This is a genomic window from Streptomyces sp. NPDC040410 (assembly GCF_055595715.1).
On record NZ_JBVIVK010000013.1, the window covers coordinates 163,285 to 220,955 of the forward strand.

Here is a 57,671-nt window from a genome sequence, read left to right on the forward strand (position 1 = left end):
CGTTCGCGCGGCGCGTGCGGAACAGTTCCGGTCGGGGCGACGGGTCAACCGCCCCGTCCGACAGGAAGGCTTTGGCGAGGCGCGCCGACTCCGGTGCCAGCAGCACAAGACTCAGCACGAGCAGATGAAACGAGTGGATCTTCACCGGGACGTCGAAGGTCATGTTCAGGATGAACACCTGAGTCAGTTCCATCGCGCACAGCAGCGCACCCAGTGGCGCCGTCCTCGGCAGGATCAGCAGCAGTCCGCCGACGATTTCCGCGCAGCCCAGCAGGATCTGGTACGGCTGCGAGGAACCCGTCTGCGACCAGAGCACAGTCATCGGGCTGAAATTCCCGAACGGCTCGATGAGCTTGGACAACGGCAGTTGAAACTGCAGCGGGATGGCCTTGGCGGCACCGTAGGAGAACATCTGCCCCGCAAGACAGAACCGGACCACCAGCCGGAACCACGCGTCCAGCGTCACGTAGTTCGTCCGGCGCCGGTCCAGCGCGGACCAGACCGGGGTGACCGCGGCGGCGCCCGTCAGCCAGCAGAACTGCCCCACCCACGCGTACAGGTCGTCGCCGCCGTCGAAGCGCTCGCCCAGTTTCTTGTCGAATACGTGCTCCGCCACCCAGTTCCGCACCGGACGTATCGACCAGATCTTCGACCAGGAGTCGGCCGACTCCTGCAGATGACCCAGTCCGCCACCCCGCAGAGCCAAGTAGATCTGGGGCGTCGTCAGGCAGTAGAGCCCGGCGTAGATGAAGCCGAACCGGAAGGCGACCCGGGTGACCTCATTCCAGTGCGGCGAGTTGGGCGGGTTGCCGGTCCGCAGGTTCGTTCGCCTGGTCGCCCGGTTGCCCGCTGAGGCTGCCAGGACCCGTAGCCATTTGCCTACTCGTACCTTCATGATCCATCACTTTCACAACGCCGTATTCGCGGTTCCGGAATCCGGTCGGTGGATTGCGGGTCAGGTGCGGCGGAATCGGCAGAGCCAGGCGGGCAGGTCGAGGGGTTCCGATGTGGTCGGGAGTATTCCGTGCATGGTGGTGTCGGTGACGGACTCGACCGTCCAGCCGTCGGCGAAGCCGTTGCGCAGGTGGTCGGCGGGCCGTTCCGGGCCGCTCGGCGCCGAGGCACTGTCGGGAAGTCTCTCCGGGATCTGCTCGATCGCTTCGGCGAGCCGCGCCTGCATCTCCGCGGCCCCGCGATCGCTGATCGAGAGCACATGCACGACCGCTCCCGGGCGGCAGACGCGGTGCAGTGCCGCCGCGTAGGTCCGCAGCCGGCCGGCGTCGAACGTGTGCGCAAGGCCGGAGTCGATCACGGTGTCGAAACGTCCGTCGTAGCCGGCGAGTTCGAGGGCGTTGGCGACCTCGAAGGTGGCGTCGAGTCCACGCTCCTCGGCCTTGTGCCGCGCGATGGAGATCGCCGTCGGCGCCAGGTCGAGTCCCGTCACCGCATAGCCCTTGCCTACCAGGTGGAGCGCGTCCTCGCCGGTTCCGCAGCCCGGATCGAGCACCGCGCCGCTGATGAGTCCCGCTTCCTCGGCTGCGACGTGGGCGGGCTGCGGCGCACCGATGTCCCATGGCGGGCGCTTGCCGAACGGGCTCTCGCCGCGATAGACGGCGTCGAAGACCTCGGTCAGCGCGTCGATTCCGTCGGGTTGGGAAGCGGGTTCAGTCATGCTTCCATGGTTGCGTCGTCCTCGGTTCCGCTTTCGATCTCTTGCCGACCTCTGTCACCTGGTTTCCAAGCCGCCGGGCCGCGCGACCGATCGGGCACGACGGAGGCAGGCGGTCACAACCGAACCCGGCGCAAGCCGAGCACGTGAACGTGCGGCCGGGTTCGGAGATCATCTCTCCCCCGGCCGCACTCTCGCGAGTCGGCGTGCGGTCAGCGCGAGCCGTACTTGCGCACCGTGAGCGGGGCGAAGACCACGATCAGGCCGATCGACCAGGCGACCGTCTGGAGTACGTAGCTGCCCGCCGGGCCGCCGCTGAACAGTGCGCGCAGTGCGTTCACGGCCGCGGTCATGGGACTGTGGGCGGCGTAGGCCTGCAGCCATCCCGGCATCGTCTCGGTCGGCACGAATGCCGAGGAGATCAGAGTGAAGGGGAAGATCCACACGCCGCCGGCGGCCTGGGCGGCCTCCGCACTGGGCACCGACAGACCGATGAACGCGCCGAGCCATGACACCGCGTAGCCGAACAGCAGCAACAGCAGCATGCCGGCCAGCGCAGGCAGGAATCCGTTGAGAAAACGGAAGCCGACGAGCATGCCGATGACCACGGTCACGGCCACGACGACGGCGTTGCGGAAGATCTCCGACACCGTGCGGCCGACGAGCACCGCGGAGCGGCTCATCGGCATCGAACGGAAGCGGTCCATCAGGCCTTCGTGCATTTCCGTGGCGACGCCGATGGTGGTGCCGGCGGCCGAACCGTAGAGCGCCATCTGGACGAAGATGCCGGGTAGCAGGAACTGGGAGTAACGTCCGCCCCCGATGTTGATCGCGCCGCCGAAGACGTACGTGAACAGCAGGATGAACATGGCCGGCTGGAGGAGCGAGAACATCACAAGCTCGGGGCTGCGCAGAATATGCCGGATGTTGCGCAGTGTCATTTCCCACACGTCGGACAACCACCATGTGACTCCGCTCTGCGGCTGGGTGTTCACCGTGCCGCTCTGCAACGTCAAGGCCGTGGACGTCATGACCGCTTGTTGTCCTTCCCGGTTTTCTGCTTGTCGGTCTTGTGCTCGGCGGAGCGACCGGTGACGGCGAGGAACACGTCGTCGAGTGTGGGGCGGCGGACCGCCACGTCAACGATCGCGACACCGGAGTCCTTGAGCAGATGCAGCAGGTCGGTCAGCGTGCTGCCGTCGGCCAGCGGCGCTTGGACCAGCATCCTCTCCGGGTCGGCGATCGGCTCGGTGCCCAGCCTCGTCCGCAGGAGTTTCGTGGTCTCCTCGATGGCGGCGCCGTCGATGAGTGTGATGCCGACCCAGTCCTGGCCCACCTGTGCCTTCAGCTCGTCGGGCGTGCCGCCGGCTATGACCTTGCCTTGGTCGATCACTGACAGCGAGTCAGCGAGCTGGTCCGCCTCCTCCAGGTACTGCGTCGTGAGCAGCACGGTCGTGCCCTCCGCGACCAGCTCGCGCACGATCTGCCACACCTCCATGCGGCTGCGCGGGTCCAGGCCGGTTGTCGGCTCGTCGAGGAAGATGAGTCTGGGCCGTGCCATGAGGCTCGCGGCGAGGTCGAGCCTGCGGCGCATCCCACCCGAGTAGGTCTTCGTGTGCCGGTCGGCCGCCCCGCCCAGATCGAAGCGCTCCAGCAGCTCGCTCGCCCGTGCCCTGCTGTCGGACCTGGACAGTCGGAACAGCCTGCCGATCATGTGCAGATTCTCGCGCCCGGTCAGCAACTGGTCGACCGCGGCGTACTGGCCGGTCAGTCCGATGATGGACCGCACTCGCCGCGGATCGCTGCGCACGTCGATGCCGAACACCTCGGCTGTCCCGTCGTCCGGCCTGATCAGGGTGCTCAGAAGGTGGACAGTGGTCGTCTTTCCCGCGCCGTTGGGACCGAGCAGCCCGTGCACCGTGCCCTCCGGCACGGTGAGCTCAAGGTGATCGAGTGCCGTCACCGAGCCAAAGCTCTTACATAATCCAGCCATTTTGATCGCTGCCGGCATCTGCCAGGTGTCCTCTCTGGATCTGAGCGTGGTGACGAACTCCAAACCCCCTGCCCTCAATGCTCAAGTGTATCCTTGCAACCCCAGTTGAGACTTTTGCGAAAGATTGCTGGGAACGGCCTGCCAAAGTTTCAAACCGTGATGCCACAGTTCGGTTCAGTGGCGGACGGCGCCCAGAATCGCCGAGGCGTGTATGGCGTCGGCGGCTGTGGCCCCCGCCGCGGCCGATGCGGTGAAGGACTGCTTCCATCGGGAGGCCAGGTCCCCGGCCGCGTACAGGCCCGGGACGTTTGTGCGTTGCGTGTCACTGACGCTGACGAAGCCCCCGTCGTCGACCGTCACGTTCAGCTCGTCGACCGCTCGGGCGACGACGGGTTGCTGCCGCTGCGGCGGCGTCCACACCAGCGTTTCCCGCTCCAGGGCGCGGCCGTCGTCGAACTCGACCGCGTACAGCGATCCGCCACGGTGATGCAGGCGGCGGATCGTGCCCGCGATGACGTCACCTCCCATGCCGCGCGCGGCTGTGCGAGCGCTGTCGATGCCCGGCATCGACTCCCCGCAGATGGCGACCGTGTCGGTGCTCCACGCACGGAATGCCACAGCGGACAGCGTGGCAAGTTCCGCGTTGTCCGTGACGACGGCCCAGCGCCGGTCGGCGTTCTCCTCGCCGAGGCAGAACGGGCAGTGGATCACGGTGTGGCCCCAGCAAGCCGAAAACCCGTCCACGTCTGTCGGGTAGACGTCGACGACACCGGTGGCGAGCAGGACGGTCGAAGCCTCGATGGTGCCGCCGTTGTCGAGACCGACACGAAATCGGCCGCCGTCCGTGGTGCGCACGCTTTCGGCATCGGCTTCCAGAAGGTCCACGGTCGTGTACCGGGAGAGTTCCTTCCAGGCGCGCGAGCGGATGTCGGCGGGAGCGACGCCGTCCATCCCGACATGCCCGTGGACGCCTCCCGACGCGCTGTTCCGCGGCGCGTGGCGACTGTCCACGACGACCACCCGGTGGCGGTACCTGGCCAGGAAGAGTGCCGCCGTCAGACCGGCCGGGCCGGCCCCGACGATGACGGTTTCGGTGTCGGGTTTCGAAGACATGGATCGGTACCCTCCGTCAGGCGATGTCAGCGAGATCCTGGTCGCGGCCCCGGTGCGGAACCGGCCGGAGTGAAAGAACTCGGCCAGACAGGCGCCCAAAGACGGCGCATCAGGGGCACCGCAGCCGGGCCGCGAACAGTGGTACTCCTCCTGTGAGCCGACCGTGGCCGAGGTGATCCGGCCCAGCGCGACGGCATCCCCGGGGCCGTTCGCCCCGGGGATGCCTCGCCTCAGCCGCCGACGTAGTCCGCGAGGTGCTCGCCGGTGAGGGTGGAGCGGGCGGCGACGAGCTCGGCGGGAGTGCCCTCGAAGACGATCCGGCCGCCGTCGTGGCCCGCGCCGGGGCCGAGGTCGATGATCCAGTCGGCGTGCGCCATGACCGCCTGGTGGTGCTCGACGACGACGACCGACCTGCCGGCGTCCACCAGCCGGTCGAGCAGGCCGAGCAGTTGCTCGACGTCGGCGAGGTGCAGGCCGCTGGTCGGCTCGTCGAGGATGTACACGCTGCCGGTCCCGGCCATGTGGGTGGCCAGCTTGAGGCGTTGCCGCTCGCCGCCGGACAGGGTGGTGAGCGGCTGGCCGAGGCTGAGGTAGCCCAACCCGACATCGGCGAGCCGGCCGAGGACGGCGTGTGCGGCCGGGGTGCGCGCCTCACCGCCGCGGAAGAACTCCTCGGCCTCGATCACCGACATCGCGAACACCTCGCTGATGTCGCGGCCGCCGAGGCGGTACTTGAGCACCGACGCCTGGAACCGCTTCCCCTCGCACTCCTCGCAGGGGGTGGCGACGCCGGCCATGATCGCCAGGTCGGTGTAGATGACGCCGGCGCCCTTGCAGTTCGGGCAGGCGCCCTCGGAGTTGGCGCTGAACAGCGCCGGCTTCACGCCGTTGGCCTTGGCGAACGCCTTGCGGATCGGGTCGAGCATTCCGGTGTACGTCGCCGGGTTGCTGCGTCGGGAACCCTTGATGGCTCCCTGGTCCACCGTCACCACGCCGTCCCGTCCGGCCACCGAGCCGTGGATCAGGGAACTCTTGCCGGAGCCGGCGACCCCGGTGACCACGGTGAGCACGCCGAGCGGGATGTCCACGTCGACGTCGCGCAGGTTGTGGGTGTCCGCGCCGCGCACCTCCAGCACGCCGGACGGCTTGCGCACCGACGGCTTCACCGAGGCCCGGTCGTCCAGGTGCCGTCCGGTGATCGTGCCACTGGCCCGCAGCCCCTCCACCGTGCCCTCGAAGACCACCTCGCCGCCGGCCACACCGGCCATCGGCCCGATGTCGACGACGTGGTCGGCGAACAGGATCGTCTCCGGCTTGTGCTCCACCACCAGAACGGTGTTGCCCTTGTCGCGCAGCTGGAGCAGCAGGTCGTTCATGCGCTGAATGTCGTGCGGATGCAGGCCGACCGTGGGCTCGTCGAAGACGTAGGTGACGTCGGTGAGCGCGGAACCGAGATGGCGAACCATCTTGACGCGCTGCGCCTCACCGCCCGAGAGCGTGCCCGACGACCGGTCGAGCGAGAGATAGCCCAGCCCGATCGAGACGAACGAGTCGAGGACCTCGCCGAGCACCGTCAGCAGCGTCGCGACCGACGGCTCGTCGAGGCCGCGGACCCATGCGGCCAGGTCGCTGATCTGCATCGCGCAGGCGTCGGCGATGTTGATCCCGTCGATCTTCGATGACCGGGTCAGCGCGGTGAGCCGGGTACCGTCGCACCCTGGACAGACGGAGAACGTCACCGCGCGGTCCACGAAGGCACGGATGTGCGGCTGCAGCGCATCCTTGTCCTTGGACAGGAACGACTTCTGGACCCGCGCGAGCAGACCCTCGTAGGTGGTGTTGATCCCCTTCACCTTGACCTTGACCGGGTCCCGGTGCAGGAAGTCGTGGAGCTCTGCGGAGGTGTAGTCGCGGATCGGCTTGTGCGGGTCGAGGAAACCGGACTCGGTGAACGACTGCACCACCCAGCCGTCCGCCTTCCAGCCCGGGATGGTGATCGCGCCGTCGGCGAGCGACCTGGAGTCGTCGTAGAGCTGGGTGGGATCGATGTCGGAGACGCTGCCCATGCCCTCGCAGCGCAGACACATGCCGCCGACGACGCTGAAGCCCTTCTCGATCTTCTTCCCGTTCACCACCAGCGTGCCCGACGCGTCGGCAGAGGCGACGTTGAAGGCGAACGCCTTCTGCGAGCCGATGTACGGCTTGGCGAGCCGGCTGAACAGGATGCGCAGCAACGCGCCCGCGTCGGTGGCGGTGCCGACCGTGGAGCGAGGACTGCTGCCCATCGGCTGCTGGTCGACGATGATCGCGGTGGTCAGTCCGTCGAGGAAGTCGACCTCGGGCCGCCCCAGTGTCGGCATGAAGCCCTGTACGAAGGCGCTGTAGGTCTCGTTGATCAGCCGCTGCGACTCCGCGGCGATCGTGTCGAACACCAGAGAACTCTTGCCCGAGCCGGAGACACCGGTGAACACCGTCAGCCGGCGCTTGGGGATCTCGACGTTGACGTTCTTGAGGTTGTTCTCACGCGCACCGTGCACGCGGATCAGATCGTGGCTGTCGGCGACATGCAACGCATGCGGCTGTGTGTCCGTCCTCGTGCCGACGGTCATCGTGTCCCTCCCAGGTGTTGTGCGCGGCACGCCTTCGTCAGGTGAGGTGGCGACGAAATCCTGAACTTCCCTGCTCATGACATCAAGCGTATACCTGCAATACGTGTTGAGACTTTTGCCAGAAACGCCGCAGGAAGAGTGCGCTACAGTCTCAAACCATGGATTACCTGCGCCCCTTCGACCTCGCCCGCGAGCACGGCATCTCGACCCAGGCGGTCCGCAACTACGAGCGGGACGGGTTCATCCCGCTCGCCGAACGCACCCCGTCCGGCTACCGGACCTACACCGAGGCGCATGCGGCGGCCCTGCGCGCCTATCTGGCGCTCATCCCGGCGCACGGTTACGCCGTGAGCGGCCAGATCATGAGGTCGCTCAACGCGGGCGAACTCGACGCCGCGCTGACGGCCGTCGACCGCAGTCATGCCCAACTGCTGCGCGACCGGGGAACACTGGAGGCGGTCGGACAGGCCGTCGAGCACCTGACCACCGACCCGGAGACCGCCGCGCACGCACCCGAGAGCTCCGAGCCCCTCGGCATCGGCGAACTGGCGCACCGCCTTGGCGTCACCGCGGCGACCCTGCGCAACTGGGAAGTGGCGGGCATCCTCGCCCCCGACCGCGAGCCGGTCACCGGGCACCGCACGTACGGTGCCCCCGACATCCGCGACGCCGAGCTGGCCCACCTCCTGCGACGGGGCGGCTACCCGCTGGACCACATCGCCACGGTGGTCCGGCAGATCCGTACAGCCGGCGGCACACAGGCACTGTCCGCCGCCCTGGACGACTGGCGGCAAAGACTCACCACCCGGGGGGTCTCGATGCTCGACGCCGCCGCCCAACTCTCTCGGTACGTGGCGCTCCTCGACATCGCCCCGGCCGAGCCGCCCACCCACCCCACCGTCGCGGCGGAGCACTGAACCGACACCCGTCGGCCGCACGCTGCTGCGGTCCTGCACATCAGCGACGGCTCAGCTGCCGTCTCGCAGGCACAAGACGGACTCCGCCTGCCGCGCTCGAAGTCACGGCATGATCAGTCACGCGACGTCATCTGAAAGGCCGTGACAGAGATGGGAAGGATTCACCGGGCGCCGTCGAGGACGGACACTAGATTCGCCGTTGATCAGGGACTCTCGCGAAGGAGCTGACTCGGTTGTACACGGTTCCGGCACTGTTCGAGTCAACCGTCGCCCGGCGAGGTGGAGAGCCCGCTCTCATCGACGACGAGAGCACGTTCGGATACACGGAAGTGAACACCCGGGCCAACCGGCTCGCGCGCAGCTTGATCGCGCACGGAGTCGGCCCGGACTCGCTCGTCGCGGTCGCGGTGCCGAAGTCGAATGACCTGATCGTGGCGATCACGGCCGTACTCAAAGCCGGCGGCGCCTACCTCCCGCTCGACCCGGGCTATCCGGCGGAACGCTTGTCGTTCATGCTGTCCGACGCGCGGCCGGCGCTGCTCCTGAGGTCGTCCTCGGTCGCGTCCCTCGACTCGGGGCTGCCGGAGATCGTGCTCGACGACCCGGCTTTCGAGAGCGTCTGCGCGGAGTTGCCGGGGCATGACGTCGCTCAGCACGAACGCCGCGCGGAGCTGCATCCGGAGCACCTGATGTACGTGATCTACACATCGGGGTCGACCGGCACACCGAAGGGCGTCGCTGTGCCGCACAGCGGCGTGCGTGACATGGTGGACACCCAGGCGGCCGTTCTCGGTGCGGGGCCCGGCGATCGGGTGCTCCAGTGGGCGTCGATCAGTTTCGATGCCGCGTTCTGGGACGTGACGTTGGCGTTGCTGTCGGGTGCGACGCTCGTAATGGCACCCGCGGAGGACCTGCTGCCGGGCCAGCCGCTGAGGGACACCCTGCTCAAGTACGACATCACCCACGCGACGCTGCCACCGGTCGCATTGAGCGTGACCGACGCCGAGGACGTCCTGAACGGCGGAACTGTCATGTCCACCGGGGACAGTTGCACGCCGACGCTGGTACGTAAGTGGTCGCACGCGAGCCGGATGTTCAACGGCTACGGCCCGACCGAAGTGACGGTCGGCGCGACGATCAGCGGACCGATACGCGACGCCGACGACGTCGGAATCGGAACCCCGTGGATCGGCAACGAGGTATATGTGCTCGACGAGCGCATGCGCCACGTGCCGCCGGGCTCGGAAGGTGAGCTGTACATCGCGGGCAGCGGACTGGCGCGCGGGTATCTGAACCGGTCCTCGGCGACCGCGGCGAAGTTCGTGGCGAACCCGTTCGGACCGTCCGGCAGCCGGATGTACCGCACGGGTGACCTGGGCCGTATGGGGCCCGACGGCGAGTTGTCCTTCACCGGTCGCCTGGACGGTCAGGTGAAACTGCGCGGGTTCCGTGTCGAACTCGGTGAAATAGAGTCCCGGCTTGCCGCTCATCCGGCGGTGGACGTCGCCGTCGCCGTGGTGCGGGGTGACCTGGCCGATGCGCACGTCGTCGGTTATGTCACGACCACCGCCCCGGCAGGGCCCGCCGAGCTCCGCGCACACGTCGCCAAGTCCCTGCCCGCGCACATGGTGCCGGCGAGGGTCACGGTGCTGGACCGCTTTCCCACGCTGGCGAACGGAAAGATCGACCGAGACGCCCTGCCGGCGCCGGACGTGCGGCCGACCGGACCGCGGGGACAGGACGACAGCGAAGTGGACGGCTGTGCGGCCGTCATCTGCGCGATGGTGCGGGACATCCTTGCGATCCCGGCGGCGGGTACCGACGACAACTTCTTCGATCTCGGCGGACATTCCGTGCAGGCGACCAGGCTGGCCGGACGGATTCGTGAGGAGTTCGACGTCAGAGTGCCGATCCGAACCGTTCTGCAGTCGTCGACGATCGGTGAGCTCGTCGCGGCTGTCGAGGGCCGCCTGCGCACTGACGCCTGACGCCGGGCGACGAGCAGTTCAGCGGAAGGCAACCGGCAGGCTGCTGTAGCCGTGCAGGAAGTTCGAGTAGACCGGTGCGGGCGTGCCGCACACCCGGATCTCGGTGACCGACTGTGTGAGCGCGCTCAGCAACGCCCGCAGCTCCATCCGGCCGAGAAACGCGCCGACGCAGAAGTGCGGGCCGTGGCCGAACGACACGTGCTTGTTGGGGGAGCGGGTCAGGTCGAACCGGCGAGGCGCGGCGAACACCTCCTCGTCGTTGTTGGCGGAGGTGTTCCACAGCGTCACGATGTCGCCTGCGCGCACCCGTTGCCCGCCGATCTCCAGGTCCTGGGTCGCGGTGCGCGCGAAGTGCATCGCGGGAGTCGCCCACCGGAGCACCTCTTCGACGGCCGAGTCGAGACCGGCCGAGCCGTCACGCAGCGCGCGCCATTGGCCGGGGTGCTCGGCGAGTGTCTTCACCGCGCAGATCGCCGACACCCGAGACGACTCGTCGCCGCCGAGAATGAGGCTGTAGCAGTTGAGGGCGACCTCCTCCGGCGTGAGCGGGCGGCCGCCGGCCTCCGCGGTTGCGATCATGCTGATGACGTCGTCGTCCGGGTCGCGCCGGCGTTGCTGGGCGAGGTCCATGAAGTAGCCGACGATCTCGTTCCGCGCCTCGAGCGAGTCGAGTTCGTCTGCTTCGGCGTCGTCCGAGGAGAGCGCCAGCTTGTTCCACTGGAGCAGTTGCTTGCGGTCCTCCTGTGGAATGGAGAGCAGATCGCAGATGGTGTTCATCGGAATGTGCTCCGCGACCTCCGTCGCGAAGTCGAACTCACCCAGCTGGGTGACCGTCCTGATGAGGCGGGACGCCCGCCGCCGGACGTTGTGCTCGACTTCGCCGAGCACGCGCGGCGAAAACGCCCGCTGCATCAGGTTGCGCAGCTCGCGGTGCCGGGGCCGGTCGGTGACCGCGAGCATCTTGCCGCCGGCGGAGTCTCCGCCGCGCAGCAGTACGTCCAGCACGGTCCCGCGTGCGGAACTCAACGCCTTCACGTCGGCGTAGCAGGAAAGCACGTCGGCGTGGCGGGCGACGACCCAGAACCCAGGATCGCCGTCGTGCCAGTACACGGGCTTCGACTTCCGCACTTCGCGCCAGAACTCGTGCACATCGTGCCGGACGAAGGTGGTGGCGTCGGTCAGGTCCAGCTCAGTCCGCGTCCTCATGTGTGAATCGTGACAACAGCGGCGACGGCGTCGTGGGTATCTTGCCCAGGTCTTTCTCCTTGACTGAGAGCCGAAAGATTGGGATCAGTCACTCCGCTGCCGTGACATGCTCCGGAGCATGGGTCACCGAACTCACCGGCGTCACCGGCCGAGGCCGACGGCAGGTGTTCGTGTCCGGCTCTTCGGTACCTCGACTCAGGTACGAGGAACATCGCCGTCGTGCCCTGCACCGGCTTTGCAGAGGTGCTGAAAGCCGGAGTTTTTTGAACTCATCGACTTCACCAGTGCAAGTCATCAGCGAGGAGGCGGCGTCTTGAGCACTCTGACGTATGCGGACTATCTGCGGATGGAGACCCTGCTTTCGCTCCAGGAGCCGCGGACTCCGGACACGGCCAGCCGGGCGGTCGTGCTGGCAGAGCAGTTCTTCATCATCACCCACCAGTCTTGCGAGTTGTGGCTGAAACAGATCGGGTCCGACCTGGACGCCGCTGCCGAATCCCTCGTACCCCCTTGTGACACCTACGATCTGGAGCTGAGTCTCGAATTCCTGCTGCGAACCGGCACGATCCTCCGCGTGCTGCAAGACCAGCTTCTTGCCCTGGAGAAACTGCCGCTCCGTTATTTCGCCGAGTTCCGGCCATATCTGGACACAGCGAGCGGCGCCCAGTCGACACAGTTCCGGCGGCTGACCGGTCTCCTGGGCGACGACCAGCATCCAGGCAGCCTGTACGAGGCGTTCGTAGCGGCAGCCGAGTATCACGGTCGGTCGGTTCACGATGTGTGCCGTCGTGGTGTCGAGTCCGGGGTTCTGCACCGCATCGCGGAAGCGCTGCTGGAAATCGGAAACGGATACTGGCACTGGAAACTGGCGCACCTGGCGCTGGTGTCGAAGATGGTCGGGGAGGAGGGCGGCACCGGCGGCTCAAGCGGTGTCGACTTCCTTGCCCGCCGAGCCACCAGGCCCTTCCCCGAGCTCCGTCGGCTGCGGGGAAAGGTGCACCACTGACAGCCGCTGGCTAGGCGGCCGCGGTTTCCAGCACGTAACCGCGGCCCCACGCGGTCCGGATGACCAGGTCGATCGGAGACAGGCGGCGGCGGAGCCGCATGATGTGGAGGTCGAGCGAGTTCCTCGTCGGGCTCGGCACCCGCTCCGCGAGCCGCTGCGTCAGTTCATGCCGGTACACCACCTCCCCGAAATGCTCGATGAGCAGCTCCATCAATTCGGTCTGGACGTTCGAGATGGTGATCGAATGAGCACCGAAGCACAGCGTTCCGGCCGAATCGAGCGTCGGAACCTGGCGGCTCTCGAGCCGGTTCTGTAACGCTGTTACGCGAGCATCCAGATCATCTCGGGATATGGGTGCACGAACCCAGTCTTCAAAGGGATCGTTGCATACCGGAGGCCGCGCCCCTCCCTCGACGACGAGGAGACGGGGCACACCCTCCCTCTTACATCGATTCCGAAGGTCCTTTTGTGCCGGCCATCGGACGAACATGACGTCGCTGTTTGTGCCTCCCACAGCACAAGCCTCCCCGTTGACGCTCATGGATGGTCACCAGCCTCGCCTCTATGCGGCGTCCTCACCTCTGCCGTGCATGTGCAAATGGGTGCAGGCCATGGTAGTTCGGTCGTTATGGCCCGCAACCAGCGGCGGCACGATGTGTTCCGGGAGACCCCGGCCGTGCGCCTCACAGCACGGCCTGTGGCCTACCCGCTCATTGCCTCCCGAAGACTGCGGGGCCGCATGTCGACCCAATTCTCCTCCACGTAGGCGATGCTCTCCGCCCGTCCCGCCGGCCCGAAGACGACTCGCCAGCCGGTCGGCACCTCGCAAAACGCGGGCCAGAGGGAGTGCTGGTCCTCGTCGTTGACCAGCACATGGAACTGGCCGTTCTCATCGTCGAACGGATTGATGCTCACCCGTATCCTCCAGATCTCTTTTCACCGGTCAGGGCTTTGGCAGGGTCACTGCGCCGCCCGCAGAATCCGGTTGATGACTCGGCTGATCTCAGCCGCGTTCCGTGGCCAGTACATCTCGTTGTGAGCGCAGGAGACGTCGATGCGCTGCACCCGGCCGTCGACGTGCTCCTGCCAGAGCACCTCGAGTTCCTCCTCCAGTTCCCGCTTGTCATGGGTCTCCGGGTCGAGGAGTGCGTTGAAGAAGACGACATCACCGCGGTACCGGGGTGAGTCGAACCGCCGCATCTGCTCCATCTGCCCGATGAAGATCGACGAGGCGGTGGCGACCAGGGACGGGTATTCCTCCATTCCGGCCAGGTGGCCCATGTAATTGGCGAGGAATCGGCGCACCATGGCTTCGTCGAGCGCTTCGAGGCCGGCGAAGTGGCTGGAGGGCGCGGAGTCCAGCAGCGCCAGGAGCGCCACCTCGTGTCCGCGGCGCTGCAGTTCCGCCGCCATGGCGTGCGCCAACGTGCCGCCGAAGGACCAGCCCAGCAGGTGGTAGGGGCCGCTCGGCTGGACCCGCAGCACCTGCTCCAGGTAGTCGTCGACCATCTCCTCGACGGAGTTCGCCGGCGGCGTGGTTCCGTCGAAGCCGCGGGCCTGGATGCCGTAGAGCGGCCAGGACCGGTCCACGTGCCGGGCGAAGCCCAGGTAGGGCCAGGACAGCCCGCCGCCCGGGTGCAGCCACCACAGCGGGGGCTTCTCCCCCTCGGTACGGATCGGCAGCAGCACGGCGAACGGATCCTCGAAGCCCACTTCTGTGTCCGCTGAGAGCCGGGCCGCGAGCTCGGCCACCGTGGGGTACTGGAACACCGTCCGGATCGGCACGTCCACACCCAGCTGCTCGTGGATCTGCCAGACGAGTCGGGTCAGCCGCAGGGAGTGGCCTCCGCAGGCGAAGAAGTCGTCGTCGATCCCGATCCGGTCCAGGCCCAGCACCTCGGCGAACAGACCGGCGAGTTCCTCCTCGCGCGGCGTGCGAGGCGCGCGGTAGTCGCCGCCGGCCGGGTCGGGTTCGGGCAGTGCGGCTCGGTCCACCTTCCCGTTCTCGGTGAGCGGCAGCCGGTCGAGGACCACGATCTCGCCGGGCATCATGAACTCCGGGAGCCGGCCCGCGAGTTGCTCCCGCAGCCGGTACGGCAGCCGGGACACGCGGCGGGACACCGCGGGAACGTTCACCAGGCGGGACGAGGGGGCGTCGGCCGGCTGGTAGACGCCGTCGCAGCAGAGGGCGCCGACATCGGGCAGTACGACCGCCTCGAAGCAGTCCGCCGCCTGTGCCGACCAGGTGCAGTACACCGCGAGCCCTCGTGCGGCGCCCCACGCCTCCAGCTCGGCGGGGTCGAGCGTGCCCCGCGAGTCGACGGGGGCGCCCCACTCGCCGGCCTCGCCTGCCAGCCTGGCGTTGGGGATGCGCGTCAGGCGCAGTTGGCCGCCGTGCCGGGCCAGCGCGGTCTCCACGCCGGCCAGTTCATGGACGTCCGCTCCCCAGACCGCCGCGGGCAGGTCCGCCAGGTGCAGCGGCCGGCTGGGCTCCTTGTGCAGTACGACCTCGTAGCGGTGGCGGGTGAGCTCGTTGTGGTGGGTGCCGTGCTTGAGGCGGATGTCAGCGGCGACCGCGTCCGGACGTGCCTCGGCCCAGCGTGTGAAGTAGCCCGGGTCGATGACGAGTTCCTTCTCGCCGAGCACCGCGCGTTCGACGGCGGCCCGCACGGCGGCCGGACCGTCGTCCGGTTGCCGGGAACGATGGACCGCGGCGCTGAACGTCCGCAGGGTGCGGTAGTTGCGGACGTCACCGATCACGATGCGTCCGCCGGGCGCGAGCCGGTCCATCGCGATGTCGAGCACCCGGGTGAGGTAGTCGGCGTCCGGGAAGTACTGGACGACCGAGTTGAGGATCACCGTGTCGAAGAACCCCGTCGGCAGGCCGTCCTTGTCGTCGGCCGGCTGGCAGCGCAGCGACACCTTGTCCGACAGCCGCCGGTCGGCGCCGACTTGGGCACGCAGCCGTTCGATGACGGGTGCCGAGAAGTCGGTGCCCCAGTACTCCTCGGTCTCCGGTGCCAGCGGTCCGAGCAGCAGGCCCGAGCCGACGCCGATCTCCAGCACCCGGCGGGGCTGCAGGGCGCGCACCCGCGCGAGCACGGCCTCGCGCCAGGCCCGCATCTCGGCCAGCGGGATGGGCCGGCCGGTGTAGGAGCTGTTCCATCCGGTGAAGTCCTCGCCGACGCCGGTCGGGTCCACCGCTGTCCCGCCGTACATGTCGTCGTAGATCTCACGCCACTCGCCGACCTGCTCGACGGCGTCGCGGTCGGTGGAAGCGGGCGCGTCCGGCACCACGTAGGCCACCAGGCTGCGTTCACCGAGCCGGTCCTGGCGTACGACGACCACCGCGTGCGCCACGCCGTCCTGCTCGCGCAGCACCGCTTCGAGCTCGCCCGGCTCCACGCGGAAGCCGCGGAGTTTGATCTGGTCGTCGGCCCGGCTCACGTACTGAAGGCTCCCGGCCGTGTTCCAGCGCACCAGGTCGCCGGTGCGGTACATCCTCGCTCCCGGCGGTCCGAAGGGGTCGGGAACGAAGCGCCCGCCGGTCAGGCCCGGACGGCCCGCGTACCCGAGGGCCACGCCGTCGCCCCCGATGTACAGCTCACCCACCACGCCGGGCGGCACCGGCCGCAACCGGTCGTCCAGCACCAGCAGCCTGCTGCCGTCCATGGGTTCGCCGATCGGCAGCGGGTCGGTGCACCCGTCCACCGAGGACACGCGGTGCCGGGCGGCGAACGTGGTGGTCTCGGTCGGGCCGTAGCCGTTCACGACGGTGAGGCCGGGACAGGCGTCGAGGACCCGGCGGACGGCGGTCGGCGAGAGTACGTCACCGCCCGCCCACACCTCGCGGACGGCTGTGAAGCACTCCGGGTGCTGCTCGGCCATCACGGCGAAGAGCCCGGCGGTCAGCCACAGCCCGGTCACCGTCCGCTCGGCGATGACACGGGCCAGTTCCGCGGTGTCCGGCCTTCCGGCGCGTGCCACCACCGCCGTGCCGCCGCCGAGCAGCGGCACCCACAGCTCGTACGTGGACGCGTCGAAGGTGTGCGGTGAGTGCACCAGGACGCGGCGGTGGGCCCCTGCGGCCCAGGAGCCGTCGAGCGCGAGGTCGACCACGTTCCGGTGGGTCACCTCGACGCCCTTGGGGCGGCCGGTGGAGCCGGACGTGTACATCACGTACGCGGTGCTCTGCTCGCCGACGCCGCTCAGCTCGGGCGGCGTGTCCGGACAGCGGCCGAAGTCCTCGTCGGCGAGACCTTCGTCCACGGTGACGGCGGGGGCGAGGTCCGCGAGCATGAACTCGATGCGCTGGGGCGGATAGGTGGGGTCGATCGGCGCGTAGGCGGCCCCCGTCTTCAGCACGCCGAGGATCGCCGCGACCAGCAAGGGTGAGCGTTCGAGCAGGAGCGCCACCCGGGTGTGCGGGCGGGCGCCGCGTGCCCGGAGGTGGTGGGCGATGCGGTTGGACCAGCGGTCCAGTTCGGCGTAGGTCCAGCTGTGCGCGCCGTCCGCGGAGAGCAGCGCGGTCGCGTCCGGGGTCGCGGCGGCCGTGTCGGCGAACCGCTGGTGGACGGTGCCGGCCACGAACCGGGCGTCCCGGCCCTGGCCGCCCCACCGGGTCAGTGCCGCGCGCTCGCCGTCGGCGAGGATGTCCACGGCCCCGAGGGGTGTGTCCGGCGCGGCGACCGCCTGCCGCAGGAAGTGCAGCCAGCGTTCGAGCATCGTGGTGACCGTGCCGGCGTCGAACAGTTCCGTCGCGTACTCCGCGAAGCCCTCGATCCGGGCCGGCCCGCCGTCGTCGTCGCGTTCGGTGAGGCTGATGAACAGGTCGAAGCGCGAGGTGCCCGTGCTGAACGGTTCCTCGGACACCGTCAGGCCCGGCAGGGTGAACTCCGGCCGCGCGTTGTTCTGCAGCGCCAGGCACACCTGGAAGAGCGGGTGGTGTGCCGGCGAGCGCACCGGGTTCAGGACCTCGACCAGGTGCTCGAACGGGATGTCCTGGTGGTCGTACGCGGCGAGGCTGGTCTCCCGCACCCGGCCGACGAGTTCGGCGAAGCCGGGGTCGCCGGAGGTGTCCGCCCGCAGTACCCAGGTGTTGACGAAGAAGCCGACCAGCCGGTTGAGCGCCTCGTCGGTGCGGCCCGCGATCGGCGAACCGATCGGCACGTCCGTGCCCACGCCCAGCCTGGTGAACACCGCGGCCAGCCCCGCCTGAAGCACCATCGACACCGTGGCACCGGTCTCCTGTGCCAACCGCCGGACACCCTCGGTGAGTTGCTCGTCGAGTTCGAGCGGAACCAGATCGCCCGCATACGACGCCACCGCGGGGCGTGACCGGTCGGTGGGCAGGTCGATGGTCTCCGGCAGGCCGGCCAGGCGGGTCGTCCAGTGGTCCAGCTGACGCCGGTACAGGCTGCCCGGGGCGTCGCTGTCCCCCAGCAGGTCCCGCTGCCACAGGGTGTAGTCCGCGTACTGCACCGCAAGCGGCTCCCACTCGGGCGGCCGGCCGTCACGGCGGGCCTCGTACGCCGCGGTCAGGTCCTGCGCGAGCGGGAGGGCCGACCAGCCGTCCGCCGCGATGTGGTGTGCGCCGATCAGCAACACCGACTCCCGCTCGCTGAGCCGGAACAGCCAGGCGCGGAACGGGATCTCGGTTGCCAGGTCGAACGGCAGGCGCGCCGCCTGACGCAGGGCTTCGGGCAGTCCGGCCTCGGTGATCTCGCGTTCCTGCCAGGGCACCTTGACCGCGGTCGGCACCAGGATCTGCTGGTACGGCTGCCCGTCCGCCTCGCCGAACACGGTGCGCAGCGACTCGTGCCGCACCACGACGTCGTGCACGGCCCGGCGGAGCGCCGCCGCGTCGAGGTCTCCGCGCATCCGCAGGGCCAGCGAGACGTTGTAGGTCGCCGACGGCCCCTCGAACCGGTGGATGAACCACAGCCGCTGCTGCGCGAAGGAGACCGGCAGCCGCTCCGGCCTGTCCTGGGGGACCAGTGGCGGGCGGACGGTGCTCACGGTCGTCAGGTGAGCCGCCAGCTCGGCGACGGTGGGCGCCTGGAAGACGAGCCGGATCGGGATCTCCACGCCGTGCGCGGCGCGAATGCGGCTGACCAGCTTGGTCGCCAGCAGCGAGTGGCCGCCGACGGTGAAGAAGTTGTCGTCCACACCGACCCGGTCGAGTCCGAGCACCGCGGCGAACAGCGTGCACAGCGACTCCTCCTCCGGTGTGGAGGGGACCCGGCCGCCGCTGCCGACCGTGTAGTCCGGCACGGGCAGCGCGCGCCGGTCCGGCTTGCCGTTGTCCGTCAGCGGCACGCTGCCGATGGGCACGATCGCGGCCGGCACCATGTACTCGGGCAGGGTGTCCCGCAGGTACGCGCGAAGGGCGGGCAGCAGCGCCGTGATGGCACCGGCGTCGGCGGGGTCGTTGACCGGCACGCGTTCGCCCGGCGCCGGCACGTACGTTCCGGTGAGGGCCGCACCGGCGACCTGGCCGTCCCGGAAGAGGATCACGTCGAGCTGGCCGACCGCGTTCGCCGACCACGTCACCACGGCGTCCCAGCCGTGCCGCGCGGCCCACGCACGGACGTCACCGGGGTCGAGCGACGGCGCCTGTGACGCGGCGGAGTCCTGGAGGCCCAGTTCGCACGCCGCCGTGACCTCCCCGGTGAGGCGTGCGTTCGGGATGCCGGTGATCCGCACGACCGGCTCGGCGTGGTCGCGCACCCGGCCGGCGAGGCGGCCCAGGCCGCCGTCCCATGCCATGGAGGGGACGGCGTCCAGCCGCCGCACCTCGTCCGGTCGTCCGGCGCCGGGCTTGTGCACCACGACCTCGTAACGGTGCCGGGTGAGTTCGTTGTGGTGGGTGCCGTCCTTGACCCGGACGTCCACGGCGGCTCCTCCGGCGCGGTTGGCCCAGCGCAGGAACCACTCGGGATCGACCACGAGTTCCTTCTCCAGCAGTACGGCCTGTTCCACCGCGCTGCGCAGCACGCCCGGTGCGGCATCGGGGCGCTTCGACCGCTGGACGGCGACCTGCAGCACCGGCAGGGAGCCTGCTCGGCGGATGTCGCCGAGGACGATCCGGCCGCCCGGCGCGAGCAGTTCCCACACGCCGTCGAGGACCTGTTCGAGGTACCGCTCGTTCGGGAAGTACTGCACGACCGAGTTGAGCACCACGGTGTCGAATCCGCCCCGGGGAAGGCCGGTCAGGTCGTCGGCCGCCTGGCAGCGCAGCCGCACCCGGTCGGACAGGCCGGCCCTCGTCACCTGGTACCGCAGCCGCTCGATCACCGACGAGGAGAAGTCGGTGGCCCAGTACTCCTCCACCCGGCCCGCGAGATGGGCGAGCAGGAGGCCGGAGCCGACACCGACTTCGAGGACACGCTCCGGCGACCAGCACAGGACGCGTTCCACCGCGGCGTCCCGCCACGCACGCATCTCCTCAAGCGGGATCGGCTCACCGGTGTAGGAGCTGTTCCAGCCCGTGAAGTCCTCGCCGAACTCCCGGTCGGCGGCGTCCAGATATGCCTGGTCGTAGACCTCCTGCCACTCCCCGACCTGCTCGTCCGCCCCGCCCGCGGTATCCAGTGCGCCGGTGTCGGCGACGACGTAGGCCACCAGCCGCAGATCGCCGGGCCGGTCCTCGCGGGCGGTGACGATGGCCTGGCGGACGGCCGGGTGGCGGACCAGGGTGTGCTCGATCTCGCCCGGTTCGACACGGAACCCGCGCAGCTTCACCTGGTTGTCCGCGCGGCCGAGGAAGCAGATGTTCCCGTCGGGGAAGAAGCCGGCCCGGTCCCCGGTCCGGTAGAGCCGGTCACCGTCCCGCTCACCGAAGGGGTCGCGGATGAAGCGTTCCGCGGTCAGCTCCGGCCGGTTGACATAGCCGACGCACAGGCAGTCCCCACCGATGTAGAGGTCACCCTCGACCCCGACCGGGCACGGCTCCATGTTCTCGTCGAGGATGTAGTAGCGGGCGTTGTCGATGGGACGGCCGTAGGGAATGCTGCGCCATTCCGGATCGATCTCACGGACTCGGAAGTAGTTGGACCACACCGTCGCCTCGGTGGCCCCGCCGAGGCTGACGATCTCGGCGCTTGTGAACACCCTGCGGACCTCGTCCGGCAGGGACAGCGGCGTGTAGTCACCGGAGAGGAACACCAGGCGGAGGTCTTCGGTTCCCTCGTACCCGGAGCTCTCGGAGAGCAGGGAGGCCACCTGGTTGAGGGTGGTGGGCACCGAGTCCCAGAACGTGATCGGCTCGGTGAGCAGCACGTCGAGCAGCAGCCGGGGGTCGCGTTGCTGGGTGGCGTCCGCGATGTAGAGGCCGCCACCCCTGCCGAGCAGGCCGAAGATGTCGAAGACGGAGAGGTCGAAGCCGAGCGAGGTGACGCACAGGACCACGTCGTCGGGGCCGAAGTCGAAGGTGCGGTAACACCAGTTGAGCAGGTTGTGCACCGGCCGGTGGGTGACCGCGACGCCCTTGGGCTTTCCGGTGCTGCCGGAGGTGAAGATGATGTACGCGGTGTTGTCCGGTCCGGCGACCGGCTCGGGATTGCGCTCGGCGCGAGGGGGGAGCGACGCCGGCGACGCTTCGGGCTCCGCCACCTCGATGAGCTCGACACCGTCCGGGACGGCCCAGCGTTCGGTGTCCGGCGTGGACAGCACGATGTTCGACCCGGCGTCGGCGAGCATGCCGGCGACACGGTCGGCCGGCAGCGACGGTTCGAGGGGCAGGTAGGCCCCGCCCGCCTTGAGCACGCCGAACACGGCGGCGATCATGACCGGGCCACGGGGAACACCGACTCCGACGACGGTCTCCGGGCCGACGCCGCGATCCTTGAGGTCCCACGCGATCCGGTTCGCCCGCCCGTTCAGCTCGGCGTAAGTCATGGTTCCGCCGGCCCAGCGCAGAGCGATCGCGTCCCGACGCCGCTCGGCCTGCTCCTCGAAGAGCAGGTGAATGGGCCCTGGGCAGGGGAATTCGCGCGCCGTGTCATTCCACTCGACGAGGATCTTCCGGCGTTCGCCGGCGTCGAGCGGGGTGCCGGTGGTCTCGGGCAGCTCGGCAGCGGCGGCGGGCGAAGCGTGCTGGTGCTCCGCGTCGGCCGGTACGTCGATGCCGCCGACGCTGGTCTGCGGGTCGGCCACCACCTGCTCGACCACTCGCACGAACCGCGCCGCGATCCCCTCCACCGTCGAGCGGTCGAAGAGATCGGTGGCGTACTCGATCTCGCCGACGACCGACCCGGAGGACTCTTCCGGCGCCAGGTTGAAGAACAGGTCGAACTTCGCGGTGCCCGTGGGGAGGGGTTCCATCGACACCGTCAGACCCGGCAGGTCCATTCGCGGCGCCACGTTGTTCTGCCATGCGAACACCACCTGGAACAACGGGTGATGCGCGGTCGATCGTTCCGGCCTCAGCAACTCCACCAGCCGCTCGAACGGCACATCCTGGTTGTCGTACGCCGCAAGCGCCTTCCGCCGAACCTGATCCAGCACCCAGTCGAACGACCGCTCCGAGTTCAACTGCACGCGCAGTGCCCACGTATTGACAAAAAGCCCCACCAGATCATTCAGTGCTTCATCGGTGCGGCCCGCGATCGGCGAGCCGACGGTCACGTCTTTACCACCTCCCAACCGGTGCAGCAACACCACCAGCGCGGCCTGGAGAACCATCGAAACCGTCACACCGCGAGCCCGCGCCAACCCCTCTATCCGCGCCAGCAACTCACTTGACATGCCGGTCTCCACCGACCCGCCGCGGAAACTCGCCACCGCGGGACGGGGCCTGTCCAAAGGCAAAGGCAGAGGCTTCGAAACCCCTGCCAGCTCCTCCCGCCAATAAGCCGTCTGAACCGACAGGACACTTCCCGGATCGGACTCGTCCCCGAGCAGTTCCTGCTGCCACAACGCGTAATCCGCGTACTGCACGGGCAGTTCGGACCAGTCCGGCGCACCGCCGGTCACCCGGGCCCGGTAGGCCACCGACACATCACGTGCCAGAGGCGCCAACGAACCACCGTCACCGGCAATGTGGTGAATCACCAGAACCAGTACGAATTCTTCCTCACCGCACTGGACGAGGCATCCGCGCAGCGGTATGTCGGCCGACAGGTCGAACCAGCTGCCGGCCACCGACGACACCACACCCGGCACCCGGTCGGGGGCCACCCGGCCCCAGTCCTTCCAGGGCAGTTCGATCTCGGCAGGGTCGAGAATGCGTTGGAACGGCTGGCCGTCGACCTCTCCGAACACCGTTCGCAGGACCTCGTGGCGCATCATCACGTCCTGGAACGCAGCGCGTAACGCAGCCGTGTCGAGCGGTCCGTGGAACCGCAGGAGCAGCGGGATGTTGTATGTCGAGGAAGGGCCTTCAAATCGGTTGATGAACCACATCCGCCGCTGCGCGTACGACAGGGGAATCATGATGTTTCTACCTTTCGCTCATTCTGCGCAGCGGCTTTCGGGAAGAGGTCGACATCTCATTCCAACGATCGGTCAGTTCGGCGACGGTGGGGCTGGTGAAAAGGGTCCGGATCGGGATCTCCACACCCAGCTCCGCACGCACGCGCGCCACCAGTCGGGTGGCCATAAGCGAATGCCCGCCCAGGGCGAAGAAGTCGTCGTCGATACCGACCCGCTGCGCTCCCAGAACCTCGGCGAAGAGCCCGCACAACGTCGCTTCCCGCGGCGATCGGGGAGCCCGGTGATCGTCCCCGCCGAACTCGGGTTGGGGCAAAGCGAATCGGTCCAGCTTGCCGTTCGGCGTCAATGGCAGTTCCGCGAGCACCACGAACGCCGCCGGAATCATGTACGCCGGCAGCCGCTCCCCCACGAACTCCCGCAGCAGCTCGGCCGACGGCATCTCGCGTTCGGCCTCCGGCACCACATACGCCACCAGCCGGCGATCGCCGGGCAGGTCTTCGCGGGCGATGACGGTGACTCGGCGGACGGCCGGGTGGCGGGTCAGGGTGTGCTCGATCTCGGCGGGTTCGATGCGGAACCCTCGCAGCTTGATCTGGTGATCGGAGCGCCCGAGATACTCCACCTCACCCGTGGCGTTCCAGCGGGCGAGATCTCCACTGCGATACATCCGGGCGCCCGCCGGACCGAACGGACTGGCCACGAACCGCTCGGCGGTCAGCTCCGGCCGGCCGTGATAGCCGCGGGCCAGCCCGTGCCCGGCGATCCAGAGGTCACCGGTCACACCGGGCGGCACGGGGCGCAGCGTGCGGTCGAGGATGAGGATCCGGGTGTTGGCGACGGGACCGCCGATGGAGGGAGGCATGCCGGAGGTGCCGGGCACGAGGCGGGCGGCGGTGGCGTAGACGGTGGCTTCGGTGGGGCCGTAGAGGTTGGTGACCTCGGCGGCGTGTTTGCACAGGGTGTCGGCCAGCGACATGGGCAGGACCTCACCGCTGGTGATCACTCGCAGGCCGGTCAGACAGGCCGGCACATGGGTGGCCAGTGTCTGCCAGAGCGCGGGGGTGGCCTGCATGACGGTGACGCCGGCCTGTTCGACGAGGTCGAGCAGCGCCGAGGGCTGGGTGATGTCGTCCTTGCCGGCCAGCACCACGCGGGCACCGGCGAGCAGCGGCAGGAAGAGTTCCAGCGCGGCGATGTCGAACGCGACGGTGGCGACTGCCAGCAGCCGGTCGTCCGGCGACAACGCGAACCGGTCCTGCATGCCTGTCAGCAGGCTGACCAGGGAGCCGTGCTGGATGACCACGCCCTTCGGCTTTCCGGTGGAGCCGGAGGTGTAGATGGTGTAGGCGGCGTGGTCGAAGGCGACCGCGGCCCGAGGGGTGTGGGCGGGGTGAGCGGACAGGTCCACCTCGGCCAGCCGCCGCGGGTCCAGCACCAGCACCGGTGAGCTGTCCTCGACCACGGCCCGCACCCGGGCGGACGGATAGTCCGGGTCCACCGGCACATAGGCACCACCGGCCTTCCACACCGCCAGCAACGCGACGACCAGGTCGACCGAGCGAGGCAGCAGCACCACCACCCGCGACTCCGGCCCCACGCCCTGCCCGATCAGCCAGTGCGCCAGCCGGTTGGCCCGCTCGTCCAGCTCCCGGCAGGTCAGCCGGTGACCGCCGAACTCGACGCAGACCGCGTCCGGCGTCGCCGCCGCCTGCGCGGCGATCAGCTGGGGAACGGTCCGTTCGGGCAGCTCGGCAGCGGTGTCGTTGAAGCCGTGCAGCACCTGCTCCCGTTCCGCGTCGGACAGCACGTCGATCGCGCCGACGGTGGTCTCCGGGTCGGCGGCGAACTGCCGCAGCACCCGGATCAGCCGGTCGCCGATCAACTCCACCGCGGCATGCTCGAAGGCGTCTCGCCGGTACTGGAAGGAGATCCGCAGCAGCGGATCGGCCGCCGCGATCACGGTCAGCGGGTAGTGCGGTGGGGCGTAGGGGCGGATGCCGGTCACCGCCAGGTCCGCCGACGCGCTCGCCGCCGAGAGGCCGGCGCGATCGACGGGGAACGACTCGAACACCACGAGCGTGTCGAACAGCGCGCTCAGCCCGGTCGACCGCTGGATGTCGGCGAGACCGAGGTGGTGATGGTCCAGCAGCCTCGCCTGGGCGTCCTGCAGCCGCCCCAGCAATTGCGGGAGGCTGTCGGTCGGCGTGCAGCGCACGCGCACCGGCACGGTGTTGATGAACAGGCCGATCATCGCGTCCACACCCGGCAGTTCGGACGGCCGGCCGGCGACCGTGGTGCCGAACAGCACGTCCTCGCGACCGGTCAGCTCGGCGAGTACGACGGCCCACGCGCCCTGCACCAGTGTGTTGGGGGTGACGCCCCACTCGGCGGCTCGGCGCGCCAGCCTGGTGGCGTCCTCGCCGGTCAGTGCCGCGTCGACCTGCCCGCTGCCGCTGCCGGCCGAGCGTGCCGCGGGCGCCAGGAGGGTCGGCTCCGCCACGCCGGCCAGCTCCGCGGCCCACGCCTCGGCCGACCGGGCCGCGTCCTGCCGTGACAGCCACCGCAGGAAGTCCCGGTAGCCGTGGGGGCGCGGCGGGTCGGCGTCGTGGCAGCCCGTCGCGTACAGGTCCATCAGTTCCCGCTCGATCAGCGGTACCGACCAGCCGTCGAGCAGCACGTGATGGGCGGTGAGAGCGAGCTCGGCGCGTTCCGGTCCCAGCGTGACAAGGGTGAGCCGGAGCAGTGGTGGGCTGTCGGGACGGAAGCGGGCGTCCCGCTCCTCGGCGAGGACCTCTTCGAGCCGCGCCTCGGCCTCGGGCTCGCCGGTGAGGTCCACGTGCCGCCAGGGCAGCGCGAGATCGTCCACCACGATCTGTACGGGATCACCGGTGGCGCTCGACAGGGATGCCACCCTCAGGTTCGGGTGCCGGTCGAGCAGCGCCTGGCCCGCGGCACGCAGGCGCGCCACGTCCACCGGGCCGCTCAGCCGGAACACGAACTGCGTCTGGTAGGCCTCGGAGGCCGTGTCCGCGACCATCGTCTGGTACAGCAGGCCGGCCTGCAGCGGTGTGAGCGGCCACACGTCGCCCACCTGGCCGAAACGCCGCTGCCAGGCGTCCAGTTCGGCCTGGCCGACGTTCACCAGCGTGACATCGGACGGGGTCAGTCCCCTCGCGCCGGTCGTCACCAGGGTGTGCAGGCCGCGCAGGGCGGCGCACCAGGTGTCGGCCAGGTCGCGGACCTCGTCCGCGGTCAGCACGCCGGTGGCGAAGGTGAACAGGGCGGTGAGCCGCGCCCCGTCCCCGGTGCCGGTCACCAGGGAGTTGAGCTCGAGTGCGCAGGGAGCCGGCATGCCGGGGTCGGGTGCCGCGACGAGCTCGGCCCGTTCCGGCGCGGGTGTCCATGCGCCGTGCGCCGACTCGGGACCCGTGAAGGAGAAACGGCCCAGGAAGTTGAAGCCGATCTCGTCCGCCGGGTACGGGCGCAGGACCGCCGCCGTCTCCTCGTTGAGGTAGCGCAGCAGGGTGTAGCCGATGCCCTGGTCGGGCAGTTCGCGCCGCTGCTCCTTCACGCGCTTGAGGGCGTCGCCGGCGGCCGCTCCCCCGGCGATCGCCTCGTTGACATCGATGCCAGAGAGGTCGAACCGGACCGGGTGGACGGTGGTGAACCAGCCGGCCGTGCGGGACAGGTCCGCGCCCGGGACGAGTTCCTCCTGCCGGCCGTGCCCTTCCAGACGTACGACCGTGGCGTCGCCGGTCATGCCCCGCCGCTGCCGGGCCAGCGCCAGGACGAGGGCTGTCAGCAGCACGTCGTCGGCGCCGCCGCGGTACGCCGCCGGCACCGAGGTGAGCACGGCGTCGGTGAGGTCGGCCGGAAGCTGTATGCGAACGGTCTCCGTCGTCGCGGTGAGGTCCCGCTGCGGATCGAGCGGCCGGGACCCGATCGCGGCGACAGGGGCGGCGAGCATGTCGCGCCACAGCGACACCTCCGCCGCCCGGCCGGGCCGTATCGCCTCGTCGGCCAGGGCACGCAGCCACCGGCGCAGGGACGTCCCCACCTCGGGCAGCACCGGCGCCCCGCCGGTGCGGACCTGCCGCCAGGCCTCGGCCAGGTCGGGGAGCAGCACCCGCCACGACATCCCGTCGACGACCAGATGGTGCGCCGCGACCAGCAGCCTTCCGGGGCCGCCGGCCGTCGGCTCGAACCAGACCAGCCGGAGCATGCGGCCGGCCGAGGCCTCGATCTGTCGTACCGCGTCGGCCGCTTCGGCGCGCAGCAGCGTCTGCCACGGCTCGCCGCTCCAGTCCCCCGGGCAGCCGACCCGCTTGACGAGCTCGGCGGCGTCGAGCGAGCCGGGCGGGTGCACCAGCAGGCCGTCGTCCGTCAGTCGTGAGCGCAGCACGTCGTGCCGGTCGAGGACGGCGCGCAGCGTCGCGGTGAGGCCGTCGGGATCCATGTCGGCCGGCACTTCCAGCACCAGCCACTGGGCGAGCCCGTCCAGTCCGGGGCCGCGCTCGGCGTAGAGCCGTGCCATCGGCGGCAGCGGCAACAGGCCGACGCCGCCGCCGTCGAGTTCGGCGAGTGCCGGCGGGGCGGTGTCCCGTGTCGCGGCCACCGCGAGCGCGGCGACGGTGCGGCACTCGAAGACGGCGCGCGGGCTGAACGCGAGGCCGCCCGCACGAGCGCGGGCCACCACCTGTATCGCCCGGATGCTGTCGCCGCCGAGCATGAAGAAGTCGTCGTCCACCCCGATCCGGCTCAACCCGAGCACCTCGGTGAACGCGGCTGCCAGGATGCGCTCTTCGCCGGTCCGGGGCGGCCGGTGGGCACGGCCGGCGAACTCCGGCTCGGGCAGCTCGGCCCGGTCCAGCTTGCCGTTCACGGTCAGCGGCAGCCGGCCCAGCGCGACGAAGGAGGCGGGTACCAGGTGGGCGGGCAGCCGGGCCGCGACGAAGCCCCGCAGCTCGGCGATGTCCAGCCCGGCGTGGAGGTCCCAGTCCGCGCCGGCCTCGCCGATGCTGCCGGAGGTCGTCGGCACGACGTAGGCGACGAGCTGGGCGGCCCCGTCTGCGCCGCGGCCGGGCCGGGCGAGGACCGCTGCCCGGACCACCCCGGGGTGCGCGGCCAGCGTCGCCTCGATCTCCGCAGGCTCGACCCGGAAGCCACGGATCTTCACCTGGTGATCGGCGCGTCCGGCGAACTCCAGCTCGCCGTCGGCGTTCCAGCGTGCCAGGTCGCCCGTCCGGTACATGCGCCGTCCGGCCGGGCCGAACGGGCATGCCACGAAGCGCTCCGCGGTCAGGGCCGCGCGGTCGTGGTAGCCCCGGGAGAGTCCGGCGCCCGCGATGTACAGGTCGCCGAACACTCCGGGCGGGACCAGCCGAAGCCGGCTGTCGAGCACGTACAGCGCTGTGTTCCAGATCGGTGTGCCGATCGGTATGGTGCTCGCCCCCGGCCGGTACTGCCACGCGGTGACGTCCACCGCCGCCTCGGTAGGCCCGTACAGGTTGTGCAGGGGCACGCCGAGCACCTCGTGGAACCGCGCGGCGAGTTCGGCGGGCAGCGCCTCGCCGCTGCAGATGACGCGGCGCAGGCCGGTGCAGGCACCCGCCGCCTCGTCGTTGACGAACTCGGCGAGCATCGAGGGGACGAAGTGCAGCGTGGTGACCCCGGCGCGCTGGATGAGCTCGGCGAGGTAGGTGGGGTCGCGGTGCCCGTCCGGCCGCGCCACCACGAGGGTGGCGCCGGTGATCAGCGGCCAGAAGAACTCCCAGACCGACACGTCGAAGGAGGCCGAGGTCTTCTGCAGGACCCGGTCGGAGCCGTCCAGCTGGTAGCGGTCCTGCATCCACAGCACCCGGTTGACGATCGCGGCGTGTGTGATGACGGCACCCTTGGGCCGTCCCGTCGATCCCGATGTGTAGATCATGTACGCCGGATGCTCGACGCGGTGCGGGGCGACCACGGTGGGCCCGTCGGCGAGCGGCGCCTCGTCGACCGTGATCAGCGGGATGTCGGTCCGGGGCAGTCGGTCCGCGGTGCCCTTGACCGTCAGGAGCAGCGCCGGCCGCGCGTCGGCGAGCATGAACTCCACGCGGGAGGCGGGATAGTCCGGGTCGACGGGGACGTAGGCGGCGCCTGCCTTGAGCACCGCGACCAGCGCGACGACCAGCTCCAGCGAGCGGGGAACCGCGACCGCGACGAACCGTTCGGGCCCGACACCGCCCTCGATCAGCATGCGGGCCAGACGACCGGACCGGTCTGCCAGCTCCCGATACGTCAGACAGGTGGCCTCGAAGGTCACCGCGATCGCGTCGGGGGTGGAGTCGGCCTGCCGGTCGAGCAGTTCCGTCAGTGTCGCGGCCGACGGGGTGACCGTGGGTCCGGCGTACTCGGTGAGCAGGGCGCGACGTTCCGCGGCGCTGAGCACGGAGACGTCCCCGACCTGGGCGCGCGGGTCGGCGAGGGCCGCCCGTACGAACGTCACGAACCTGTCGACGAGTCCGGCGGTGTCCTGGTCGTCGTACTGCGAACGTGGGGCGTCGAAGCGGACGAACAGGTCGCTGTCGGCCCCGCCGTCGGTGTAGACGCAGACCATGACGTCGTCGATCACACCGAAGGTGCCGCCGGCGAAGCGCGCCACGCTGCCCGCGAGGTCGAGAGCCCCGACGGCGGGAATCAGGTTGACGACGGCACCGAACGGGCTGCGCGCGTCGCCTGCGTGGCCTGTGGCCCGTTTGATCAGGGAGACATCGTGCCGGGCGTGCCGCAGCACGCGTCGCCGTTCCCGGCCGAGCGCCTCGGCCAGCTCCACGAAGTCGGCCGCGGGCGGCACCTCCACCTGGAGCGGCAGGCGGTTCGAGAGCAGGCCGAGCGCCCGCCGCAGGGCGCCGACGCGGTGGTTGACGGTGATGGTCAGCAGCGGCCTGGGCAGACCGCACATGTGTCGCAGGAACGCGGTGGCCGCCGAGGCGATCAGGTCCGGCGTGCTGGTCCCCGCCGCTTCGGCGGTGCGTTCCCAGGCGGCGAGTTCGGCGGCCGGGATCGTCGCGGTGCGGGTGGTCATCCCCTGCTGCCCGGTGAGCCCGTCCCAGTACCCGGCCTCGTCTGCGGGGCCGTGCGCGGCCGGACGGACCCCGGTGGGAAGCCGCGCAGGGGTCGGCTCGTCGGCGACGTAGTCCCGCCAGAACCGCTCGGCGTCGGCGAACCGTTCGGATGCCCGGTACGCGGCGTCCTTCTCCGACGCTTCGCCCAGGGGGTTCGCGGGAGGCTCGGGTGCGGCCGAACCCGCGTGCAGCGCACGGTAGATCTCCGCGATCCGCTGGGACAGCAGCGTGAGGACACCGAACGCGTCGGTGAGGATGTGGTGGAAGAGGAGGACCACGAGGTGGTGGGTGCCGCTCAGCCGGATCGAGCCGATCCGGAAGAGAGCGTCCTCGCCCAGGTCGAACGGCCGGCGCACGAGCTCGGCCACGATGGCGCGTGCCGCGTCGGCGGGGTCGTCGGCGTCGCTCACGTCGGCGTGGAAGGGCTCCCAGGCCTCGGGGTCCCGGGCGACCAGCCGCAGCCCGTCATCGTCCCTGCGGAAATTCACCGTCAGCGTTTCAGCCTCGTCCACAGCTGTCCGCAGTGCGGCGGTGAGCAGGGGGACGTGCAGATCACCGTCGACGTCCCACAAGGTCACCACGTTGTTCGGCGTGTCCGGAGCGAGCTCCTGCGCGAGCCACATGGCCTCCTGCGCAGTCGTAACGCCGGTACAACCCATCCGGACTTCCTCCCCTGCAAACGTGGTTACCAGGTGAGCGGCCGCTCGTCCTGGTCGATGTTTGTCCCGGCCCTGGGGTTGATCAACCGGTGTGAAAGAAGTTGGCCAGAGATCGAAACGGAATCGGCCAGAGAGCGAAACGTGGCCGGCCCTGAGGCGCGCGGCCGGTCAACTCGAACCCGCAGGTCCACCAGCACCTGGACGTCCCGGTGGTGTGGGTGCGGGACAACCTCGGCACCCGCCTTTGACCGGCCACTCGTGGCGCGGGCCCAGTGGCCGGGTCCCACATCAGTACCGGCCCGTGCGCCGGCCTCGCGCCGAGCCGGCCGTGCCGACGCCCGGGAGCCCACCGCGGGCACCTCCTCGTGCCCTGTCGTCACATTCCCGCTGCCCCCGTGCGGACGACGGGAATGCGACGACAGGACCTAACGCGACTCGCCGGGAGACGACCCGTTCGACGGCGCAGGAGCGGTCTCGGCGTCGTGGGAGCTGGTCCGGATCACCTCGGCCACAGTCAGCTCGTAGGAGGAGTACCACCGTTCGCGGCCCAGCTGCTGCGCCACCTGATGCTCGGGGTCGGCACGCCACTTCTCCAGGGTTTCCGCGTCGCGCCACATGACGACCGCGAGGCGCTCACCGTCCTCTCCCGTGTAGTGCTTGACCTCCACGAGATCGGACCCGGCGATGTCGCGGACCCGCTTGCGCATCTCGTCCTCGGTGGCGTAGTAGTCCTCGCCCGCCTGATCGGAGAGGCGCGACTTGAAAAGGATCACGAACATCCGGAGTCCTCCAGGGTGACTGTGTCCGGGGCGAGGAGCTGCGTGCAGGCACGCAGCCGGCTGTCGGACGCCGTGACGAGCTCCACGCCGTACCGGCCGAGGAGGCCCTCCACGAGGTGGTCCAGGCGCTTGTCGTTCCTCAGCACCGAGGCGTAGCTCTCCTCGGTGAAGGCGCACTGCTCGTACAGGGGCACGAACCGGTCGGGAAAGAGGTCGCCGAGACGCTTCCGCAGGATTCCCTTGTCGTGGGCGGTCTCTTCCTGCGGCGGGTTGGCCATGGTGTGGTAGTGCTGGTAGGAGAGCCGGGTGATCGCGTCGGCGTCCTCGACGCGTGACTTCTCGTAGGCGGCCAGGGCCGCCGTCCAGTCCTCGGTGGAGCCGAGGCAGTCGACGAGGGTGCGGGCGTCCTCGAAGCCGCAGTTCATGCCGTGCCCCATGAAGGGGGCCATCGCGTGGCAGGCGTCTCCGAGCAGCGCGAACGTGTCCTGCCAGACCCATCGGTCGCAGCGTACGACCGTGAGCGTGGAGACGGACTTGGCGGCGAGCTGTCCCGCGATGTCCCCGATGGCGGCGGCCGGTTCGGGGAAGCGGCCGGCGAACACCTCGAACAGGTCCTGGCCGCTGTGGACCGTGGCGTAGGAGGGCGCCGGCCCTTCGAGGCGCATGAACAGGGAGCCGGAGTACTCCCCCGACGGCATGGGGAACGCGGCGAACAGCGTGTCACCGGTCGGCCAGTAGTGCATGGTTCTGCTGTCGAGCCAGCCGCCCGGCACATCGATCTCCTGATAGGCCAGGTCCAGGTTCCGCACCTCTGCCGGTGCGGTGCGGGCAGCCAGGGCGGCACGGGCCGTGGAATGTGCGCCGTCGCAGCCGAGGATGCGCCGACACGTCAACCGCTGCCGGCCGTGGCGGTCTTCCACGAACACGGCCGGTTCGTCCAGGTCCACGGAGCGCACCCGCTGCTCGAAGCGTATGCGTACGCCCGACGTCGCCTCGGCGGCGTCCAGCAGGATGTGATGCAGCCGCTCCCGCTCCACGGACCAGATGGGCTGCCCGTCCCGGCTGTACGGGGTGACGTGGGAGCTGCCGTCGGGCAGGTGCGCGCAGCGTCCGTGCAGGGGGACGCATATCTCCCGTACCGCCTGATCGAGACCCAGGTCCGACAATACGCGCCAGCCTCGCGCGGACAGCATCACCGTGAGGGACCGCCCCTGTCCGCCGGCACCGCGGCGTGGGTCCGCCCGCTTCTCCAGAATCGTGACCGGTCCGAACCGGGGGGCGAGATACATGGCCGTGACCGCACCGACCAGACCGGCCCCTACGATGACGATCTCAGGATTTCCCTCCGCTCGGCTCTCGTCATGTCCGTGCATGGCATCGCCGTCCCATCGAGTGACTTTCGTTCCGCCGACAACCGTCGTCCGACGTCGGATTCGGGGCGCGCCCTTCGGCCAGGTCCGGTGTCCTGTCGTCACATCCCCGTCGTCCGCCCGGAGGGCGTGAGGGAACGTGACGACGGGGCTCAGGGCTGCCCCAGTTCCGCCAGAACCACGGCGCCCACCTCCTTCGTGCTCAGGGACCCACCGAGGTCGGGGGTGACTCTTCCGGCGTCGACGGCCACCGCGACTGCCCTGCGAACGGCGTCTGCCTCGTCGGCATGGCCCAGGTGCTCGATCAGCAGCGCCGCGGAGAGGAGGGCGGCGAAGGGATTGGCGAGCCCTTTCCCCGCGATGTCGGGTGCGCTGCCGTGCACGGGCTCGAAGAGACCGTGTCCCGTCGCGGGGTTGAGACTGGCCGACGCCGCCACACCGAGGCCGCCCGCGAGGGCGGCGGTGAGATCGCTCAGGATGTCGCCGTAGGAGTTGTTCGTGACGATGACGTCGAAGGCGGTCGGATCGGTCGCCAACTTCATCGCGGCGGCGTCCGCATAGAGATGTGACGTGTCGAACTCCGGGTGCCGTGCGACCGCCTCGTGCCAGCAGCGCTGCCACAACTGCCCGCCGTTGCGGACGGCGTTGGCCTTGTCCACCATGCACACCGACCGTCGCGCCACCGAGAAGGCGAAATCCATGATGCGCGACACACCGTGATGGGTGCTGAGGTCCACGTCGATGGCGATTTCCTGCGGGGATCCCATGCGTGTGCCGCCGCCGACGCCGCTGTACAGCCCTTCGGTGTTCTCCCTGACGATCACACAGTCGATCGCGCGTCGCGTCGCGTCGCGCAGGGGGCTGAGCCGGTCGTGCAACAGCCGTACGGGACGGTAGTTGGCGTAGAGGTCGAGTTCGAGGCGCAGTGTGGTCAGGACGCTCCGCACGTACGCAGTGTCGCCCAGCCTCGGGTCCCCGACCGCACCGAGCAGCGTCGCGTCGCCGGCCCGGATCCGGTCGAGATCGGCCTCGGACAGGGCACACCCGGTACGCAGATACGTCTCCGCGTTCACGTGGTCGAGGACATCCACCCGCACACCGAGTGCGAGAGTTTCCAGGGTGTCCAGCGCCGGTTCGATCACTTCCGGCCCGATACCGTCACCGGGAATCACGGTGATCGTCTTCGCCGCGGGACCCCCGGCACGAGGTTCACTCATGTGTCGCTCACGCCCGGCTCCGGCGTACGACGTCCGCGACCAGGCCGGCCACGTCGGTCGTCACGTGGAAGTGCCCTCCCGGCCGCACGCTCAGCGTGAACTCACCGGAGGTGAGGGGCGCCCACTCCCCCAGTCGCGTCTCGTCCACCAGCGGGTCGCCCACGCCGTGATAGCAGCGCACCGGGCAGGACAGTGGCCGGGTCCCGGGGCGGGGCTGGTAGGTCGCGTGGGCCCGCAGGTCCGAGCGCAGCGTCGGCAGCAGGAGCTCGCGCAGCTCGGCGTTCTCGGCGACACCGGGTTCGATGCCGCCCAGCTCGCACAGTTTCGTCCAGAACTCGTCGTCGGGGGCCAGGTGGATGCCGTCACCGCCCATGTGTCCGGGCGGGAGCGCGGCGGAGACGCACAGCTTTCGCGGCTCCTCGCCCGCGTCCCGCAGTACCAGGGCGGTCTCGTAGGCCACCACCGCGCCCAGGCTGTGCCCGAAGAACACGTAGTCGCTCGGGGGGAGCCGCAGCAGTTCCGCCGCGGCGTGGCCGGCCATCGCGGCCACATCGTCCAGGAGTGGCTCCCCGAACCTGTCACCGCGGCCGGGGTACTGGACGGCCATGAGCGACACGCCGGGCGGAACCGCGGTGGACCACTCGCCGAAGGCGGTCGCCGAACCCCCGGAATGCGGGAAGCACACCACCCGAACGTCGGGACGGTCGACGGCGGTGAGGGACCGCATCCAGCCCCGTTCCCGTATCCGGCTCATCTTCTCCGCCTTTCTCGTCGGCCATCGCTTCGCCGTCCTATGGTTTCCGCTCCATGCGAAGTCACGGAATCCGCAGGAAAGATGTCGGCAAGACATCAGCGGCGCCGCGTGGCCGGCCCGTGACGATGCGAGGGAAAGGAGGATCCCGGATGAGTCCGTCACTCGATATCACCGGCCCGGCATCGAACTCGCCGGGGTGCCGCCGCGCATCCGCCTCGACTTTCCGTCCGCCTACGGCCGTTGCCCCGTAGGTCTCCCTCCGCGGTCGACCTCCTGAAGGGAACGCGATCATGCTCGACGGTTTTGTGCCCTGGCCCGGCCACATCGCGGCGGACCTCCGCCGGACCGGAGTCTGGCTCGGCCGGCCGATCGGTGACCTGCTGCACGAATCCTGCCTGCGGCATGCCGACCGTGTGGCCGTGGTCTGCGGCGAGCGCAGGATGACCTACGCGGAGCTGTCCCGACGCGCCGACCGGCTGGCGGGCGGCCTGATCGAACTGGGCATCAGACCACTGGACCGGGTCGTCGTACAGCTGCCCAACGTCCCCGAATTCGTCATTCTGGTCTTCGCTCTGCTGCGGGCCGGAGCCATTCCGGTCCTTGCGCTGCCAGGGCACCGCAAGGCCGAGATATCCCATCTGTGTGCCCATTCCGGTGCGGTGGCCTACGTCGTGAAGGACGAGTTCGGCGGATTCGACTTCCGCACGCTCGCCCGGGAGATCCCCTCGGTCCGGCACGTGCTCGTCAGTGGCGACGCCCAGGAGTTCTCCTCACTGGAGTCGCTGGGCAGCGAGGGTGTCGCCCTGCCCCGCGTGGACCCGTCCGAGCCGGCGCTGTTCCTGCTGTCGGGGGGAACCACCGGACTGCCGAAACTGATTCCCCGGACCCATGACGACTACGTCCACGTCATGCGGGCCACCGCGGAAGCGATGCGCGTCGGCCCGGAGGTGGCCTACCTCGCGGTCAATCCGGTCGCGCACCAAGCGGCGCTCGCCTGTCCGGGTGTGCTCGGCAGTCTGCTGCTGGGCGGCAAGGCGGTCCTCACGTCGAGTGTGCGGCCCGACGAGGTGTTCCCGCTGATCTCGCGGGAGAACATCACCGTGACCACGCTCGTGCCCTCCGTACTGCGGCTGTGGGCCGACTCCGGACGGGAGCCCGGCGAACTGACCCGACTGCTCATCCAGGTCGGCAGCGCCCCGCTCGACCCGGCACTCGCGAGCCGGGCGGGTCGGGTCCTCGGGTGCCGGATCCAGCGGTGGTACGGCATCAGCGAGGGGCTGCTGACCCACACCAGGCTCGACGATCCGGACGAGGTGGCAGTGAACACGGACGGCCGGCCCATGTCGCAGGGCGATGAGGTCCGGATCGTCGACGAGTCCGGGAAACCCGTGCCCGACGGGGAGCCCGGCGAGATGCAGGTACGGGGTCCGTACACGATCCGGGGGTACTACCGGGCGCCCGAGGAGAACGCCCGTTCGTTCACGCCGGACGGCTTCTTCCGGACCGGCGATCTCGTCCGGCGCAGGCCGGACGGCAACATCATGATCGTCGGAAGGATCAAGGACGTCATCAACCGGGCCGGTGAGAAGGTGTCGGCGGAAGAGGTGGAGTCGCAACTGCGCACCCACCCGGCCGTACAGGACGCGGCCGTGGTCGGCGTCGCGGACACCGTGCTCGGCGAGCGGACGTACGCGTTCCTCGTACTGACCGGGGCGGACGTCCGGACGTCCGCGATGAAGGAGTTCCTCCGGGGGCGCGGCCTGGCCACGTACAAGATTCCCGACCGGCTGGTCCCGGTCGCCCGGTTGCCGCGCACCCCGATGGGCAAGGTGGACAAGAAGGCGCTGCGCGCGCTGGCCGCCACGTCGGCAAGGTGACCGGCTCGGAGGCACCGGCAGCCTCCTCGGTCGGCCGCTCCTGACAACCGCCCTCGCCCCGTCCGGTGGAAGGCCCAGGGATCCGCGGCGACGCGGGTCCCGGGCCGGTCGGTCCGGCCTCCGGCCTCCCGCTTCCCGCTTCCCGCTTCCCGGTGAGGGCGCACGCGAACTCGTCGGCGTCCACGTCCGCTTCGCCCACGTGCCGCGAGCGGTGCGAACGGACGCTCCTCGCCTCGTATCCACGCCGTACCGCCATGGGCCGGCCCGGGCACCGCCACGGGCCGGCCCGTGGAGTCAGGGGTGCTGGTCGGACACTCCGGCGGAGTCGAAGGTGGCCATGTCGCGCAGGGTGCGGACCGCCGCCTGCACCAGCGGCAGGGCCAGCAGGGCGCCGGTGCCTTCGCCGAGCCGCAACCCCAGGTCCACCAGGGGATGCAGTCCGAGGTGTCGCAGCGCGACGGTGTGTCCGGGCTCGACCGAGCGGTGTCCGGCCACGCAGGCGGCCAGGGCCTCCGGTGCCAGTGCCGCCGCGATCAGAGCCGCCGAAGAGGCGATCACGCCGTCCAGGATCACCGGGACTCGGTGAGCGGCGGCGCCCAGGACGAAACCCGCGATCGCGGCGTGTTCCAGTCCGCCGACCGCCGACACCGCCCCGACCGGGTCATCGGGGTCCGGCCGGTGCAGTTCGAGAGCCCTGCGCACCACGCCCGCCTTGTGCTGTCGGGTCGTTTCGTCGATTCCCGCGCCGAGGCCCGTGACAGCGTCCGGGTCCGCCCCGGTGAATGCGGCGATCAGCGCCGCGGACGCGGTGGTGTTGGCGATGCCCATGTCGCCGGTGAGCAGGCAGCGGCAGCCCTCGCCGACGAGTTCCGCGGCCACACCGATCCCGGTCTCGATCGCGCGGACGGCCTCCTGGCGGGTCATCGCAGGGCCGCGGGTCATGTCCGCGGTCCCGCTCCGGACCCGGCGTCGTAGCAGCCTGCCCAAGGCAGCGTCCCCGGCAGGCACCGGCGTTGCGACGCCCACGTCCACCACCACGACCCGGGCTCCGGTCTGTGCCGCCAGGGCGTTCACCGCGGCGCCCGAGGCCAGGAAGTTGGCGACCATCTGAGTGGTCACCTCCTGCGGCCAGTTGCTGACGCCCTGGGCGTGGACACCGTGATCGGCGGCGAAGACGGCCACCGCAGCCGGCTCCGGCAGCGGCGGGGGACAGCTGCCGGCCAGACCTGCGAGCTGGACCGATATCCCCTCCAGCAGCCCCAGCGACCCGGGCGGTTTGGTCAGGTGGTTCTGGCGGTCCCGGGCTGCGGCGAGCGCGCCGGGGTCCGCGGGTGTGATGGCCGCCAGAGTGCGCTCCAGCCGCAGGCCGAGGGCGGGATCGGAGCCGTCGGCGGGACCGGCGGCCGGAGAGCGGGCGGGATCGGAGCCGTCGACGGGACCGGCGGCCGGAGAGCGGGCGGGATCGGAGCCGTCGACGGGACCGGCGGCCGGAGAGCGGGCTGGATCGGAGCCGTCGACGGGACCGGAGGCCGGAGAGCGGGCTGGATCGGAGCCGTCGACGGGACCGGCGGCCGGAGAGCGGGCTGGATCGGAGCCGTCGGCGGGACCGGCGGCCGGAGAGCGGGCTGGATCGGAGCCGGATGAGGGCGTCACGAAAGAAGACCTTCCGCTGTCGGCGGTTCTCCACGCCACCGAGTCGGGCCGCGCCCGGGCGGGTCGTGCCTGGCTGCGGGACGGCCGGAATGTCCTGGCTCCCGGATCTCGGTGCCCTGCCGCCTGTACGGCCCGGGCACCGGCGCCGGCTCCCGGCCTTCCCAGCGGCCGGCTCGCGCCGGTTGCCAGTGGCCGTCAGCGGGAGGCGGCTCCCCGGTCACAGTGGCGGGCCCGCCCCGGACTTGGGCCATCGGCCCGCACCGGAGTTCCTCCGCATCCGTCACGGGCATCGTGCCATACGCCGCCCCGACTCCTGAAGAGCCCCGGCCCGGCGACCGCGACCCTGGCGACCGGGCGGCCCCGTCCGGTGCCTGCCTCGCACGTCTTCTGTGAGTGTGGAGGGTCTACGGGCGTGCGGCGGACTACCGAGCGGGACACGAGTGGCCCGTGATGCAATGGGGGCACAGAGCGGATCTCGGGGTGGAGTGGGGCGTGTTGAGCAACGGGGGGCCGGGCGCGGGGAGTTTCCAGCCGCTGGAGGACGGCGATCCGGAGGTCGTGGGCGGCTACCGTCTGGCGGCGCGGCTCGGGTCCGGCGGCATGGGGCGGGTCTATCTCTCGCACACGCCGGGCGGACGGGCCGTCGCGGTCAAGGTGATCCGGCCGGAGCTGGCCGAGAACACCGAGTTCCGCAGGCGGTTCCGGGCCGAGGTGGCCGCGGCGAGCCGGGTGCACGGGCTCTACACGGCTCCGGTCGTGGACAGCGACACCGAGGGATCCGTGCCGTGGTGTGCGACCGCCTATGTGCCGGGACCGTCCCTCGACGATGCGGTGCGCGACCACGGGCCGCTGCCCGTCGACACCGTGCTGCGGCTGGTCGCCGGCGTCGCGGAGGCACTGCAGGCGGTACACCGCGAGGGCATCGTGCACCGGGACCTCAAGCCGTCGAACGTGCTGCTCGCCGCCGACGGACCGCGCGTCATCGACTTCGGTGTCGCGCGGGCCGCGGACGCCACGTCGCTGACGCAGAGCGGGATGTCCCTCGGCACAGTCGCCTACATGGCGCCGGAGCAGGTGCTCGGCGGGGAGGCCGCCGCCTCGGCCGACGTGTTCGCGCTGGGCCAGACCGCCGTCTTCGCGGCGACGGGCGGAGCCGCCTTCGGGGACGGGGACCCGCACGCCGTGCTCTACCGGGTGGTGCACGAGCAGCCCGACCTCAGCCAGGTGCCGGTGGAGATACGGGAGTTGGTGGCGTGGTGTCTGCGCAAGCCCGCCGCCGAGCGCCCCTCCGTCGAGGAGGTCATCCGCTCCGTGACGACGATCCAGGCCCAGCGGGGTGACGATGCCCGGCCGACGTCCGGGGCGTGGCTGCCGGGGCAGCTGGCGGCGGGGATCGCCGCGCGGACCGAGAAGGCCGATCAGGCCCGGGCGGGAGCGGGACCGGCCACTCTTGGACCCGGCGCTCACAGTCCAGGCGTCTTCGGCCCCCCGATGGCCTGCTCCCCCGCGTCGTCGTCCGATGCCGCGCCGCCCGGGCCGTACGTGATGGGGCCCGGAGCCGCGCAGGGCGGGTACGCTCCGCCCGCCTGGCCGCAGCAGCAGCCGGCCGCCGCGCAGACCTCCTCGGTGGGCATGGCGGGCATGGGCCGCCGCGGGGCCCGCATGTGGATGCTGACCGCGGCTGCCGTCGTACTCGTCGCCTGCGGGGCGACCGCCGCGTTGCTGTTTCAACCGGAGAGCGCCGGCAAGAGCGACGGCCGGGTCCAGGAGGAGGCCGCGTCGCAGTCCGCTCCGGCTGCCGAGGCGTCGCCGTCCGCATCCGGCTCTCCGTCCGCCGAGGGATCGAAGACGTCGGAGCCCTCCAAGTCCGCGCCGCCGCCCGGCGCTTCGGGGCCGGCGACGCCCCCACGGGCCACGACCTCGGCTCCCGCGAGCGTCGCGGCCAGCAAGCCCGCGGCCCCGAAGGACCCCGTCCCGGTGACATACCCCGGAATCCGGATGACCGGGAGCCATGACCTGTATCTGGCGGACGCCCCGGTGCGGTCCAAGGCCGACACCGGGAGCTCGGACGAGGATCTGACGTACGCCGTCTACACCTCGGGCGCGGTTCTCGCCCCCGGCACCACCTCCGGCAGCTCCCTCGCCCTGCTGCCCGCGGGGCGGCAGGGGAGCCTGGAGGCGTGCAAGGCGGCGACCGGCTACAAGAGTTACATCTGGGTCAAGGACCTCACCGCCGGCCGGCAGATGTGTGTCATCAGCGGGACGGGACACGTGGGGCTCGTGACGTATCGGGGCTCGTCCGGGACGGCCTACGTCACCTTGGACGTGAAGGTGTGGCGCGACGCGGCCTAGACGGTGCCTAGCCCAGCACCGCGAAGCCGTCCAGTTCCACCGTCGCGCGCTCGTCCCAGAGGCGTACGACCTCGACGACCGCCATGGCCGGATAGTCGCGGCCCGCCAACCGGCCCCAGATACCGCCGAGTTCGGCCGCGTGGGTGCGGTACGCGGCGATGTCGGTGGTGTGGACGGTGACGCGCGCCAGGTCGGCGGGGGTGCCGCCGGCTGCGCGCAGGGCCGTGAGGAGATTGGTGAGGGCCCGTTCGAACTGCTCGGGGAGGGTGTCGCCGACCACCCTGCCGTCCGGGTCAAGGGCGGTCTGGCCGGCGAGGAAGACGACCCGGGAGCCGGTGGCGACGACCGCGTGGGAGAAGCCGGTGGGCGGGGAGAGTTCGGGCGGGTTCAGCCGCTCGGCAGTCATGCTCCGGCCTCCCGGTTCGCGTACAACTCCTTGGCGATGATGCCGCGTTGGACCTCGCTCGCCCCTTCGTAGACGCGCGGGGCGCGAACCTCGCGGTAGAGGTGTTCGAGGAGGTGGCCACGGCGCAGGGCGCGGGCGCCGTGCAGCTGAACGGCGGCGTCGACGACGTACTGTGCGGTCTCGGTGGCGAGCAGCTTGGCCATCGCGGCGCGCTTCGGAACGTCTGGAGCGCCTTCGTCGTACGCCGTCGCCGCCGCGTACACCATGAGGCGGGCCGCCTCCGTGCGCAGGGCCATCTCGGCGACCGTGTGGGCGACGGTCTGCAGGTCCTTCAGCTTGCCGCCGAACGCGTCCCTTCGGGAGGTGTGGGCGAGGGTCGCGTCCAGCGCCGCGAGTGCCATGCCGACGGCGAAGGCGCCGACGCTCGGGCGGAAGAGGTTGAGGGTGCCCATGGCGACCCGGAAGCCTCGGTCGGGCTCGCCGAGCACGTCGTCCTCGGTCACCGGGACGGCGTCGAAGCTCAGGGCGCCGATGGGGTGGGGCGAGAGCATGTCGAGCGCCGTGCCGGTCAGGCCGGGGCGGTCGGCGGGCACGAGGAAGGCGGTGACGCCGCGGGCGCCGGCGCCGGGGGTGGTGCGGGCGAAGACGGTGTAGAAGTCGGCCTCGGGGGCGTTGGAGATCCAGCACTTCTCTCCGGTGAGCCGCCAGCGGGCAGGACCATCGGGCTCGGCACCCAGGGCCGGACCGCCGGGCCCGGTATCCACAGCCGGACCGTCCGGCCCGCTATCCACAGCCGGACCGTCTGGCCCGGCACCCCCGGCCGTACCCTCAGGCCCGGCACCCCCAGCCGGACCCTCAGGCTCGGCACCTACGGCGGCGGCCCGGCCGCCGGACCCGACGGCCGGCGAGTCGCCCACCCCGGCCTTTCCCGGTTCCGCTCGCAGAGCCAGGGCCGCCGCGTCCGACCCCGCACCCGGCTCGCTCAGCGCGAACGCGGCCACCGCGGTGCCCTCGGTCACCCGGGGCAGCCAGCGGGCGCGCTGGGCCGGGGTGCCGTGGCTGTGGAGCGGGTGTGCGCCCAATCCCTGGAGGGCGAGCGCGGTCTCGGCCTCGGTGCAGGCGTACGCCAGGGACTCCCGCATCAGGCAGAGGCCGACGGCACCGGAGGTGAACAGACGTGGCAGCAGCCCGAGTCGGCCGAGCTCGGCGACGAGTGGCCGGTTGACGTGTCCCGGCTCACCCTTGTCTGCGAGGGGGCGCAGCCGTTCGGCGGCGAGGGTACGCAGCTCGGCACACCATGCGGTTTGCACCGGATCGAGCGAGAATGCGGGCATCGCCGGTCCTCTCTCCTTGTGACCTTCAGCCACCCTCCCGACGATATCGCGCCCCGTTGACTGTCGTCACCAACGCGATACGCTCCTTGCGCGAGCACCGATGCGCGAGCCCACCACGACTGCGCGACCCCACCACCACAAGGGGGCGACCGTCATGAACGTCTCGGCCCACGTCGACACCTTCGCGCGCGACCACCTCCCGCCGCGCGACCAGTGGCCCGAGCTCCGCTTCGACCTGCCGGAGCTGCGCTACCCCGACCGGGTGAACTGTGCCGCCGAGCTGCTCCACGGCGCCCCGGGGGACCGACCGGCGTTCCGTACGGCCTCGGGTGAGACCTGGACGTACGGTGAGCTGCGCGCCCGCGTGGACCGCCTCGCGCACCTGCTCACCGGCGACCTCGGCGTCGTACCCGGCAACCGCGTGCTGCTGCGCGGCCCCACCAGTCCCTGGCTTGCGGCCTGCTGGCTGGCGGTGCTGAAGGCGGGCGCGGTCGCCGTCACCGTCCTGGCCCAGCAGCGCCCGCACGAGCTGAGCACGATGTGCGAGATCGCCCGGGTACGGCACGCGCTGTGCGACGTCCGGGCCGTCGACGACCTCGCCAAGGCCGGGGTTCCGGGTCTGCGGATCGCGACGTACGGCGGCGACGCCCCCGACGACCTGGTGCGCCGCCCGGCGCCCGGCACGCCCTACCCCGCCGTGGACACGGCGGCCGACGACGTCGCGCTGATCGCCTTCACCTCCGGCACCACCGGGCGCCCCAAGGGCTGTATGCACTTCCACCGGGATGTGCTGGCGACAGCCGACACCTTCTCGAAGCATGTACTCAGACCACATGTGGACGACGTGTTCGCGGGCAGTCCCCCGCTCGGCTTCACCTTCGGACTCGGCGGACTCGTGATCTTCCCGATGCGGGCCGGCGCCAGTGCCCTGCTCCTCGAACAGGCCGGCCCCAAGCAGCTCTTGCCCGCGATCGCCGAGCACCGGGTCTCCGTGCTGTTCACCGCGCCGACGGCCTACCGCGCGATGCTCGACGAGCTGGCCGCGTACGACGTCTCCTCGCTGCGCCGCTGTGTGTCGGCCGGCGAGAACCTGCCCGCGGCCACCTGGCAGGCCTGGCACGAGCGGACCGGGCTGCGGATCATCAACGGCATCGGTGCCACCGAGCTGCTGCACATCTTCATCTCGGCGGCGGACGAGCACATCAGGCCCGGGACTACGGGAGTTCCCGTACCGGGGTGGCAGGCGCGCGTGCAGGACGAGAACGGCGAACCGGTACCGGACGGCGAGCACGGGCTGCTCGCGGTACGCGGGCCGGTCGGCTGCCGGTATCTCGCCGACCCACGGCAGCGGTCGTACGTGCACGACGGCTGGAACATCACCGGCGACACCTACGTCCGTGAGAGCGACGGCTACTTCCGCTACGTCGCCCGCGCGGACGACATGATCATCTCCGCCGGGTACAACATCGCCGGGCCGGAGGTCGAGGACGCGTTGCTGCGCCACCCGGACGTGGTCGAGGCGGCGGTGGTGGGGAGGCCCGACGAGGCGCGCGGCCAGGTGGCCGTGGCCTTCGCCGTCCTCAAAGAAGGCGCGCCGCGGGACGCCGAGGCGCTGCGGGCCTTCGTGAAGGCAGAGCTCGCCCCCTACAAGTGCCCGCGCGAGATCGTCTTCCTGGACGCGCTGCCGCGCACGGCGACCGGCAAGCTGCAGCGGTTCAGGCTGCGCGCCGATGGTGCCCGGCAATGATGGCGACCAGCATTGACGCCGACGACATAAGATGATCAACGTGTCCGAACCGCACGCTCCCCGGTCCCTCATCGTCACGCTCTACGGCGCGTACGGCCGCTTCATGCCGGGCCCGGTGCCCGTCGCCGAGCTGATCCGGCTGCTGGCCGCGGTCGGCGTGGACGCCCCCTCCGTCCGCTCGTCCGTGTCGCGGCTCAAGCGGCGCGGACTGCTCGTGCCGGCCCGTACGGCGCAGGGCGCCGCCGGCTACGAACTCTCCCCGGACGCCTGCCAGTTGCTCGACGACGGCGACCGGCGCATCTATGCCACGGCGCCGCCCGGGGACGCGGGCTGGGTGCTCGCGGTGTTCTCCGTGCCGGAGTCCGAGCGGCAGAAGCGGCACGTACTGCGCTCGCGGCTGGCCGGCCTCGGCTTCGGTACGGCGGCCCCCGGGGTGTGGATCGCCCCGGCCCGACTGTACGAGGAGACACGGCACACCCTGCAGCGGCTGCGCCTCGACCCGTACGTGGACTTCTTCCGCGGCGAGCACGTCGGCTTCGCACCGACCGCCGAGGCGGTCGCGCGGTGGTGGGACCTGGCCGCGATCGCCAAGGCGCACGAGGCGTTCCTCGACCGGCACGCGCCCGTACTGCACGACTGGGAGCGCCGGGAGGACACCCCGCCCGAGGATGCCTACCGCGACTACCTCCTCACCCTGGACTCCTGGCGCCACCTGCCCTACACCGATCCCGGCCTGCCCGCCCGTCTGCTCCCCGAGGACTGGCCGGGGGCGCGCTCGGCCACCGTGTTCAGGGCGCTGCACGAGCGACTGCGGGACGCGGGGGCGGCCTTCGCTCAGGTGTAGCCCCCGGGGCACCAGGCTTCGCGGGCGACGCGGCCGAGCTGGGCCTGCGGTACATGATCCGGGACGCCGAAGTCCGGTACTACGCGGGCCAGTTGGCTTCAGGCTCGCTGCGGGGCGGCGAACGGAATCGGCCCGGACGGCGGCCTGGATGTCGTCCGTCCCGGCGGCGGCAGCGACCGCCGCCGGGTGGGAATCGACCGCGCGCATCCAGAAGAGCCGTCCGGTCCGCTCGTCAGCTCCCCAGTGCGAGCCGGGGTTTCGGGGCGTCCGTGCGTCCGGTCTGCGGACGGCGGCTGCCCGCCCGGTACGGGGCGGGCCAGACGACGCCGGGCCCCTCGTAGTCCTGCTCGGCCGCCGCGTGCAGCGTCCAGTGCGGGTCGTAGAGGTGTGGCCGGGCGAGTGCGCACAGGTCCGAACGACCGGCCAGGATCAGGGAGTTGACATCGTCCCAGGAGGAGATCGCGCCGACCGCGATCACCGGGACGCCGGTGGCGTGGCGGATACGGTCCGCGAAAGGCGTCTGGTACGACCGCCCGAACTCGGGCCGTTCGTCGGCGACGACCTGCCCGGTGGACACGTCGATCGCGTCGGCACCGTGCTCGGCGAACGCCCGGGCGATCTCCACGGCGTCCTCGGCGGTGACCCCGCCCTCGGCCCAGTCGGTGGCGGAGATGCGGACGGTCATGGGCTTCTCCTGCGGCCATACGTTCCGGACGGCGTCGAAGACCTCCAGCGGGAAGCGGAGCCGTTTCGCGGGCGAGCCGCCGTAGGCGTCGGTGCGCCGGTTGGTCAGCGGGGAGAGGAAGCCGGAGAGCAGGTAGCCGTGTGCGCAGTGCAGTTCGAGGAGGTCGAAGCCGACGCGGGCGGCGCGCCGGGCGGCGGCCGTGAACTGTTCGCGGATGTCGGTGAGCTGGGCGCGGGAGAGCCGGCGCGGGGTCTGGCCGTCGGGTCTGTACGGCAGCGGGGAGGCGGCCACGAGCGGCCAGTTGCCGTCCTCAAGGGGCTCGTCCATACCCTCCCACATCAGCTTGGTCGAGCCCTTGCGGCCGCTGTGGCCGAGCTGCACGCCGATGGCGGTGCCCGGCGACTGCCTGTGCACGAAGTCGACGACGCGTTTCCAGGAGTCGGCCTGTCCGCCGGTGTAGAGGCCGGTGCAGCCGGGGGTGATCCGCCCTTCCTCGCTGACGCACACCATCTCCGTCATCACCAGTCCGGCGCCGCCGAGGGCCCGCGCGCCCAGGTGGACGAGGTGGAAGTCGCCGGGGACGCCGTCCGTGGCCGAGTACATGTCCATCGGCGAGACCACGACCCGGTTGCGCAGGGTCAGACCGCGCAGCCTGAACGGCGTGAACATCGGGGGCGTTCCGGGTGGGCAGCCGAACTCGCGCTCCACGGCTTCGGTGAAGCCGGCGTCGCGCAGGCGCAGGTTGTCGTGGGTGACGCGGCGGCTGCGCGTGAGCAGGTTGAAGGCGAACTGACGGGGCGGCTGGTCGAGGTACAGCTTCAGGTTCTCGAACCACTCCAGGCTGGCGCGGGCGGCGCGCTGGGTGGAGGCGACGACCGGCCTGCGCTCCTCCTCGTAGGCGGCCAGCGCGGTGTCCAGGGAGGGCTGTTCGTCCAGGCAGGCGGCGAGGGCGAGGGCGTCCTCGACGGCGAGCTTGGTGCCGGAGCCGATGGAGAAGTGGGCGGTGTGGGCGGCGTCGCCCAGGAGGACGACGTTCCCGTGCGACCAATTCTCGTTGACCACGGTCCGGAAGGTGGTCCAGGCCGACTTGTTGGATCGCAGGGACCGGCCGCCGAGCGCTTCGGCGAAGATCTTGGCGCAGCGCTCGACGGACTCGTTCTCGTCGAGTTCCGCGAAACCGGCCGCACGCCACACCTCCTCCCGCATCTCGACGATCACGGTCGAGGCGTCGGCCGCGTACGGGTAGCCGTGCAGCTGCATCACACCGTGCTCGGTCTCGGCGATCTCGAAGCGGAAGGCGTCGAAGGCGAAGTCGGCGGCCAGCCAGACATAACGGCAGTGGTGGGTGGCCACATGGGGCCGGAACACATGGGCGTAGGCCTCTCGGGTGGTGCTGTGCACACCGTCGGCGGCGATGACCAGGTCGTACGACGCCGCGAGCCCGGCCGGGGACGGCGCCTCGGAGCGGAATCGCAGCTCGACACCCAGTTCACGGCAGCGGTCGTGCAGGATCTCGAGGAGGCGCCGGCGGCCGAGGGCGGCGAAGCCGTGTCCTCCGGAGGTTTGGCGTGTGCCGCGGTGGACGATGTCGATGTCGTCCCAGCGGATGAAGTCGTTGCGGAGGGCCTCGTAGACGACCGGGTCGGCGTGTTCGATGCCGCCGAGGGTCTCGTCGGAGAGGACCACGCCGAAGCCGAAGGTGTCGTCGGGGGTGTTGCGTTCCCAGACGGTTGTCTCGCGGGCGGGGTCGAGGCGTTTCAGCAGGGCGGCGGCGTAGAGGCCACCCGGGCCGCCGCCGATGATCGCCACCCGCAGGGGGTGCCTGGTCAGGTCTTGCGAGTGCGGGTTGTCTGTTGCTGATCGCGCCCCGCGGCGGAGCCGCACATCGACACCGCCCCGCGCCAGTGAGGTGGGCATGCTTACCGCCCCTTCCATTTGGGAGGGCGCTTTTCCGTGAACGCCGCGTGGAACTCCGCGTAGTCCTCGCCGTTCATCAGGAGGGCCTGCGTCGAGGCGTCCAGTTCGACCGCGGCCGCGAGCGGCATGTCCAGCTCGGCCGTGAGCAGGGCCTTCGTCTGGGCGTACGCGAGGGCCGGGCCCTCGGCCAGGCGGCGGGCCAGCGCCTGTGCGGCCTCGTCCGTGCCGCCCTCCTCGGTGAGTTCGCTGATCAGGCCGATCCGCTCGGCCTCGGGCGCCCGTACCGGCTCGCCGAGCATGAGGAGCCGGGTCGCGTGGCCGAGTCCGACGACCCTGGGCAGCAGATACGCAGCCCCCATGTCGCCGCCGGACAGTCCGACCCGGGTGAAGAGGAAGGCGAAGCGGGCGGTGGGGTCGGCGACCCGGAAGTCCGCCGCGAGTGCCAGCACGGCTCCCGCACCCGCGGCCACCCCGTGCACCGCCGCGATCACCGGGAACGGGCACTCCCGTACGGCCCGCACGACCTGCCCGGTCATCCGGTTGAAGTCGAGCAGCTGGGCGGTGTCCATGGCCAGCGTCGCGCCGATGATCTCGTCGACGTCGCCGCCGGAGCAGAACCCGCGCCCCTCGCCGGCCAGCACCAGAGCCCGTACGGATTTCTCCCGGGACAGCTCGGCGAGCAGGTCGCGCAGGTCGGCGTAGGCGCCGAAGGTGAGGGCGTTGAGCTTGTCGGGGCGGGCGAGGGTGACGGTGGCGACGGCGTCGTGAAGGTCGACGCGCAGATGCTTCCAGCGTGGGGTGCGTTCGGCGGAGCCGGTGAAGGGACTCATGAGGTGCGGCCTCCTCGTACGGACGGCGGGCACTGGCTCACGGAGCTCTACCCGTCGAAACTATCACCCATCTTTGACTGTCGTCACGAGTGCGCGATAGCTCCGTTCGGATGTGACCTCGCCCGGGTCACATCCGTCACGGCTCGTCGATAGACCGGTAACGGCGGGAGAAGCCGTGGGAGGCGGGCCGTTCACCGGGGTAAGCCGCTCGACAACGGGGCCGATGGTCCCGTGCGGTGCCCGCCCGAAGCCCCGGCGGGGCGGCGCCGTACCCTTCATCAGGTTGAAAGCAGGACGGCCTGCTCATGAACGGAACCGCCTTGTACGAACGCCCCTCCGCCTCCGCGTCCTGGCGTGTCGCGCTGCCGCACACGGCCGCGGCCGTGCCCGTGGCGCGGGCCCTGGTCCGGGCGGTGCTGGCCGAGCTGGAGCACGGGGCCGACCGCGACACCGCGGAACTCCTCACGGCGGAACTGGTGGCGAACGCGGTGGAGCACACCCGTGGCGACACGCCGGTAGAGCTCGTGGTGGAGCTGCTGCCGACCGGCTGTCAGGTGGAGGTGCACGACGCCGACCCGGCGCCGCCGGGCAACCTCACGCGTCCGGCGTGCGTGGAGCCCGACCCCTGGCAGGAGCACGGGCGCGGCCTGCTGCTGATCCGCGCCCTGAGCTCGTCCTGCGGGCACCGGGCGACCGTGGCGGGCAAGGCCGTGTGGTTCCGGTTGCCGGTGGTGCCGCAGCAGCGGCGTCCGCTGTGACCCCGGTCAGCCGAGGGTCGCGACCAGCACGGCCTTGATCGTGTGCAGCCGGTTCTCCGCCTCGTCGAAGACGACCGAGTGCGCCGACTCGAACACCTCGTCCGTGACCTCCAGGGAGTCGAGGCCGTGGGTCTCGTGTATCTCCTGCCCGACCTTGGTGCCGAGGTCATGGAAGGCCGGCAGGCAGTGCAGGAACTTGACGTCCGGATTGCCGGTGGCGCGCAGGACGTCCATGGTCACGGCGTACGGGGCGAGGGCGGCGATCCGCTCGTCCCAGACGTCCTTGGGCTCGCCCATGGAGACCCAGACGTCGGTGGCGACGAAGTCGGCGCCACGCACGCCGTCCTCCAGGGACTCCGTGAGCGTGACGCGCGCGCCGCTGGTCTCGGCGAGCTCGCGGGCCCGGTCGACGATTTCCGCGGCGGGCCAGTAGGACTTCGGGGCGACGATGCGCACGTCCATGCCGAGCAGCGCCCCGGTGATCAGGTAGGAGTTGCCCATGTTGAAGCGGGCGTCGCCGAGGTAGGCGTAGGCGATCTGCTGCACGGGCCTGCTGCTGTGCTCGGTCATGGTGAGCACGTCGGCGAGCATCTGGGTGGGGTGCCAGTCGTCGGTGAGGCCGTTGTAGACGGGTACGCCGGCGAAGGCCGCCAGCTCCTCCACCTTCGCCTGGCTGTCCCCGCGGTACTCGATCCCGTCGTACATCCGGCCCAGGACGCGGGCGGTGTCCCGCACCGACTCCTTGTGGCCGATCTGCGAACCCGAGGGGTCGAGATACGTCGTCGAGGCACCCTGGTCGGCGGCGGCGACCTCGAAGGCGCAGCGCGTGCGCGTCGAGGTCTTCTCGAAGATCAGCGCGATGTTCTTCCCGCGCAGGTACGGCGTCTCGGTCCCGGCCTTCTTGGCGGCCTTCAGCTCGGCGGCCAGCTCGACCAGCCCGAGGAACTCCTCGTCGGTGAAGTCGAGCTCCTTGAGGAAGTGGCGGCCGGCGAGGGCGGTCGGGACTGTCGCCATGGGGGGCGCTCCAGAGATACGAGGACGGTTGCTCTGGAAGTCTATACGACGTTCAGCATTTCTATACAGTCTATACGGCCTCACGTTCGACCGGACAGCTCATGCACCGCGGCCCGCCCCTCCCTCGGCCCAGCTCACTGCCCGGGATCTCGATCACCTCGACACCCCGCTTGCGCAGATGCGTGTTGGTGGTGGAGTTGCGCTCGTAGGCGACGACGACACCCGGCTCGACGGCCAGGACGTTGCAGCCGTCGTCCCACTGCTCGCGCTCGGCCGCGTGCACGTCCTGGGTCGCGGTCAGGACGCGGATCTCGCTCAGCCCGAGCGCGGCGGCGATCGCGCGGTGCATGTGCTCCGGCGGATGGTCGGTGACCTTCAGCTCCTTGTCACCGGCGCCCGGTTCGATGGTGTAGGAACGGAGCATGCCGAGCCCGGCGTACTGCGTGAAGACGTCGCCGTCGACCATCGTCATCACCGTGTCGAGGTGCATGAGGGCGCGCCGTTTGGGCATGTCGAGCGCCACGATCGTCTGCGCGGAGCCTGCCGCGAACAGCTTGTGCGCGAGCATCTCCACGGCCTGCGCGGTCGTCCGCTCACTCATACCGATGAGGACCGCGCCGTTGCCGATGACGAGTACGTCCCCGCCCTCGATGGTCGACGGATAGTCGGCCTGCCCCTCCGACCAGACGTTGAAGCCTTCGTCACGGAACAGCGGATGGTGCCGGTAGATCGCCTCGAAGTGCACGGTCTCGCGCTGGCGGGCGGGCCAGCGCATGGCGTTGATGGCGACGCCGTCATAGATCCAGGCGGAGGTGTCGCGGGTGAAGAGGTGGTTGGGCAGCGGGCGGAGCAGGAAGTCGTCGAGGTCCATGACATGGAAGCGCACGGAGGTCGGTTCCTCGTGCGCGTCCAGGAACTCGCGTTTGGTCATGCCGCCCACCAGGGCCTCGGCCAGTTCCCGCGCGGGCAGTGTCTCGAAGGCGGCCCGGAGGTGGTCGGTGGCGAGGGGGCCGTACTCCTTCTCGTCGAAGACCCGGTCCAGGACGAGCGATCTGGCAGCCGGGACGTCCAGAGTCTCGGTGAGCAGGTCGCCGAAGAGGTGGACGGCGACGCCGCGGTCGCGCAGCACGTCGGCGAACCCGTCGTGCTCGGCGCGCGCCCGGCGCACCCACAGCACGTCGTCGAAGAGCAGGGCGTCCTTGTTGCTGGGGGTGAGCCTTTTGAGCTCGAGGTCCGGCCGGTGCAGGATGACGCGGCGCAGCCGCCCGGTCTCGGAGTCGACGTGGAATCCCATGCCTCCATCCTGACCATCGGCGCCCGGATTCACCCCCCGCTCGACCGTTTCCGCGCCTTCTTGTTTTCGTCCTCTTGACGATAAACGGCTCTTTCTATTATCGTCGTCATGACGAAAAATGAACGAGGGGGTCCCATGGCCGACATCACCCGGCGCCTCGGCTGGCGCCACCTGCGCGGCGCTCCGACGGCGCACATCCGGCACCACCGCTCGGGCAGGCCGGCGCACGACGGCCCGGGGCTCAGCTTCTGGTTCCGGGCCCTGACCGCCTCGCTCTCCGAAGTACCGGTCGACGACCGGGAGTTGGCGATGACCTTCCATGCCCGCACCTCCGACTTCCAGGACGTGGCGGTGCAGGCGACGGTCACCTACCGGATCGGTGACCCCGCGCTCGCCGCGGCACGCCTGGACTTCTCCATCGACCCGGACACGGGCGTGTGGCGGGGCGCGCCGCTGGAGCAGCTGGGCACACTGCTGACGGAGACGGCACAGCAGCACGCGCTGGACGTCCTCGCCCGTACGCCGCTCGCGGCCGCGCTGGTCGACGGCGTGACGGCGGTGCGCGAGCGGGTCGCGGCGGGCCTGGACGCGGAGCCCCGGCTGCCGGCCACCGGCATCGAGGTGGTGGCCGTACGCGTGGTGGCGCTCAGGCCGGAGCCGGAGGTGGAGCGGGCGCTGCGCACGCCGGCGCGTGAGCAGATCCAGCAGGAGGCCGACCGGGCGACGTACGAGCGGCGGGCCGTGGCCGTCGAGCGGGAGCGGACGATCGCCGAGAACGAGCTGGCCAGCCAGATCGAACTCGCCCGCCGCGAGGAGCAGTTGGTCGAGCAGCGCGGCACCAACGCCCGGCGCGAGGCGGAGGAGCACGCGGCGGCGGACGCGGTACGGGCCGAGGCGGAGGCGGCTCGCTCGGTACGCCTGGCGGAGGCGGAGGCCACGCGGAACGTCCGGCTCGCGGAGGCGGAGGGGAAGCGGACGGAGCGGCTGGCGGAGGCGGAGGCGGCGAGTTCGGCACGGCTGGCCGAGGCCGAGGCCACGCGGACGGTGCGGCTCGCCGAGGCCGAGGCGGCTCGTTCCGTGCGGCTGGCCCGCGCCGAGGCCGAGGGGGCGCGTGAGGTGGGTGAGGCGCGGGCGCAGGCGCAGGCGGCGTGGCTGCGGGTGCACGGGGACGTGGACGTGGCGGTACTGCACGCCCTCACCGGCACCCGTCTCGCGGAGAACCTGCCGAACATCGACAGCCTGACGATCTCGCCCGACGTGCTGACCGGCCTGCTGGCGAAGCTGGGCTCGCAGGAGCGGACGTGAGCCTCGCACCGCGGGTCGTCCTCGTCCACCGCACCACGGAATACGAGGAGTTGGTGGCCCGGCACGGCACCCACGGGCAGGCCGCCTTCTTCCTGTCCTCGCGCGGCCGGGACATCGAGGAGGTCGCGGGACGGCACCGCCGGACCCGGCGGGCCCTGGCGGAGGTCGCCTCGGCGGTTCCGCTGACGTGGCGTCAGACGCGGGTGGAGCGGGCCGACCTGGACCGGTTCCTGTTCGCCCCCGAGGACTTGGTCGTCGTGGTCGGGCAGGACGGACTGGTGGCCAACGCCGCCAAGTACCTCGCGGGTCAGCCGGTGGTGGGGATCGACACCGAACCCGGACGCAATCCGGGTGTGCTGGTACGGCACCGGCCGGCCGACGCGGCGGCCCTGCTGCCGGCGGCGCTCGCGGCCGGCACGCCGGTCGACGAGCTCACCATGGTCGAGGCCGTCGCCGACGACACGCAGCGGCTGGTCGCGCTGAACGAGATCTATCTGGGGGCGGCCGGCCACCAGACGGCCCGGTACCGTCTGTGCCTCGACGGCGACGGGGGTGTCGTCGAGGCCCAGGCCTCGTCGGGAGTGCTGGTGGGGACGGGTACGGGGGCGACCGGGTGGATCAGGTCCGTGTGGCAGGAGCGGGGAGGCGGCCGGCCCCTGCCCCGGCCCACGGAGGACCGTCTGCTGTGGTTCGTCCGCGAGGCCTGGCCGTCGCCGGCCACCGGTACCTCCCTGGTGGCCGGCGACCTCCCGGCCCGGGCGTCCCTCGTTCTCACCGTCGAGTCCGAACGGCTGATCGCCTTCGGGGACGGCATGGAGAGGGACGCCCTGGAGCTGACGTGGGGGCAGACGGTCCGGGTGGGGGTGTGCCGGGAGCGGTTGCGGCTGCTGGGCTGAGCGGAATCCGCTGACCCGGTTCCCCTGCTGTCACAGCCGGGGATCGACCGGCTCCGACTCCAGGGCCAGCACCCCGAACACCGCCTCGTGCACCCGCCACAGCGGCTCGCCCGCGGCCAGGCGGTCCAGCGCCTCCAGGCCGAGCGCGTACTCGCGGATGCCTCTCGCGGCAACCAAGATCCGGAACGGAATGAAGCCCCGGGAAACGGCTGTGACCATCGACGTCACCCGGCGCAGTACGGCGGGGCTGTCGGGGCCGCGGTCGACGAAGACGGCCGTGCTGCCGTCCGGGTGGACGCCGTCGACGTAGCCCAGCTTGCCGAGCAGGGACTCCAGTTCGGACGAGCAGCCGTGGATGTCACCGACGATGTCGAAGGGCCCGGTGACCGTAGGACGTGGAGAACGCCTGCGCTCTGTCAGGATGCTTGTGCAGGAGGAACCCCAGGTCGGTGGCGGGGCGCTCCGGCGTGCCGGTGGTCGAGATCGTCAGGAACATGCCTCTGAGTCTCCCGGCCCGAGGTCACGGCCGTGCCGGACGCGGGCACCCGCTACCCGGCCTCCCGCTCCGATAACACCTGCTCCCGGTCGGCCAGTTTGCGCAGCATGTCCCGGACCCGGTCCCTCGACTCGTCCGCCGCGTCGATGGCCTCCATGCACTGCCAGTACGTGGTCTCTTCGTCCACGGCGCAGGCGAGGCCGACGAGGGCGATGCCCACCTCGCCGAGCAGGCCGCCGAGGTACATGAGGGCCTGGCGGGCGTCACCCAGGTCGGTGAGCTGGGCCGCCAGCAGGTCCTCGGTGTCGAGGTCCGGCGTGTTCAGCACGCCGCAGCCTCTGCCCGCCAGTTCGGTCAGCCCCAGTGCCTCGCCCCGTAGTTCGGGCGGTCCGGAGACGGCCAGGCGGCTGCCTATCGCCTGGGCGAGGGCCTGTGCCTGCCACACCTCCGTCATGATTTCCGGCGTTTCGCTGCTCCCCGCAAGGGCCCGCCTGCTCGTCACGATGAGCCGCACCGCATCCATGCGCTGCCCCCGCATGTCCCGACGCGCCCTCGGCACGTCACGCCCGAACTCCGCTGTCCACTACCCAGAGTGAGGCCCAACGGGACGAAAAGCCAGAGGAAGACGGAAATCTGCGGACAACGAAACGGTTTCGGGCGGTAGTTTAACTCCGGAGAGTGAAAGCGGACTGAGGTACTCCCCACTGGGGCGGCCCTCTACGGTGCCGGGAACCTCCGTTCGTTCCGGTCGATCTTCGCGTCCAGCGCCGCCAGCGGATCGATCCCGAGCACCTCGCACAGCTGGAGCAGATACGCGAGCACGTCGGCCACCTCGTCCGTGACACGGTGCGCGGTGTCCGGGTCCTCCATGACCCGGGCCGACTCCTCGGGCGTCAGCCACTGGAAGATCTCGACCAGTTCGGAGGCCTCCACGCTGAGCGCGGCGGCCAGGTTCTTGGGCGTGTGGTACGGCTGCCAGTTCCGCGCGGCCGCGAACTCGGCCAGCCTGCGCTGCAGTTTCGCCACGTCGAGAGGTTCTGTCACGGCTCCAGGTGTACCACCGCGACTCCGTCCGCCCCGGCGGCCCACGAGGCGTCGCTGACCGTACCCACGAGGCGGACGTGTCCGCGCCCGCACATCCGGGCCGCGAGCCGCAGCAGTTCGCCCCGCTGCCCCGGATCCAGCCCGCGGTCGAGCCCGTCGGCGAGCACGGTGAGCGTCTGCAGGGCCGCGGGCACCTCGCCGGCCGTGTCGAGATCCAGGACGCCCGGACCGGTGAGCAGCACCAGTGACAGCGCCAGGTACCTCAACTCGCCGTCGCCCAGCCGCCCGAGTGCCGTCGAGATCCCGTCGCCCCGGTCGAGCACCGCCCGTACCGTCCCGTCGCCCAGCGGCTCGGCGCGTACGTCCGTGACGGGTCCGGCGCAGCCGGCGCGTACCGCGGCGACGAGCTGCGCGTGCCGGCGGCCGCACTCGGCGCGGGTGCGCCACAGGACGTCGGCGAGGTTGCCGCAGCCGTCGAGCAGCCGGCCGGAGCCCGCCGGCACGGGGCCGCGCATCCGCTCCGGCCGCGGATCGCAGGCGAAGACGGACCGCAGGGCCACCACCATCTGCTCGGCGGCGGCGAGCACCCGGCGCTGCCCGTCCGTCCGGCCGGCCACGCGCAGTGGGAGCAGGGGGGTGCCGAGCCGGTCGTCCGGCAGTGGGGCGCGGGTGAGCGCTGACGGTCCGGCCGTGTGCCAGGCGGCCTGGACCGTCCGTTGTCGCGGGTCGCGCAGAGCGGTCTGCAGGAGGACCAGGCCGCCGGACGTCAGCCGCTCGCCCACGATGCGCAGTTCGGGCTCGGCCTGTACGGCGACGTCGAGGCGGACCGGACCCTCGGGGCCGTCGGCGGTGCAGCCGATGCGGAAGCCGCGGCGGCGCTGGACGTCGGGCCGGGCCCGTTCGGGCACGCAGGCGACCGGGTCGGGGAACACGTCCGCGAGCGCCGCGCCGCCGCCGAGCCGGGTGAGTGCCTCGTAGGCCCTGAGGGCGCTCGTCTTGCCGCAGCCGCTGGGACCGGCGAAGAGGGTGAGCGGCCCGAGCGGGAATCCGGCGCGCCGGTGCACCGCGAAGGCGGACAGCCGCAGCTCGGTGAGCCGCGGCAGGTCCGGCAGCGCGGCGGTGGTCGGCGGGGAGGTCACTGGGAAGGGCACAGCCATGCCCGGACGGTAGGGCCCCGCCGTCGGGCGAACCGTTCCTCCCCCGCGACCTTCCCACGATCGGGGGACCGGCCTCGGAGCCTGCGCCACGTCCCCGGCCGGATCAGCGCACGTCGGCTGGGGCGTGCGACAGCAAGGCGCCGGAGCGCCCTCGACGGGCTCCCCCGCTCGAGCGAGCCGGGAGGAGGGAGTGCGCGCCAGGCGGCGGGCGCCCGGCCGGGGACGGGACACGGGCTCTCAAGGGCCGGGTACCCCCGCCCCTTCCATGAGTCCGGTCACCTCGGTCCCGGAGGGTGCCAGCAGGAACACGTTGCGGTCGACCCGGTGCATCCCGCTCGCCAGGCCGAAGACGACACCCGTGCTGAAGTCCAGGACGCGCTTGGCGACCTCGGTCTCCGCGCCGGTCAGGTCGAGGAGGACGGGGATGCCCGCCATCAGGGTCTCGGCGACCTCACGGGCGTCCGCGAACACGTTGACCCTCAGGACCACGAAACGGCGGCGTGTCTCCGTCTCCGCGTCCGGGAGCGAGCGGTGGTCCACCGCGGACGGCCAGGCGTCCCTGCCGCGCAACGGAACCACCTGGGCGAGCCCCTCCCACTGTTCATCGGTGACGTCGTAGCTGTTCACCGGCTCCCCCCGACCTGACTCGCGTTTATTGCCTGCACCGGCCAATTCTTACGCCAAGTCACCCGTTCAGCCCAACAGCGACACGGTGCGCGACTGTCACAACGGCCGGATCCCCGCGCCCGTTTCCAGGCGGTACGACCCCCTTCGTGCCGCCCTCACACCGGACTCGTCTCGTCCAGGAGCACCCCGCTCACCTCACCCGTTTACGGTCCAGAGCGCCTGCATCAGGCTTCGGTCCGGCTGAAGCGGAGCGTGGTGACGATCGTGGTCAAGCCACGGATCATGCCGAGCTGGTTCCAGCCGATGCCGAACTGGTCGCGGTCCACGGTGAATTCGGCGTCCAGGGTGAGGGCGTCGGCGCCGGCCCCGGCGAGGCGTGCCGTGAAGGAGAGCGGCCTGCTGATGCCGCGCACGGTGAGCTGACCGACGACGTGCACGGTGCCGCCGTCGCGGAGTTCGGCGCCGCGGGCGGCGAAGGTGATCTCCGGGTGGTTGCCGGCGTCGAAGAAGTCGGCGGACCGCAGGTGCCTGTCGCGCTTCGCGCTGCCCGTGTCCAAGGAGGCGACGTCCAGGGTCAGGGTGCCGACGGCGGTTCCGTCGGCACGCACCTCACCC

Annotated in this window: 37 protein-coding genes and 3 pseudogenes (2 of these 40 only partly in view); 10 read left to right on the forward strand and 30 right to left on the reverse strand. The window is 70.8% G+C overall.

What is annotated here, in order from left to right; genetic code table 11:
- The 6 genes from ACZ562_RS25305 to ACZ562_RS25330 all read right to left on the reverse strand — a co-directional run.
- Positions 1-616, reverse strand: partial view of a hypothetical protein gene (locus ACZ562_RS25305; RefSeq protein ID WP_471183222.1) — the 5' portion only. It extends 488 nt beyond the left edge of the window; 616 of the gene's 1,104 nt are visible here — the first part of the coding sequence; the start codon lies at positions 614-616; its stop codon lies beyond the left edge, outside the window.
- Positions 617-955: 339 nt separating this feature from the next.
- Entirely contained in the window at positions 956-1,672 is a 717-nt protein-coding gene (locus ACZ562_RS25310; protein WP_471183224.1) for a class I SAM-dependent methyltransferase, read from the reverse strand.
- Between the two features lie 209 nt (positions 1,673-1,881).
- On the reverse strand, positions 1,882-2,700 hold the full coding sequence (locus tag ACZ562_RS25315) for an ABC transporter permease (RefSeq protein WP_471183226.1): 819 nt from the start codon (positions 2,698-2,700) through the stop codon (positions 1,882-1,884).
- Positions 2,697-3,680, reverse strand: coding sequence for an ATP-binding cassette domain-containing protein (locus ACZ562_RS25320; RefSeq protein ID WP_471183399.1), 984 nt, complete (start codon positions 3,678-3,680; stop codon positions 2,697-2,699). The genes ACZ562_RS25315 and ACZ562_RS25320 overlap by 4 nt, the downstream gene beginning before the upstream one ends.
- A gap of 156 nt (positions 3,681-3,836) precedes the next feature.
- A complete protein-coding gene (locus tag ACZ562_RS25325; RefSeq protein WP_471183228.1) occupies positions 3,837-4,775 on the reverse strand; it encodes an NAD(P)/FAD-dependent oxidoreductase in 939 nt (312 codons plus the stop codon).
- A 230-nt stretch (positions 4,776-5,005) separates the two neighbouring features.
- Positions 5,006-7,384 (reverse strand): ATP-binding cassette domain-containing protein, encoded by a 2,379-nt coding sequence (locus ACZ562_RS25330; protein ID WP_471183401.1) that lies wholly within the window; start codon positions 7,382-7,384, stop codon positions 5,006-5,008.
- 158 nt (positions 7,385-7,542) lie between these two features.
- Between ACZ562_RS25330 and ACZ562_RS25335 the strand changes: the two genes are divergently transcribed.
- A complete protein-coding gene (locus ACZ562_RS25335) occupies positions 7,543-8,301 on the forward strand; it encodes a TioE family transcriptional regulator (RefSeq protein WP_471183230.1) in 759 nt (252 codons plus the stop codon).
- 233 nt (positions 8,302-8,534) lie between these two features.
- Positions 8,535-10,289: a non-ribosomal peptide synthetase gene (locus ACZ562_RS25340; RefSeq protein ID WP_471183233.1), complete on the forward strand. Its 1,755-nt coding sequence runs from the start codon at positions 8,535-8,537 to the stop codon at positions 10,287-10,289.
- A gap of 18 nt (positions 10,290-10,307) precedes the next feature.
- On the opposite strand, the gene ACZ562_RS25345 is transcribed toward ACZ562_RS25340, so the two are convergent.
- Positions 10,308-11,495, reverse strand: coding sequence for a cytochrome P450 (locus ACZ562_RS25345; protein ID WP_471183237.1), 1,188 nt, complete (start codon positions 11,493-11,495; stop codon positions 10,308-10,310).
- A gap of 313 nt (positions 11,496-11,808) precedes the next feature.
- Between ACZ562_RS25345 and ACZ562_RS25350 the strand changes: the two genes are divergently transcribed.
- Positions 11,809-12,501: a tryptophan 2,3-dioxygenase family protein gene (locus ACZ562_RS25350; RefSeq protein WP_471183240.1), complete on the forward strand. Its 693-nt coding sequence runs from the start codon at positions 11,809-11,811 to the stop codon at positions 12,499-12,501.
- 10 nt (positions 12,502-12,511) lie between these two features.
- Here the strand turns inward: ACZ562_RS25350 and ACZ562_RS25355 are convergent, their stop codons facing one another.
- The 8 genes from ACZ562_RS25355 to ACZ562_RS25390 form a co-directional block, all read right to left on the reverse strand.
- Positions 12,512-12,934 carry a winged helix-turn-helix domain-containing protein gene (locus ACZ562_RS25355; RefSeq protein WP_471183243.1) on the reverse strand — a complete coding sequence of 141 codons (423 nt, stop codon included), beginning with the start codon at positions 12,932-12,934 and terminating at the stop codon, positions 12,512-12,514.
- A 269-nt stretch (positions 12,935-13,203) separates the two neighbouring features.
- Positions 13,204-13,416: an MbtH family protein gene (locus ACZ562_RS25360; RefSeq protein ID WP_471183246.1), complete on the reverse strand. Its 213-nt coding sequence runs from the start codon at positions 13,414-13,416 to the stop codon at positions 13,204-13,206.
- A 45-nt stretch (positions 13,417-13,461) separates the two neighbouring features.
- Positions 13,462-22,935, reverse strand: a complete 9,474-nt coding sequence (locus tag ACZ562_RS25365) for an amino acid adenylation domain-containing protein (protein WP_471183249.1) — start codon at positions 22,933-22,935, stop codon at positions 13,462-13,464.
- A 7-nt stretch (positions 22,936-22,942) separates the two neighbouring features.
- Positions 22,943-30,700 carry an amino acid adenylation domain-containing protein gene (locus ACZ562_RS25370; RefSeq protein WP_471183252.1) on the reverse strand — a complete coding sequence of 2,586 codons (7,758 nt, stop codon included), beginning with the start codon at positions 30,698-30,700 and terminating at the stop codon, positions 22,943-22,945.
- A gap of 425 nt (positions 30,701-31,125) precedes the next feature.
- Positions 31,126-31,479 carry an antibiotic biosynthesis monooxygenase family protein gene (locus ACZ562_RS25375; protein WP_471183255.1) on the reverse strand — a complete coding sequence of 118 codons (354 nt, stop codon included), beginning with the start codon at positions 31,477-31,479 and terminating at the stop codon, positions 31,126-31,128.
- A complete protein-coding gene (locus tag ACZ562_RS25380) occupies positions 31,470-32,852 on the reverse strand; it encodes an FAD-dependent oxidoreductase (protein WP_471183257.1) in 1,383 nt (460 codons plus the stop codon). The genes ACZ562_RS25375 and ACZ562_RS25380 overlap by 10 nt, the downstream gene beginning before the upstream one ends.
- 149 nt (positions 32,853-33,001) lie before the next feature.
- Positions 33,002-34,066, reverse strand: a complete 1,065-nt coding sequence (locus tag ACZ562_RS25385; protein ID WP_471183260.1) for an isocitrate/isopropylmalate dehydrogenase family protein — start codon at positions 34,064-34,066, stop codon at positions 33,002-33,004.
- A 7-nt stretch (positions 34,067-34,073) separates the two neighbouring features.
- A complete protein-coding gene (locus ACZ562_RS25390) occupies positions 34,074-34,820 on the reverse strand; it encodes a thioesterase II family protein (RefSeq protein WP_471183263.1) in 747 nt (248 codons plus the stop codon).
- Positions 34,821-35,110: 290 nt separating this feature from the next.
- Between ACZ562_RS25390 and ACZ562_RS25395 the strand changes: the two genes are divergently transcribed.
- Positions 35,111-36,697, forward strand: a complete 1,587-nt coding sequence (locus ACZ562_RS25395; protein ID WP_471183266.1) for a (2,3-dihydroxybenzoyl)adenylate synthase — start codon at positions 35,111-35,113, stop codon at positions 36,695-36,697.
- Positions 36,698-36,991: 294 nt separating this feature from the next.
- Here ACZ562_RS25395 and cobT read toward each other — a convergent pair whose 3' ends face one another.
- Positions 36,992-38,350 (reverse strand): nicotinate-nucleotide--dimethylbenzimidazole phosphoribosyltransferase, encoded by a 1,359-nt coding sequence (gene cobT, locus ACZ562_RS25400; protein ID WP_471183269.1) that lies wholly within the window; start codon positions 38,348-38,350, stop codon positions 36,992-36,994.
- 492 nt (positions 38,351-38,842) lie between these two features.
- On the opposite strand from cobT, the gene ACZ562_RS25405 reads away from it, so the two are divergent.
- Positions 38,843-40,702, forward strand: coding sequence for a serine/threonine-protein kinase (locus tag ACZ562_RS25405; protein ID WP_471183272.1), 1,860 nt, complete (start codon positions 38,843-38,845; stop codon positions 40,700-40,702).
- A 7-nt stretch (positions 40,703-40,709) separates the two neighbouring features.
- On the opposite strand, the gene ACZ562_RS25410 is transcribed toward ACZ562_RS25405, so the two are convergent.
- A complete protein-coding gene (locus ACZ562_RS25410; protein WP_471183275.1) occupies positions 40,710-41,108 on the reverse strand; it encodes a RidA family protein in 399 nt (132 codons plus the stop codon).
- A complete protein-coding gene (locus tag ACZ562_RS25415) occupies positions 41,105-42,442 on the reverse strand; it encodes an acyl-CoA dehydrogenase family protein (RefSeq protein WP_471183278.1) in 1,338 nt (445 codons plus the stop codon). Before ACZ562_RS25415 ends, ACZ562_RS25410 begins: the two co-directional genes overlap by 4 nt.
- A 154-nt stretch (positions 42,443-42,596) precedes the next feature.
- Between ACZ562_RS25415 and ACZ562_RS25420 the strand changes: the two genes are divergently transcribed.
- The gene (locus ACZ562_RS25420; RefSeq protein WP_471183281.1) at positions 42,597-44,189 is read left to right on the forward strand and encodes an AMP-binding protein; all 1,593 of its coding nucleotides are present in this window, start codon (positions 42,597-42,599) and stop codon (positions 44,187-44,189) included.
- 31 nt (positions 44,190-44,220) lie between these two features.
- A complete protein-coding gene (locus ACZ562_RS25425) occupies positions 44,221-45,033 on the forward strand; it encodes a PaaX family transcriptional regulator (RefSeq protein WP_471183283.1) in 813 nt (270 codons plus the stop codon).
- 232 nt (positions 45,034-45,265) lie between these two features.
- Here ACZ562_RS25425 and ACZ562_RS25430 read toward each other — a convergent pair whose 3' ends face one another.
- Both ACZ562_RS25430 and ACZ562_RS25435 read right to left on the reverse strand, forming a co-directional pair.
- The gene (locus ACZ562_RS25430; protein ID WP_471183286.1) at positions 45,266-47,653 is read right to left on the reverse strand and encodes a bifunctional salicylyl-CoA 5-hydroxylase/oxidoreductase; all 2,388 of its coding nucleotides are present in this window, start codon (positions 47,651-47,653) and stop codon (positions 45,266-45,268) included.
- Entirely contained in the window at positions 47,638-48,465 is an 828-nt protein-coding gene (locus ACZ562_RS25435; RefSeq protein ID WP_471183289.1) for an enoyl-CoA hydratase family protein, read from the reverse strand. The genes ACZ562_RS25430 and ACZ562_RS25435 overlap by 16 nt, the downstream gene beginning before the upstream one ends.
- 305 nt (positions 48,466-48,770) lie before the next feature.
- Between ACZ562_RS25435 and ACZ562_RS25440 the strand changes: the two genes are divergently transcribed.
- Positions 48,771-49,223, forward strand: a complete 453-nt coding sequence (locus ACZ562_RS25440) for an ATP-binding protein (protein WP_471183291.1) — start codon at positions 48,771-48,773, stop codon at positions 49,221-49,223.
- Between the two features lie 6 nt (positions 49,224-49,229).
- Here ACZ562_RS25440 and argF read toward each other — a convergent pair whose 3' ends face one another.
- Both argF and ACZ562_RS25450 read right to left on the reverse strand, forming a co-directional pair.
- A complete protein-coding gene (argF, locus tag ACZ562_RS25445) occupies positions 49,230-50,237 on the reverse strand; it encodes an ornithine carbamoyltransferase (protein ID WP_471183293.1) in 1,008 nt (335 codons plus the stop codon).
- Between the two features lie 70 nt (positions 50,238-50,307).
- On the reverse strand, positions 50,308-51,531 hold the full coding sequence (locus tag ACZ562_RS25450; RefSeq protein WP_471183296.1) for an arginine deiminase: 1,224 nt from the start codon (positions 51,529-51,531) through the stop codon (positions 50,308-50,310).
- Between the two features lie 135 nt (positions 51,532-51,666).
- Here ACZ562_RS25450 and ACZ562_RS25455 point away from each other — a divergent pair, with 135 nt between their 5' ends.
- Positions 51,667-52,836: an SPFH domain-containing protein gene (locus ACZ562_RS25455; RefSeq protein ID WP_471183297.1), complete on the forward strand. Its 1,170-nt coding sequence runs from the start codon at positions 51,667-51,669 to the stop codon at positions 52,834-52,836.
- Complete coding sequence (locus ACZ562_RS25460; RefSeq protein ID WP_471183299.1) at positions 52,833-53,732, forward strand: NAD(+)/NADH kinase; 900 nt, start codon at positions 52,833-52,835, stop codon at positions 53,730-53,732. The genes ACZ562_RS25455 and ACZ562_RS25460 overlap by 4 nt, the downstream gene beginning before the upstream one ends.
- Positions 53,733-53,762: 30 nt before the next feature.
- Here ACZ562_RS25460 and ACZ562_RS25465 read toward each other — a convergent pair.
- From ACZ562_RS25465 to ACZ562_RS25500, 8 genes and pseudogenes are all read right to left on the reverse strand, one after another.
- A pseudogene (locus ACZ562_RS25465) lies at positions 53,763-53,891 on the reverse strand (hypothetical protein); the annotation flags it as partial.
- Between the two features lie 48 nt (positions 53,892-53,939).
- A pseudogene (locus ACZ562_RS25470) lies at positions 53,940-54,158 on the reverse strand (polynucleotide kinase-phosphatase); the annotation flags it as partial.
- Positions 54,118-54,228 (reverse strand): annotated as a pseudogene (locus tag ACZ562_RS25475) (hypothetical protein); the annotation flags it as partial. The pseudogenes ACZ562_RS25470 and ACZ562_RS25475, both read right to left, overlap by 41 nt.
- 52 nt (positions 54,229-54,280) lie before the next feature.
- A complete protein-coding gene (locus ACZ562_RS25480) occupies positions 54,281-54,751 on the reverse strand; it encodes a DUF6099 family protein (RefSeq protein WP_471183403.1) in 471 nt (156 codons plus the stop codon).
- Between the two features lie 194 nt (positions 54,752-54,945).
- Positions 54,946-55,272 (reverse strand): nucleotide pyrophosphohydrolase, encoded by a 327-nt coding sequence (locus ACZ562_RS25485; protein ID WP_471183301.1) that lies wholly within the window; start codon positions 55,270-55,272, stop codon positions 54,946-54,948.
- Positions 55,269-56,429, reverse strand: a complete 1,161-nt coding sequence (locus tag ACZ562_RS25490) for an AAA family ATPase (RefSeq protein WP_471183304.1) — start codon at positions 56,427-56,429, stop codon at positions 55,269-55,271. The genes ACZ562_RS25485 and ACZ562_RS25490 overlap by 4 nt, the downstream gene beginning before the upstream one ends.
- A 237-nt stretch (positions 56,430-56,666) precedes the next feature.
- Positions 56,667-57,056, reverse strand: a complete 390-nt coding sequence (locus tag ACZ562_RS25495; protein ID WP_471183305.1) for a cell division protein SepF — start codon at positions 57,054-57,056, stop codon at positions 56,667-56,669.
- A gap of 224 nt (positions 57,057-57,280) precedes the next feature.
- A protein-coding gene (locus ACZ562_RS25500) for a YceI family protein (RefSeq protein WP_471183308.1) crosses the window boundary here: on the reverse strand, positions 57,281-57,671 show its 3' portion. It continues 125 nt past the right edge of the window; the window shows 391 of its 516 coding nt (coding positions 126-516); its start codon lies beyond the right edge, outside the window — the gene reads right to left on this strand; it ends in the stop codon at positions 57,281-57,283.

Bases quoted from the DNA above. Each gene is read 5' to 3' on its own strand.
- ACZ562_RS25310 (WP_471183224.1), bottom strand. From the start codon at position 1,672: ATGACTGAACCCGCTTCCCAACCCGACGGAATCGACGCGCTGACCGAG.
- ACZ562_RS25315 (WP_471183226.1), bottom strand. From the start codon at position 2,700: ATGACGTCCACGGCCTTGACGTTGCAGAGCGGCACGGTGAACACCCAG.
- ACZ562_RS25320 (WP_471183399.1), bottom strand. From the start codon at position 3,680: ATGCCGGCAGCGATCAAAATGGCTGGATTATGTAAGAGCTTTGGCTCG.
- ACZ562_RS25325 (WP_471183228.1), bottom strand. From the start codon at position 4,775: ATGTCTTCGAAACCCGACACCGAAACCGTCATCGTCGGGGCCGGCCCG.
- ACZ562_RS25330 (WP_471183401.1), bottom strand. From the start codon at position 7,384: ATGACCGTCGGCACGAGGACGGACACACAGCCGCATGCGTTGCATGTC.
- ACZ562_RS25335 (WP_471183230.1), top strand. From the start codon at position 7,543: ATGGATTACCTGCGCCCCTTCGACCTCGCCCGCGAGCACGGCATCTCG.
- ACZ562_RS25345 (WP_471183237.1), bottom strand. From the start codon at position 11,495: ATGAGGACGCGGACTGAGCTGGACCTGACCGACGCCACCACCTTCGTC.
- ACZ562_RS25365 (WP_471183249.1), bottom strand. From the start codon at position 22,935: ATGATTCCCCTGTCGTACGCGCAGCGGCGGATGTGGTTCATCAACCGA.
- ACZ562_RS25370 (WP_471183252.1), bottom strand. From the start codon at position 30,700: ATGGGTTGTACCGGCGTTACGACTGCGCAGGAGGCCATGTGGCTCGCG.
- ACZ562_RS25375 (WP_471183255.1), bottom strand. From the start codon at position 31,479: ATGTTCGTGATCCTTTTCAAGTCGCGCCTCTCCGATCAGGCGGGCGAG.
- ACZ562_RS25380 (WP_471183257.1), bottom strand. From the start codon at position 32,852: ATGCACGGACATGACGAGAGCCGAGCGGAGGGAAATCCTGAGATCGTC.
- ACZ562_RS25385 (WP_471183260.1), bottom strand. From the start codon at position 34,066: ATGAGTGAACCTCGTGCCGGGGGTCCCGCGGCGAAGACGATCACCGTG.
- ACZ562_RS25390 (WP_471183263.1), bottom strand. From the start codon at position 34,820: ATGAGCCGGATACGGGAACGGGGCTGGATGCGGTCCCTCACCGCCGTC.
- ACZ562_RS25395 (WP_471183266.1), top strand. From the start codon at position 35,111: ATGCTCGACGGTTTTGTGCCCTGGCCCGGCCACATCGCGGCGGACCTC.
- ACZ562_RS25410 (WP_471183275.1), bottom strand. From the start codon at position 41,108: ATGACTGCCGAGCGGCTGAACCCGCCCGAACTCTCCCCGCCCACCGGC.
- ACZ562_RS25415 (WP_471183278.1), bottom strand. From the start codon at position 42,442: ATGCCCGCATTCTCGCTCGATCCGGTGCAAACCGCATGGTGTGCCGAG.
- ACZ562_RS25420 (WP_471183281.1), top strand. From the start codon at position 42,597: ATGAACGTCTCGGCCCACGTCGACACCTTCGCGCGCGACCACCTCCCG.
- ACZ562_RS25425 (WP_471183283.1), top strand. From the start codon at position 44,221: ATGATCAACGTGTCCGAACCGCACGCTCCCCGGTCCCTCATCGTCACG.
- ACZ562_RS25430 (WP_471183286.1), bottom strand. From the start codon at position 47,653: ATGGAAGGGGCGGTAAGCATGCCCACCTCACTGGCGCGGGGCGGTGTC.
- ACZ562_RS25435 (WP_471183289.1), bottom strand. From the start codon at position 48,465: ATGAGTCCCTTCACCGGCTCCGCCGAACGCACCCCACGCTGGAAGCAT.
- ACZ562_RS25440 (WP_471183291.1), top strand. From the start codon at position 48,771: ATGAACGGAACCGCCTTGTACGAACGCCCCTCCGCCTCCGCGTCCTGG.
- argF (WP_471183293.1), bottom strand. From the start codon at position 50,237: ATGGCGACAGTCCCGACCGCCCTCGCCGGCCGCCACTTCCTCAAGGAG.
- ACZ562_RS25450 (WP_471183296.1), bottom strand. From the start codon at position 51,531: ATGGGATTCCACGTCGACTCCGAGACCGGGCGGCTGCGCCGCGTCATC.
- ACZ562_RS25455 (WP_471183297.1), top strand. From the start codon at position 51,667: ATGGCCGACATCACCCGGCGCCTCGGCTGGCGCCACCTGCGCGGCGCT.
- ACZ562_RS25480 (WP_471183403.1), bottom strand. From the start codon at position 54,751: ATGGATGCGGTGCGGCTCATCGTGACGAGCAGGCGGGCCCTTGCGGGG.
- ACZ562_RS25490 (WP_471183304.1), bottom strand. From the start codon at position 56,429: ATGGCTGTGCCCTTCCCAGTGACCTCCCCGCCGACCACCGCCGCGCTG.